Below are 52687 nucleotides of genomic sequence, written 5' to 3'. Positions count from 1 at the left end.
TGTTTTTTGGTGCGAAGCCCCGCATAGTCATAGTCGTAACTTATATAGTTAGCCCCACCGATGCTTTTCAGTTCCCTGCCGTTCTGCCACTCAAAGGGCATTCCTGAGCCCCACTTCCAGTTGGTTGGGTTACCTGCACCGTCATAATTAACATAGATAAGGTTTCCCCAGCCCGCTGTTGTCCAAACTTTGTATGATGTCAGTTGGTCGCCCCATGGGTTTTCGTAGTAGTACAAAGTTTGTGTTACCCAGTTCCAGCTTATGTCATGTTCGTCTTTACGAATTATGTTTCCGCCGTTGTCATAGAAGTAGCTGTATATTCTGTTTGCTACCCTATTATACTCACGTGACAGTCTGCCCGAGTTGTCGTAATAATACCATACAAGATACTGAGTCCAAGCGTTGTTTGCCTGAGCTGTCGGCACAACATATTCCAAAAGCCCGTTGGAGTAGTAGGAGTATGTAAGGTCAGTCTTTTTTACATTATTAACCTTAAACTGTTCGCTATACACCAAACCATTTGTGACAGTGCCGGGTTGGTAGTTATACACATTGTTAAAGGTCTTGCCGTTATAGACGAAGGTTTTATTGTCTAGTCTATCCATAGTGTCATAATTATAAGTTGTATATATAGTTGGATTACGGTAGTTCATTGAAAGCCGACCCTCAGAGTCATAAAGGTCCTTATAATAATCCTTCGGCCCACCATTGTAATAATAGTAAACCTCCGAGATGTTGGGGGCGTTGCTTGTATAATGTGAAGCTAGTGTGTTTCCGTTGTTGGTCATAGAATAAGCAAGATTGACATGACCCATGCCGCCTGCCTGCAAGTCAGAACTGTATTGATAGCCATATGAAACGCCGTTTGCGTGACTTATTGAACTCAGCCAGCCAAGGTTGTTATAGTTAAATGATGCAATGTTTTGGTTTGACCCGTTTGTCATACTTGTCAGGTAGCCGTCGTTACTGTAATTATATGCCACAGTCTGACTGTTTCCATAGGTTACAGTATCTTGAAGTTTAGAATAAGAATAGTTCACTAGTTGCTGACTGCCGATGCTTATGCCCGAAAGGTTGTAATTGCTGTCATAGCTGAAGTTGGTGTTAAAGCTGTTGTGATTGATTGTTTGTAGCCCCCCAAAGTTGTTGTAGATGAAGTTGGTTTGAACGCCGCCTGTATTGATGGACTTCAAAAGTCCGCTGCCCTGATAGTATTCGTCAGTGATTGTCACATTGGGACTGTTTGCATCGCCCACAATTATTGTGGTGACCGTGCCGTCAGGGTTATATGTATAATTGGTTTCTACACCGTTTTCATCAGTGACGGAAGTTATGTGACCAAAGCCGTCATAGCTGCAGCTTGATGTCATGTAACTGCTTGATGAGCCGTAGGACTTGATTGAAGTAAGGTTATTGTTGCCGTCATAAAAATATTCGGTTTTACTTATTTGGTCATGGCTTAATGTTCTTTCAGTCACACTTTTAATGAGACCGGGATATTCAGGAAGTGAGGGGTTTGCCGGATAATATTCGTAACCATACCACACCCCTTTTTTCTCAATGCGTACTTGTGACACCTGCTTATCGGAGTTATATTTAATTTCATAGTCATCCTCTGTTGGGGGAGCACTTGGCAAGCGCACAAGCCGCACATCTTTCACATATACTGTGGGCCGTTGGAATGAAACCTGAATTGTTACCTGCCTTAAATCTGCTATATCTTTTATTATAATAGTTCCAAACTGCCAACCCAGCTCATATCTGTGAAAGTTATAGGTAAATGTTTTTATATTATTTGCGGCATCCTTTGTGGTTACTATTGCTTTCACAATATTTATAACTTGTTCGTTTTTTGTCCACAAAGAAAGCGCATAGCTGTTTAATCCGCTTTCGTTCACATTAATGGTGGTTGTATTCGTTGCATAGTTAAAGGTATCAAATGTAAGTATATCTCTTGTATTTGCATAAATATTTATAAATCCAAAATAATCGAATCCATTAGATTCGGCATAAAGCGGAATTATGTCCTGACCATCAACTTCATAAGCATAATCTGCAATTACATCATTATTGCAGAAAGAAACATACTGATAAGTGTCGTCATGGTTTAAAATTACACTTCTTGAAACACCCATCCCTTTCTCATAATAACCGTTCGGAACATAGTAGCTATAAGAAAAGCTTACATCTTGCGGAGTTTTAACGCCGCCATACCTTTCAAAAGTCCGTACATTGCTGATTTTTCCTAAGTTGTAGGTATACTCCAAGTCATAATCATTTGGGGCACAGCCAATTTTAGTTAGCAAACTTCCGGTATAACCAAAGTAAGTAATATATCCGCCGCCAATATCAAAATATTTTGTAGCAGTTTGTAAAAAGAAATTTCCTGAATTTACTATGCCGGTATATGAAACAGCAATATTATTATTTATTGTTATGGCACTTAAGGCTCCGCACCCGTTGTTATATATAAAATCAAGAGTTGTTTTATTATTAGTGACACTCATTATTTTGTCGCTGCCGGCGTTGTCAAGAGTTATTTTGAGCATAAGTGCCGCTTTGGGGTTCTCTATAGTGGAGGGATATTGGTGTACTTGAACAAGTCTGCCATAATATGTAAATATCATTGAATTGCCAAAACGGTCTATTGCGCAAATATAATTGGATGGGCCGCCATTGTTAAATGGTGCAGGGTAAGATAATGCACTCAAATTTTTAAAATGCAGTTTCAGTCCAAGTTCCTGATTGTACGGAATGCTGTCACCTGCAAAATAGTATAGCTTGCCAGAAGCATCTGTGTAGGTATAAAGCTGCCTATTAGAATCATATGAGATCTTTTGCTGAAGATTAAGTTTAAATCCATAGCCGACACCATAGGTGTTTCCGAAGTTTTCATCATAGATGTGGCTTATGTTTATAGGCATATAGCCGTCATCAATAACAACATCATCATAAACATAGTTCATCTTGCCCGTATTAAGACTAATTACACCCTGTCCGCTGTCTCCCATATCCTGAACTATGTTATGATCGTTATTGTCTATGCCTTGGTGTTCTATGTAAGATATAGTAATTTCATAAAGAGTAATCGGAAAGGGAATCATTAACGTATTTCCGATTTTATTCCCCATTTGGGATATCAATATCATTGCAGAATTTAGGTAGCCAGAATTTGAAATGTATGGAAAAATATCTATTGTTAATAAATTTACAGACATTAACCCTCCACCCTCCACAGTAAGATCGCAAAGAGTTGCCGCAGTATGAACAGATGTATTTTTAACCTTTGTGTCTTTTACTGTTACTGTAAAAGTACCGCTGTTTACGCCCGAACCTTGCCCATGCAGGTCAAGCTTAGCATCAATTATGGTTTTGCCTGACACATTAAACATATTAGAATCAAGGTCCATATAGGTATAGTGAGTTCCGGTGTAAAGAATGGTGCTGACAAAATAACTGCCGATGGTTATATGTTTTACATCCAAATACTCAATCGTCGGATCCACAACCACCGGAAATACAGCCGTCTCAAAAAAGGCTCTATCTGCTATCACCGTAAGGAATGAAGTGCCGTTTGGGTTGTATTCAAGTTCATATTCAACATCATAACTATATGTGCCTATGGCATCATACATATATCCTTTGGGGATTATGTAGGTGAGTTCTCCTGATTGGTTTGTGATTAAGATATCACCATTGCTAGCTTTGTAGGCTACGAGGTTTTCCAGGTTAAGTTCAAATCTAAAGACATATTCGTTAAGTTGTTGGTTTACAATAATATTCTCTTTTAAGTTTTTTCCTTCAAGGATATATTGGAAGTCTACTTCATTAAAGATGTTTTCATAAAGTATTGCTGAGTTGTGGTTGGTAAATTTATTAGTCAGATTATCTTTAATTTTACTGTTCTTTATGTTAAGGCTGTCTATTGCGTTAAGGCTGTTTATACCATAATCAAGAGATTGTGTTCTTTTTTCACTATTAGCTTCACCTTTCAAGTTTTTGCTAGTTACGCCATTATTGCCTTTAACAAGAGCCGTTTCACTTTCACTTATTGTTGTAATATTTTTGTTTCCGTCAAAAGAGTAAACACTTGCACTTCCCGCTTGATAATAATCTGTCAAAATCGGAGTCATTGAAATGCTGCCATGCGTGTCAGTTATACTGACAAGGCTGTCACGGCTGCCGTCATTAAAACTGACTTTAAAGGAGTTGTTTGTATTTTGAAGGTTTTCGTTTAGTGTGTTATCTATGTCAAAGTATTCATCACCCTCCAGATAATGAACCGCTTTGCCGTATTCCTGCATCACAAATGTACCGTCTGCTTGAACAAAAGTTTTAGAGGTCTCGGTTCTTTTTGAGGTATCCTCCCCGATTATTTCTGTCTTATCATACTCTTCTTCACTAAATAATTCTTGTTCGGATGGCGTGTAAATATCATCAAATTCTGCGGCTGTGCTGCTTACGCTGTTTGCAGCAAGCCCAACAGACCCTTCACGAATACCAAGTGTTACCGATTGCACTGTCTGAAACATCGATACAAATGCAAACACAACAAGAAGAAGTAATGCAATACCAGTGGCTAAAATGCTTTTTTTAGTCTTTGACATATTCATTTTTTATCCTCCTTTAATACAGATTCAGTATACAAAAAATGGTAACAAAAAGTCAAACCTATTGTCAGCCTTTTACAAAAATTGGAATTTTGCAAATATGTAATAAAAAATTACCACGGCATTTTATCTGTCTCCTCTTCACTCAATATCGTCATCTGCACACTATCTTCACTACCCTGTTTTTCATATTTCCACTTCCCCAAACCTGTGAACTTAATTATCTCGTGCATACGACTGATAAAAGCATTGTAGACCTCGGGTGAGGCAACTTGCTCTTCCTTGTACAATTCGCTTAAGTGCAGATTTGAAATTATGTATACTTCACTAAAACAAGCTGTCCGATTGGAAAATCTTGCTGGTAAATCCACTGGAAATTTATCTAGCAAATTATTCATAAAAGTAATATCTATCTTGCCTGTAAACTCGTCTAAAACCAACACCTTTTGACTTATGTAATTTTCAAATGTACCCTTGGTATAGTTATTCACTCTACATATATCCTGCATCGGGTACTTATTAAAAATATATGTTGTTTTACCCAGTCTCGCTTTGCCATATATGTAAGTCACTTTAACATCTCTGAACTTTTGACCGTACTCTTCTTTAAGCATATCCTGTCTAAATTTCTCTATCTTGTCGGGAGCATATTGACTGTAAAGTGTCGGGAACAATTTTTGTAGCGTTGCATTTGCCGCACCAAGCTTGATAAGCTCCAAAAACTCTACGATATCATTTCTTGACCTCATTTCACTAAATTTGCCTATCTCAATAGGCTCTAAAAGCCTGCCTTCTTTCTTTGTGCAATATGCTCGTATATCTGTGTTACTTCCTCGTGCTTGTTCTATATGGGCAGTAGGGAAATACTTTTTCATGGTATAAAAGCGTTTACCCGCTTCAAATATTATCCCTGCCTGAATATGCGGTGTTTCATTTTCACCTTGCTCCAACTGAAATGCCGACCACTTAAAATGCTCTAAATTCTCAATATATTTCTTTATGCTTTCATAGTCTTTAAAATACGGCTTTTCAACCACAACTTGTTTATCGTCTTGTTTAACTACAACATATTTAAAAACAAACAAATCTTTATTAAGCTCGTCTTTGACTGTTTCTAAATTATAGTAGTCAGTTACAACCGGCAAAGCATTATTAACCATGTCAACCTCAGTATCCTGTTCCGTCCAAAAGGGATTATTAATGGTGAGAACCCAACGCTTTAACTGTTTGGTTCTTTCGGTATCAATTTCATTTTCCATAATAATCCCCTTTTAATAATAACCGCCGTTACGCGTTACGCAGTGACGGTAGGTAATACTAACTACCGTCACGCCAGCGGCTTCGCCGCTTGGCGTGTGTCGTTATGCAGCAAGTGTGCCGGCAAAGCATATATAACTGTCTCGGTGGCACGAAGTTTACGAAGTACATTAAGTTTACGCTTTTGCTGTTTACGTAATAACTTGAAGTCTTTTTTAAGTTCTCTGATAACAAACCTTGTGTTTTTATTGAGAATACCAATCTTAAGCAAGTAGTCTTTTAAAACATCATGATTTATCTCTTTGAAAAACTTAGGCGGTAGTTGAGTATCGCTTTCTTTCATGGCAGATAAAATATCTATGTTCTCAAAGATAAGCGCAAGCTTCTCTTTATGAAGGGTAACAAAATCTAATTCTTCCATATATTCAACTCCTTCTCATTGTCTTGTTTAAACAGAGGGTATCTTTCACACTTAGCAAGCATATCTGCTTTGCTGTTGCTTGTAGGTGCAGCAAGTTTAGTGTGGAAGTTATCTTTCATTCCATAGTAAAAATATTCCTTACCGCTGAAGCTGTCGACACACTCATAAATATTTCCGATGTGTGTATACTGCGTTTTGACTGCTTCTGACAAGCTGCCTGTATCTTTGTATCTCTGATATGGTCTTACTCCGGCAAACTCCAAACAAGTCCATATAATTTTAAGTAAGCTACCACTCTTATCGTAAAAGTCCTCCTTGTATTGTACCTCAATTAGTTTGTCGGCAAGTGAGCGGAATCTCTTATCGGCACTATCATCAATTTGGGTGTCGGCCCACATTTGAACTCCAACTTTTCTTTGTCTTTCAATGTATCTCAAAAAGTAATCGGCAACTCTTTCGCTTGTCATTGATTTTCGGCTATCAAGTTTTGATTGTATTTCAGGCATAAAGATTTTGGCATAAGGCAAGAGGTATGCTACTTCATGTTTACCGTCATAGAGTCCGATTTTGTCAAACTGAAGTTCCATTGAAATTCTTGGTTTGTAGCCTAAGCCCTTTGCGATAAAAGTTTCCTCAACGACATACACAAGGTGTTTAACATGAACTTCTAAACTCAGGTTATTCCAACCGCCCAGTCGCAGTTTATCTATTTCTTTTTTGCATACCTGCAAGTCTTCTATTGAGCGGGGCGGGAGCATATACTCTGTTGCAAAATGGGCAAGCAAAGTTGTCTTTCCGACTCCACGTTCGCCCACTACATAAGTTAAGTAATAAGTCTTATCAATCATATAAACCTCTCATAAAAAATAAAGGGAGCAGAAATATCCACTCCCTTAACTTGTACCATCCTCATTTCTTTTTGGGTGGTGTTTTGTTGTTACTCGGCAAGTTATCGCTAATAAATATTGACTGTCTTCTTGCTGCGTTTGACATATGAGAATAAGCACTTCGCTGACCCTTGCGATAAGACATCTTTTCTTTTGAAGAGAATTGCTTGCCGAACTCTCTTTTCTCTTCCGTTGACATGGGTATAAATTTATTGTCTGTCATATATTACTCCTTGTTTTCCATTTTAGCGGCAAGCAACTCAACAATGGTATTTGTGGCTCTTGGCAGGAAGTAAAAGTATTCGTGGTCGTTAAACATCTTAAGCACCACAGCCACATAAGGCTCACCGGTTTTTTCACTTATTCGCTTTTCAAGTGCAAATGATTTAATCGGCTCAACATTAAGCTCTTTACAGGTTTGAATTAACTCAACAACCTCTTTTTCACACCACACATCAGCAGACTTGTCATTAATAAGCTCTACTCTCACAAAGTGATTTTTTCCACCCTTCTTAGATTGTTTTGAGATAATCTTTATCTCTTTTGCAACTGCATTCAAATTTTTCATTTTACCTTTCTCCTTAATTTAATTTTTAAACCGCAGAAACAAGTGTCGACCCAAGTTCCTTTTGGTCTGGTGGGGCTTTTCAGGCTAACCCCAAGCGTAAAAAGTTAAGACAAAACATACGAACCCGTAATAACAAAATATTGACCCTGAGCAAGACTGAAACTTGCACCATACCAAATGACTTGGATAACACCGATATCAACATTCACAAAAACACGAACAACCCCTTGCTGTTTAACAGAGCCACCCCCGTCAACAACATATGCCGAAAGCCAACCAGAAAAAGCATTAGTCAATTTCATATCCGGAGTATACTCGAATAAAGCCGAGCCACCACCGACATAAACAGTATTACTGCCGGGAACACGAGCACAACCGGAAACAAGAGTCAACCCACTACTAACATCACGATATATCCCCAGTTCTGAATAATTAAGGGCTGAGTAAATATTTGAAAAATTATCTTCACGAATTAAGTTAAAACTTTCGTTAACATGACCGGACAAGACCCCTGTATCAGTTTCACCTATCCACCAGTTATTATTTTCACCGACATATGGTGTTAAACCATCTTGTCCGTTAACACCATCCTTGCCATCGGATACTGTGATCCTTTCAACGCCAAACTTATCATCCAACCACACTCTGCCGTCGGGATAAAAGATATATATACTTGCTACTCCAAAGAATAGGGCAAGTACTGAACATAAAACCGTAACAAAAACTTTCATTTCTTTTTACTCCTTTTAGTGTATAAATTTTGCTTTTTGTTTTCAGGGTATCGGGGAGCTGAATACTTATGCTGCAGTTCAATATGTTTCTTTTCGTAATCAAGTTTAGCTCGGTATGCAGCCTTATTGTTCATGCGCTCCTGCATAGAGCGCTCGTTATAATCCTTTCTATCAAGCTTGCGATTCTTTCTAGCATAGCTTTGTTTCTGACCGTCACGGACAGCCCCCATGCCTTCAGAAACAAGCGGCCCCACTAACATTTGCCACATATTATCACTCCTTTTTTGTTCATTCTGTAATGCTTGCATTTTTAACATATTGTCACTAATCTCATAGTGAGGGCGGGCACTCGGTTGAGAATTATAGTCTTTCTTTTCATACCTGCCTTTTATGTAATTAAATTTCATAAACTGTCTCCTTTTAAAAATAGTAAGGGCTATAAATACGACGGATTTCCAATTCAGCAGAAGCTTCCTTACGAAGAGAACCAAACTCAAAAGAAAAACCAAGTGAAGCAACTGAGGATTTAAAGGTCAAATCAAAGGTAACGAGATTGTAACCCATAGCTGTAAAGTTAATATTGGAGCCCTGTGCGCCGTAATAAACAAAGCTAACTGGACTATATAGGGATTGACCGGGACCCATTCGTAAGTATAAATGCAAAGTGCCTTCGATATAAAAATCGACACCTGAGGGTATGAAGTTCCAATCAAATAAATTTGAAAAATCAATAAACCCTACACCACTCGAAGAGAGAATACTTATCGTAAAAGCCTCACTTGCAAGCCAAGCGTTTTCCAAGACCAAGACAGACGAAATGTTTTTAAACTGAGGATAAAACCGTACATGATTAGTTACGAGAAACCCGTTGAAATTAAAAATAACATTACTGCCCATAATTGACCAGCCGTCAAAGGCAAACCCTAAAGGTGGTGCAACTGCTGGCAAGTTGCTGCCGGTCAGGTAGTTACGAGTTCCAAGCACAGCACGCTTAACAGTAAAAAGAGAATTATCCTGATTATAGAAATATAAGAAAACATGAGTTTCGGCAGAATCAAGAGTAGTCCCTTCAAACTGAGGTTCAATAAGTCTCAAATTAAAACCGTTTTGCAAAAAGTAAGAGCGAATATAATTTTGATACATCCCATAAGTTGGTATTGTGACATTAAGCTCGGTTCGGTCAGAATAGAAAATTAAATCAAAACTGATACTCAAAGAAGCAAGAGTTTCATTATTTGACCCATTTAAAGTAATAGGAAAAGTTCCCCAAATGCGACCTGCATTAAAATTAGCAAATACCGGAGTATTATTCACAATCAAATCATAACTATTTGTTAGACCATTAAAGGAAGTGTTGGCAGGAAAAAACTTTGAAAGCTTGTCAGGTGTGTAAATAAGTTGATCGTTAGCTTCTAAGCCAGATATGGTATAGGTATAAACATTTTCATCTTCAAAGGCTTGTCCTTCGCCGGAGCGGCCAAAGGTTTCATTTTTAATTGAATATTCAGAAACTAGAAAAAACCCAAGAACACTTACTAGCACAAGAGAAAAAAGAAGCGCCAAAAAGATTTTCCAATTAAATTCCTCTATATCCGTCATATCAACCTCCAAACAACTTAAGTGTAACATTATTAAGTGTGACAAAATTTGTATCTAAACTATCTGCATAGCAGAACAGCACAGTCTGCCAAGGCGAATATATATACACACTTTCAAATTCAAGACCTCTCAGAAAATCATGGTCAAGTCCATAAATCAAGATGCCGGAAGAAGATAAGCGAAAGTCGTTAAGAAGTATGTTTACAGTTATTTTTACATTCTCAAAAGCTCCAAGATAATCAGCCAAGGCTTTGTTGATTTTGGCTGTGCATAAGAAATCGTCAGAGCCGTATTTAGTATAGTCAAAAGCTGAGACATCAAGAGTGACACGACCAAAGGCTTTCCAGTAAGATGAAGTTTCACCTATAAGGCTAAATTCCGTGTCACCCAAAACTTGTCCAAATAATGATTGCGAAGCTGTCACAAGACCATTTGCAGTTTTGTTTATTGCAACTTTAATAAAAACATAATCAGAAGTATGATTAGTGATAAGCTCAAAGTTAGAGCCACCATCTTCAGACATATAGATATCAAAGAAAGGCGAAAGGTCAACTCTCAAAACCTGCTGACCATATGGCAACGAATTTAAGGTACTTACAAGGTTGGCAAGCACCAGCCAAATATCCGAATAAATTCTACCAGTGATAAAGCCAACGCTAACTTTTTCAATAGGCTCAGCTCTTTGCTGGATTTTGATAAACTTGCCGTCAATGTCATATAAAAAAGAATTGCCGAAGTTTAAGGGATTTGTAGCTTGGTATGAGACACCATTTGAAGCGGTATTGTAATATTCAATATCCTTGCGATTATTTGTTAGGCTTACACGAAAAGCTGGGTTGAATATGAGGTCACCAAGAGACTGTCCGGGCATGGGCTCAACCTTAAAAGAAGGTTTTACTCCTACAAACTGAATGCCTGTGCCGACAGTACCTGCAGCAATAGACTGACTGTCATAATACTTTAGATTATAGTCAAGCACTTCCTTTCCGTTCTTGTTTTCATTTGTATAGTAATTCAAGTTCATATGATAAGACTCATCCTCATCCCAAGTCATTTCATCAATAAATGATGAGCCGTGAGTGTTATTCAGTTTTGCAACATTCAGCAAAAACATAATTGAAAGTGTATTAAATATAACACTCACAATTATGACAAAGATAAACGATATATTTAAAACCTTCATATCAGTTAAACACTCCTCTTAAGAAATTCCACTTCTCAACTAAATTGGCAATCCACTTTAAGCTTTCACCTATCCATTTAATAAACTCTCCAAACCAAGTAACCAACTGGCCCATAAGAGCCACAAGCGTGGGAGCGAATACGAGTCCAATAATAATTAAAAGTAAAATCAACCACCATTTCATATTTACTCACGCTCCCACTTCTTACGCACCATAGCCGCATACTCACGACTAATCAAATGCTTGTATGTGTTATGTATCTTGTTGCCGTCCCACTTTTCAACGTTGGCTTTCCCATAAATCTTGCCAAGCATTTGTTTTTGGTCGGAGTAATAGCAGGCAAAACTACCCCCGTCTACAAGTGCCGTTGCCTTGTGGTAAGGTGTAATATGTTGATTATTTCGTTTGTGGTAACCCGTTGTAGCGTTGCCGTCCGTTGTCATGTTTTCAATAGTAGATTTGCCCGAATAATCAGGGCGGATTTTGGGTGAGTAATAACTATTCATTTCACTTCGTATAATCTTCCTCGCTTTCTTTGTTGTAGACTTCGGCTTAAAGCCGGAGGTAAACATTTTAGGCATATTCTTTACTCCTTAATTTAATTTTCGTTTGTATCAGACTCATTAATTAGAGGATTTTTCTTTCCAATTGCTTCCCAATCAATAAAGTGCTGTGCCTCGTCTGCTCCAAAGTAATAAATAAACTTATGTGCGGCTTTCTCGTCTACTGCCTCACCTTTCAGCAATTTCTCAATCTCGGAAACATCAACCTCCATTTCCTTTGCCAAATCTAAAGCGGTTATTTTGCGCTCCTTCAAAAATGCTTGTAGCAACTGTATTTTAATTTTCATTTCTAAACTCCTTGTTTTTTAGTAGGCAAAAAATATATGCCTCTATCTATAAGCACGAAAATGGCAAAAGTTAAGCCCCTTTTATAAAAATCTTTTCATTTTTTTGTAAATTTTTGAGAGCCTATCTAAAATAGCAGGCTTGCTCACCCCTTCATCCTTTGCAATTTCAGTTATCGTTTTGCCGCTATAAAAAATCTTTTCAATTAAATCCTGTTGTTGCGGTAAGAGCTGAGATATGGCATACTTCAATTTTTGTTCTTCTTCCTCTTTGATGATGTTTTCAACAATATCACTGTCGGGATCTTCAAACTCAATTCCGTTATCATTAAAAACAGTCATTGAAATATGACGCCTTGTTTCTTTCCAGTGATTACGTTTTTCCATTTGCTCAATTTCTTTATGAATTTCGTAAACCTCATACGTAACATCGACTGTGTTTTTAGTTCCGTCACAGAACCTATAAATTATCTGTTTCATTTTTAATCTCCTTAAATTTTCTAAATTTGTTGGAGCGTAAAAAACACCCCACGAACAATCTCGTGAGGCCCTGAAACAGCATTAAAAAAGCCGTGCAAAATAGAGCAATCAAAAGATTGTTCTACCTCACACGGCTTGTGTGGTCTTTGCCACGCCTATGAAAAGGTGTCAGCGTTATAAGTGCGCTTATGCTACTATCAAATAACGCCCATATTGAGTTATTATTTATTGATTTACTGCGCTATGTTCCGGTGGAGCCCGTGCCATAATTAGTTCCCCCTTTTCATTAACTTTTACATAATTCCATATTTTGCATTTAGGGCACTGGACTTTTATTCTCTTAAAAACACCACTGAAAAGTGTGTGCCCACATTCTCTACAAGACACAACGATTTCAAATTCTTGTTTGGTGTTTTGTTGATTTATCATCCGATACTCCCTGTAATTGATTTTATAAAATGTTAGGAACTAGCGAACACTCTAAGTAAAAAAATAGGTTTCATGTAACATAAAACCTTTATACGACATTACGTCGCACTTTGCTTATTATTTCTAAATCTATCAGTCTATACGACATTGACTCTGCCGAGGCTTTACATTTGTCCGCCATAACTTGAATAATTCCAAGGATTCTGTCATTCTCACTTCGCCCAGAAAAAATATCACTGTTAAAAAGTGTTTGAAAAGTTTTAAAAATTATATCACGTGGCATAAGTAATGCAGCAGCAAAATGGTTTGCGTGTCTTTCATGTTTTTGTGCCGGTGTCATTTTTTTGAAACTGCCATATTCATATGGCTCCCACGCCTCACAACTTGTCACACTAAACCCCTTTGGGTGGCAGACATAATGTCCGCACTCGTGAGCAACAGTGAATTTCTCTTTATAATCATCCCTCTCGTCAAGTATGTACTGGTCTATTATAATAGTGTTGGCCTTAATATCTATTTCATAAGGCTTGTACTTTTCAAGCAATTCCTCTTTAGATGGCAACGGCTCTATTTTTGTATTAAAAGAACACGGCCACACCCAATAGGTGCAATCCGTGAAAAAAGTAACCCCATCAATTTTTCTTGTTGGTGTCAAATATTTCCAGTCAAATGTTATACCAAGTATTTTTTCAGCATAATCATAGACATCCATTGGCTTTAATTCTTTTAGCCTTGTCGGGTCGTATTTTAGATTTTGTTCGTCAGCAAGTTTTTCAATTTGGTCGAACGAATACTCGTAGACTTCCACATTAACCTCCGTTTTTCTTTCGCTCTTCCAAAATTTTAATAACCTCTTGCCAAACATCATTATCGGCATTCATATCACGAGCAGTTCTTAAAGCAACTCTACAAGCTTCAGTATTCATTATGTAATTAGGTAAATCCGGCGAAACAGGAACAATGTTTCCTTTTGTTTTTACCTTAGCAGCCAAATCATACATTTTCTGAGTATCTTGTTCACTTAAAAGCAACTTCTTTGCGATTATGTTAAGTTTTTCAAGTTCCGGTGGATAGCGATAACCTTTTTCTAAATCACTCATGTAGGCGGGCGCAATACCTACCATTTCGGCAAAACCACGCAAGTTAATGCCTTTCTCTTTTCTTTTTGTTTCTATGAATTGCCCAAATTCATTATTCATATTTTTGTATCCCTCTTTTAATTTTGGTTGTTGTTTTTTACAACTTCATTTCATTTTTATTTACAATTTTTCACAATTTTTTATTGGGGCTTCAATTCTTTTTAACATAATGTACATATATCTGTTACTTACATCTTTTGCGTTGACTTAAAGCAGAACCAGCAACGCTTTTGCTTGTCTTACTGGTTCGTCCGTCTCGCAAAACTGCTGACGCTTTGCTTGCAACACTCTTGCTGGTTGTTCTACAACCACTGCTACACTTTTTTGGCATTTATACCTCCTTTAAAGAAAATACTGATTATCTCTTGACACGTGTTCGCAAATTCCTTACAATGAGTATACATCATTGTTATGGATGGTGTCAAGCAAAAAGATAAATATTTTAATTTCTTTCGGCACGCTCCTTCTCGTCTTAAATGAGAGTATCACAGTCGGCACAAGCTGTAAAGGGTAAATGCACGGCAGTGCCGCCCTTTACAGCTTGCTTGACTGTGTTTTGGGCTAGTTAAGACGATAAGGCAGCAAAGTGTTTGTCGCAAATAAAGGAGTATTCAAAGATGAAAAATGCAGTAATTTACGCAAGGTTTAGTTCTCACTCGCAAAACGAACAAAGCATTGAAGGACAACTAAAGGAGTGTTATGCTTTTGCGGAGCGTAATGGGTATAAGGTTATACATGAATACATTGACCGTGCTTTGACCGGAACGACTGACAAGCGTCCGGAATTTTTGCACATGATTGAGGACAGCAAACGCAAGCAGTTTCAGTTTGTAGTCTGCTATCAGTTGGACAGGTTTGCAAGAAATCGTTATGACAGTGCAACATATAAAGCGAAGTTAAAAAAGAATGGTGTGAGGGTCTTGTCTGCAAAAGAAAACATAACCGATGACGCAAGCGGTATTCTTATTGAGGGAGTGCTTGAGAGTATGGCTGAATACTATAGTGTTGAGTTGTCGCAAAAGATTAAGCGGGGTATTTCTATCTCTGCAAGCAAAAATCAATTCTTTGGTGGCAGTGTGCCGTTTGGATATAACATTGAAGACAAAAAGTATGTTGTCAACGAGGGCGAGGCAAATTATGTTCGTAAGATTTATGAGATGTATTTGGGCGGAAAGACAGAAGCGGAAATTTGCCGCTACATGAATGAACAAAGAATTCTCACAAAGGCTGGCAACAACTGGAATAGGACTAGCCTAAAAAGAATTTTAGTTAATCGTAGATATTTAGGATACTACCTATTTCAAGACAAAGAAGTTAAAGATGGTATCCCTAAAATCATTGACGAAGATTTATTTGAGCAAGTGCAGTCAATTTATGAAAAAAGCAAACTTGCTCGTTCTCACAAAAAGGCAAAAGATAGCTATATTCTCACCACGAAACTGTTTTGTAGTATGTGTGAACACGCAATGACCGGAATGAGTGGAACAAGCCATATGGGCAACAAACATTTTTATTATCGTTGCACTGATGCTAAAAAGGGGTGCAAGAAAAAGACAATTCTCAAAAGCATTATAGAAGATGCTGTTATTGCCGATGTCTTGTTACTCCTTAACGACAAAGTTGTTGATGATTTGGCAAAAGAACTATATTCCATGTTGCAAGAAGAGCTAAAGAGCGGCAACTTACTAAGGCTTGAAAGGCTATTGGAAGACAGTAAGAAATCTATGGAAAACTTACTGACTGCAGTTATGAAAGGTAAAGGCTCAGACTTAATACTTAACAAGCTGCAACAAGTTGAGCTTGAACAGAAAGACTTACAGGAGCAAATTAAACTTGAAAAGAGCGGTATGCTTGATGCAACATTACCCGAAATCCGCAGGCATATCAAAAGGTTTAAGCACCTTGACTATACGATTACAGAGAACCGCCAAGCCCTTGTAGACACCTTTGTAAATAAGGTTTGGCTATACGATGAAGGAAAAGCAAAAATCCGCTACAATGTAACGGATTTTTGTAAAACCAATAAAGGTTCGTTTTATGACCGAATGGTGGAGAATATCGGAGTCGAACCGATGACCTCCTGCTTGCAAGGCAGGCGCTCTAGCCAGCTGAGCTAATCCCCCAAACTTCAAATTGATAGGTTAATAATATCATTATTTATACCTAATGTCAACAGAAAAATTAACCATAAATTGACTTTAATTTACCTTCTTTTCATGACACATAAAATATGATATAATTAGGCCATAAATAAGGAATTTGAAAAAGAATATTCAGACTATATCAATGCTCACATCACAGCAGTAGGTCAAGCTTATGAGCTGATGATTAAACACGGCATTATAGAACATACCCCAGAACTTGATAAACAAATAAAAGACCATGATTGGTCCAAATTTGAAAAAGCGGAGTTCTTTTTCTACGCTCAAAAATTTTACGGTTCGCCCCAAGAGCTTAACAGAGCAGGCTTTCACGCCGCTGAACAAAGACACTACGTAACACACAAGCATCAAGAGCCCCGGAAACCTATAAGTCCGGAGATGCAGCACAACTAATCCCTGAACCAATCTTTAGGAAACATCGGCGTGCCGCTGAATGCAGCATCAGCCAGCGGATAGCTATACTTAATCACCATCTCCCTGCGCAGCATCTTAAGCAGCAAGGCGCTGTACTTTTGATGCTTATGTTTCATTATACCCAATCGTGAAGAAAAAATATCCTTTGAAAACAAAAGAGGCTCCATTGTCTCCTTTACTCTTCCGCCGTTTTTAATTATTGGTTTTAGCATAATCTTTCTCCCAATTTAAAACATTTTTTCAACAGCCCGAAGTTGGATTGATTATACCACATATCCAAAAAGTAAACAAATAATTTTAAATAAATTTTGTAAACGTGCAAAAATGTATAAAATTCGACATTAATATATGTTACTATTTCATTTTAGACTGCTTAAAGTTTTTAACTGCTCCGACCCATTCCTTTTATATAAGCCCTTCAGCCTCATTTTATAAAACAAAAAAATATATTTGAACAAAGTCAAAATTTATGCTATAATACACGCACGGTAACAAACTTAAAACCCCTCCCCTTGCACCACCAACAAAACCTTTTCACCTTTTATGTCCTGGTAGTTAAATGGATATAACAGACCCCTCCTAAGGGTCAGTTGTGGGTTCGATTCCCGCCCGGGATACCATATAAATTAAGCGTTAGGTCTTGTTCATTACAAGAGAAAGAGGTGACTGTGAAAAAAACAACTCTATATATTATTCAAGGCTTTATTGGTTCTGGCAAAACCACCTTTTCAAAAAAAATGGCAGTTGAAACGGGAGCAGTACACTTAAATACAGATGAATTAGTTATTAAACTCTTTGATAAAAAAGATTTAGAATCAGATTGGGAAAAATGCTTTGATGAAACCTGTAATATATTATTGCAGAAAACAAAGGAGTTTTTGAATAGTGGCAAGAGTGTAATTTTGGATATGGGCTTTTGGCATAGACCTGATCGGGATTATGCGAAGTCAATGGCTAGAGAATGCAATTCTGATTTTAAGCACTATTATTTATATGTACCAGACAATATATTAAAGGAAAGAATTGTTAGTGACCGTCCATTTGAATGGGCAGAAAAACACTTGAAAAACTTCGATAAAAATAAAAAAATGTTTACTCCACCAGAAGCTGATGAAGAAGCAATAACCATAAATAATTTTTGATTTCTGCAGACACTATACCATTCTTACACCAAAACCAACACTGCAGCAAATTAGGATTCTATCATCTTTAATATTTCTTCGGCTATAAATCGCTGCCCTTTTTCATTGAGGTGTATGCCGTCTGTGTGCATCAAGCTTTTTAAATTATGGTGCCACAAAAGCTTTGAACGTATATCCAAAAGCTTACAGTCGTTTTCTATTGCAGCTCTGGTAACTTCATTGCTAAAGACCTCCTGATGCCTGTGTATAACATTAACATCACCTCTAAAAAACTTTAATAGCTTTTTACCGTCATATTTTTTGGATAAAATATTTTTAAAATAATTCTTAGAGTCTATAGGAATAAGATTAACCAAAACAGGAGTTACCCCGCTATCTTTTAACAGGGTAATTTTGTTGTTTAGCATGGTTATAAATTGGGCCAGGTTTGTCTTGCAGTCATGCGGAAAGTCCGGATTTTCGGCAACCTTTTCCCAATAATAATCACTGTCGTTTCCGCCAAGAGCAATAACGGCAATCCGCTTTTTGCCGCCGCTGCACGCTTCCAGATAACGCTCTAAGGTGCCCTTGTCACAAACGCGTTTCAATGTTTGACCAAAAACAGAATAATTTTTTATTTCTATCCCCAGCTTATCAGAAATTACAGAAACTGCGTTGTGCGGTAGTCGCGTAGGCACAAGATTATTAAACACATAACCTAAGGCCAACGAATCACCGAATATTGAGATTTCACAATCTTTACTTGTCATTTTAACCCTCCTTAAAAATGTCAACAGTATTATAGCATCGGGGCATCAAAAACGTACTCCATTATAAATTTAAATTGTATGCAAAATTTTTCCATCCGATAGAGTTGCAGAAAAGCAACTCTACTGTCGGTAGAGTGCGTAACTAAAACATTGTCCGGATAAATTCCGGACCTTTTGCTCGCATAAAACTTATTAGATTTTAATGGATAAATTATCACTGATTTCTAAACCTTTTACGCTTTCATTTATATTATTTGAAAAATTTTCTTTGTAGGCCTGTGGCAATAAGTTTTTTAATAAAGATATTTTTCCGGTTAACAAATCATTGTCAACAATTATTATTGTATGTGCCACTGCATTTCTTAATTCAATAAGCTGTTCAAGCTGTTCATAATTAAAATATTTTTCAAGAACATCTTTATTTCTCTTAATAATTACACTAAATAATTGTCTGTTGAGTACCTCATAATCAGTTTGCTTGTTATGTCTAAGAATAATTGCTCTTAGATATTCTTCAAACATAGAAAAATATTTAAACAAATTAAAAATCAATCTTTTGTCATAGCGATATAGCTGCGACAAGCTTTCCCACGTTGTTTTAATATTATACTTTTCTAAAATAATAAAATACTCGTTATATTTCTCTTCGCCTTTAACATAAAGCCATTTTTCTATCTCTTCTTTGTTTTGTTCATAATCAATAATTTTATCTTTTATCCCTTTCATTTTCTCTCCTATAATTATTTATCTCTTTAATAAACACTTCACAAGATGAAATTTTTGTTGGGTCATTTTCGGATTTTCTCTTCTCCTTTGCTTTTGCAGGAATTATTTTTTCTTCAATTAATTTTCTTTTATCATTCGAATTAAACTGTTTAAAATTATTAAAGGTATCAAAATGTTTGCTTGGCAGAGAATTCCAAGTAAACTCATTTTTTTGAAGTATTTCAGATTTATTATTTCTTCGGACTATTTGGTTTTTATTTGGGTCTATAATAACAAAATCAATATGAAAGGGTTTATCATCCTGACTATTTTTAAGGGTAATAGCCGTTGTAGAATTTTCAAATTTTTCGTGCTTATTTTTAATACTATCAAAAGCTTCATAAAAATCATTCTTTATTTTTGTCGGATTATCAAACTTTTGTTTTGTTTTATTATACTCTTTTGAGTTATGTGTCAACAATATCTGATAATCCAGATCATATTCACCGTTTAAATCGCTCATCATTGTTCCCCACTTGCCGGAGCCGACAAGGCTATCAGAAAATATATATTTATCTCTTACTTTTTTTCTCAAATCTTCAATAATCTTTTTTGCTCTCCCTCTTGCAAGACGGCATTGTTTTTTTGATATTCTCTTCACTTTTTCCATTTCTCTTCCCTCCTCCAAATTATATCACACAAACAAAAAACCGGCTAGTTTATGAGCCTTTTTTTAATATCTGCAATAATGAATTGAACAATTAAAATCAATGTGATATAATAACAGCATAATAAGGAATTTATAAATGGATAAGAAAGTACAAAATGTTTTAGAGTTTTATAAACTTACCAATAAGCTGAAAAATATGGTCCGCACAGGCTGGAAGCAGTGGGAGGTTTCGGCCGAACGGGTTGAAAGCGTTGCTGAGCATGTCTACAGCACAATTATGTTAGCCCTGGCCATTAATTCAGAATTTAATACTGCCCCCCCCCACTCGATATTAAAAAGGTTATATTAATGCTGGCCGTTCACGAGCTAGAAGAGATTATTATACGCGACATTACTCCATTTGACCACATAAGTGCTGAACAAAAGAGTAATGCCGGAAGAAAGGCTGTCATACAGATTCTTGAACCCCTTGCTAAAAAAGATGAGATAGCGACAATAGTATGCGAGTTTGAAGAAAGTAAGACGCCTGAAGCAAAATTTGCAAAATGGATAGATAAGCTGGATTCCTGCCTACAATGCAAATTATACGATATGGGCGGCTGTATTGACCCAAAAAACCCACAAATTGCCAATGAGAGGGCGGGCTTGCAGGAAAATAACGGCAACAAACCTTCGGACTTATGGATTGAGCGTCAGATCAAGGTTAATGATTTTGACGAAACTTTTACTAAAATTGCAAGGGAGGCCCGCAAAGACCAAAATTGGAAAAGCCGAAATTTGACCAATCCGTTTTCAAAAAAATAAATCTAAACAGCTCAATCCATTATTGGGCTGTTTTTTATTGGTTAATATGGGCGATTTTGTTTCACGGCATAAATCAATATGGACCATTTTGTATGTTTCACAGAAAAATTGACCGATTTTTGCCGGCGAACACATGGTCGGCATATATAAACCTCTGAGTCGCATACAAAAACACCCCTAAAACCGCGTGTTTTAGGGGTGTTTCACAGCAGTCTCACCGGTCGGGAATTTTTATCAACAATACTCTAACTTTTTATCAAATGCTGCTCTATTTCTTTCAAATCACCCTCAGTAAGTCCCGGTTTACCCAGCCCCTGCACAAGCCACAAGCCGCTTGTTTTTATCTTTTCAATTGGGCTGTAGTTACCAAACCAATTACTGCCGGGTCCGCATTGTTTACAGCTTGACACGGTTCCAATAAGTTTTTCTTCAAATTTAAGCCGCTTGCCTACCAAGTCCATTTCAATTAGCCTGAAATAAAAATTCTTTTGCAAATACTCTGAAATCTGTTTCTCTATTTTACTCTCAAATTCTTTATTTATCACTTCTTTATACTTTTCTTTATTGACCTTTGAGGTGGGGTTATAATTCCAAATCTCAAGATAGGAACTATTTTCCCTGTTCAATATTGCCCGCCCGATATTCTTCCTGAAAATGCTCTTGCTTTTGTTTTCCTTAAAAAAGTGCTGAGAAATTCTTCTTCTCAGTTTATTTTTGCCTGTATGGGTTCCTATACGCACAACCCTATCGCCGCCGTGCCCCATTTCACCCTTTTCATATAAAATATATATACCATTCAAAGGCATAGCGGCAGGGTCCGACTTAAAATCAAAAACCTTTCCGTATCTTAAAATGTTATGTAACTTCTCACACATTTCCATACAGGCATTATATCATAAAAATAAAGAAACGGCTATTTATTAAACCGTTTCTTAAGGTTTTAGACGTCAACTTTAGTCTTTGATGCAACCTTGTCTGTTTCGTTTTTCCTAAATTTTATTGTGGCAAGCTTACTTACCAGAGCAGTCATGCCCATGTGCACAAAATATGTCAAAGCAGCCATACCGGCAAGGAAGCCGACATGAGCCCAACCTAGAGACACATATCCAAACACCGCAACAGGCAGGAACAAATAAGTAATTGCCAAAACGCCCGAAACAGCCAGCAAACACGAGAAGAACATAATAAGCCTAAACTTGTCAAACGGCCGGCAGAGCCTAAACAGAATTACAATTCCGCCAATCAAGAGCATAAGCGAGCATAGCGTTGCAAATTCATTGGCAGTCATGGGCAGAAACCTGACAAACACGTAACATAATATTCCGTTAAGCGTAAGCGTAAGAGCTGCCGGGAAGGCTTTAACAGTAAGGTTGGTCATAAAGTCGCCTTTTATACGCTGCTTGTTTTCTTGAAGCGCCAGCATGAATGACGGTATACCAATTACAAAAAGCTCCAGAAGAAGTAATTGATTTGGGTTTTGAAAAGGGAACCCCGTTGTGGTAAAGAAACAGAATATTGTCAAAAATATTGTAAAAAAGGTTTTCATTAAAAACAGTGAGGACGATTTTGCAATATTGTTTACCACCCTTCGGCCTTCGGCCACAATGCTGGGCATAGACGCAAAATTACTATCGCGCATTACTATACTTGAAACATTTCTGGCCGCCTCACTGCCGTTTGCCATAGCAATTGAGCAGTCGGCTTCTTTAAGCGCAAGAATGTCGTTTACACCGTCCCCCGTCATAGCCACCTTGTGTTTGTTGTCTTTCAATGCCTTTATTATAATTGCTTTCTGTTCGGGGCTGACACGCCCAAAGACTGAATACTTAAGCGCAGCCTTATATACCTGTTTATCTGTTTTTCCTTCAAGGCTTATGAATTTGTTGGCGTTATATATTCCCACTCTTTTACTAATTGCGCTCACCGCCACAGCATTGTCACCGCTGATTATCTTAATCTCAACATCATTATCATTAAACCACTTTATAGTTTCAATGGCGTCAGCTTTTATATTATCCTCTATCACAACAATGCCAAGGGGCGTTCTCTCCGCCTCAGGTAAGTCTTCACCGCCGATTTCACCACCCATTTCACACAACATAAGCACTCTTGCCCCTTCATTTAGATAGCCTTCCATTTTCTTTTTTAGGCGGGCAGGAATAGTCTTTAGCACAAACTCAGGGGCCCCCAGAACGTATGTCTTGCCGTCAATGCTGATTGCCGCAAGCTTTTTGTCGCTGCTAAACTCCATGGAGGCAGAGGCTATTTCCTCTCGCTTGCCGCAAAAGTCAGAAAGCGCTTTTGAGGTCTGGTTTTGGGTTTTGAGGTTATAGTTCATAATAGCTATAGTTTTCATAATCTCGTCAAGCTTGTGTTTAGCAAGCGGAATAATCGTGTTTACCTTCATTGTGCCGTCGGTAATAGTCCCCGTTTTGTCAAGGCACAGCACAGTGGCCCGGGCCAGCATTTCAATGCTATATAGGTCCTGAACAAGCGTACGTTTGCGGGCAAGCTTAATAATCCCCACTGCAAGAGCTGTACTCACCAGCAAAAACATGCCGGCCGGAATCATTCCTATCATTGAAGTAGAGGTGCTGCCTATAGCTTCAACATAATCTCCGGGTCCGCTATAGAACTTTTTAAGAAAGGTTCCCACAGCCAGCGGCAGGATTATAATACCTATCGACTTAATTACTGTGCGCACAGCTCTTAAAATATCACTCTCGGGTGCCTTGCGTTTTTTGGCTTTTGCCACAAGCGTGGTCGAATAGTTCTGCTCACCTACTCCGTCAGCTTTCACAATGCATGTTCCGCTGACCACAAAACTGCCCGCCAAAAGCTTATCGCCTACAGATTTTGTTATAGGACTGCTCTCTCCGGTAAGCAAACTTTCGTTTACTCTCATAGAGCCCTCTAAAACCACAGCATCGGTGCAAATCTGGTTGCCCAGCTCATAAATTATGATATCATCCAAAACCACTTTTGTTGCAGGTATCCTAACTTGTTTGCCGTCTCTTACCACAAGCGCAGTTGGCGCTGTAACCAACGATATTTTCTCAACCGTACGCTTTGCTTTAATCTCCAAAATAAGGCCTATCAAAAGGTTTGCAACAATTACCACCATAAACATAGTGTTTATAGGCTTACCCACAACAATCAGCGCCAAAAAAACACCGAAACACAGCATATTAAAGAAAGTAAAAATGTTGCCTGCAAAAATCTGCAGGTAACTCTTTGTTGACTTGGTCTTGCTCTTATTGGTCAGCTTCTCTTTTTCGCGCTGCAAAACCTGTGCTTCACTCAGACCCACAGACGTATCAACCTTAAACCGCTCACATATAATCTGAGGGACCTGTTTCTCTTTTTTATCGGCTGATTTATTTGATTTTGTGTTCTTGCTGTTTTTCATAAAAGCCCTTTTCTAATTATTTCAACATTTAAATTAGCTGTTTTCAGTTTAACAAAAACACACTTAAAAGTAAAGCAAAAGGACCCTGAACACAGTGTTTTAATCAATTTTTGACAATATAAAATTATATAAACTCTGCTTGGCTAAGTCAAAATATCCTCCCTAATATATCAGCAGTGAACAAATCACACTATTTGTTCACTCCAAATATATCATACCGCTTGCAAATTTGACCCGTACGATATATAATGGTTTTATGGAACTTGACCCTTGCAAAAAAATAGAGCAAAGTATAATCAAAAAATACCGCAAAACAATCTGGCGGCCTTTTGTGCATGCCATAAACGAATATGATATGATTAAAAAGGGCGACAAAATCGCTGTATGTATAAGTGGCGGAAAAGACAGCTCACTTTTGGCCAAATGCCTTCAGGAGCTTTTGCGCCACGGAAAAATAAAGTTTGAGCTGGTGTTTCTGGTGATGAACCCGGGATATCGCGACGACACCCTAAAACAAGTTTTTGAAAACTGCAAAAAGCTTAACCTTCCTATAACTATATTTGAAACACAAATTTTTGACATAGCTTTTGGCGCCGGTGGTTCGCCCTGCTATCTGTGTGCCCGAATGAGACGCGGATATCTTTATAAAAAAGCCCGCGAGCTTGGATGCAACAAAATCGCTTTGGGTCATCATTTTGACGATGTTATAGAAACCACTCTCATGAGCATGCTATATGGCGCTGAGATGAAAACCATGGTGCCAAAGTTGTTCAGTCAGAACTTTTTGGGTATGGAGCTGATACGCCCATTATACCTCGTTAAAGAAAAAGATATCATAAATTGGGGCAAAGCAAACAATCTGGAATTTATCCGCTGTGCCTGCAGATTTACCGAATGTGAGACAGGCAAAAAAACCGGTAAGCGCGCCGAAATAAAACGCCTGATAGAACAACTCAAAGAAATCAACCCTCTGGTTGATATTAATATATTACGAAGTTCTGAAAACATAAACACCGACACAATTCTGGGCTATCACGGCACCGGCGGCAGCAAAACTTTTTTGCAAAATTACGCTCTCAGGCGCCGCAAAGTTAACCAAGCTATCAAAGACGGCAAAACCTCTCTCGATGATAAAGATGAAGAATAAATAAAACTCACAACAACATAAATAAAGCGCTTGTTAAAAACAAGACCAAACTCCCTGTGAAACAATAGCATAAAATTCGCCAAAACCTCGGTCGACTGCACAGTCGGAGCATTTAAACCCTTTGGTCGCACACAAAAACCCACCGAAAACACTGTTTTTCAGCGGGTTCTTTACGTTTTTCCGACCAATCGGTTTAATTGTTTCACAACTGAATTGCCGATATGTTACTTAAGAAAAATCAAAGCTGTTATACGGCTTCTATTCGGGAGACTGAAATTCATGCGGCACATCTGTAGTAAACCTCAAATCTATTGCGGACACTCCCCCAAAATAATCTATCCTACCCTTACGCTCCCTAGCATTATCCAAGAAAATATCATTTCTTATCCTTTCTTGAGCCTCTTCCTCAATATCATATTTATCTTCAGCACTGGCATTTTGGTCCAGCCAAATCTCCTGCTTCTCCAACGACAAAAATTCCCATCCCCACGGCAATCCATTCTTTTGCAACATTTTACATCTCTCCTTATTATTAATTCTTGTGTTCATAAAAACCAGAACATTATAATTCCTTAATAAATTCAAACAAATCCGGAAACTTTTCAGGAAATTCCATAACAGCCTTATGGCTTCGTTCTTCGTTTGCCTTATCCATCTCAATTCCTTTGTTTTTTAAATAAGCATTCCTTTCTTCCTGAGTGAGCAAGGAGTCATGCTCCGCAAGCTCCTCCGGTGTCAGCAATTCAATTACAGGAGTAAAACCCGGCTCATCATTAAGCCCCCACCTCCCGTCATAATATCCTTCTTCCAACCTCTTTCCGAAGTCTTCCGTTGCTTTTTCTTTATCTGTTAACGGCTTATTCCACCCCCACATTAAAAAACCTTTCTCTGATTGATTTTTTATACATACATAATAGCACATTTAATAGAAAATGAAAAGAGAATTCATCTTTTTGGAATAGTCAACTATGGCATTTAAAGGCTCTACTTCTACGCTGCCCGCCTGTAAGCATGAATATATGCCCTCATTAAGCGGAAGGGCCAAAACAAAACCAGAATCAAGAAAATCTTCATTTCCATCATTATTTTCTTTCGTTTCAACACAATCTATAAATAACCAAATATACCTACTTATTCCTTTCTTTTTTGTAATTGTTTTATTCCTTGACGGATACTTCGTGCATTATTTGGTTTTAGCTCATAAATAGTCTTTGTTATATGATTTACGCCATCTAGTCTACCGCCTACAACTCTCATTTGTTTGTTTAACATAAACCCATTGTGTATCTTTGTGCCCAATATTGCCGTTGACTTTATAAACCCACTGCTTCTGTCAAGTCCTTTTACAAGATTCCATGCATCTTTAGTGAAGTCATCACTCTTTGCATAAGGGATATTATCGCTCGCAAAATAATAAGCATTTAATTGACACTTTCGTTTATCGGGTTATTCTTTATGAAAACAAAGTAAAAATAATCTTTCATCTCAAAGGTGGTCAAAAAGGTGAACTGCTGCTCAATCTGATATTCCCAGATTATCCAAATAATGAAAGTAACATAAATGAAAAAGAAAGCGCCGAAACACTTTCTTATTGCGCCAACATATGGTGTGCGTATACCCCTGATATGGTGACCCCAAGGAGAGTCGAACTCCTCACTCCGCCGTGAAAGGGCGACGTCTTAACCGATTGACCATGGGGCCGTATTTGTTTAGAGCAAGACACAAAAAACGTTCAAACTAAAAGGAGGGGATGAGTTCCGGTGCCAAGCTTTAAACACATACTTTAGTTTTGGGTTAAAAAACTAAAATGGTAGCGGCGGCTGGATTCGAACCAGCGACCTCACGGGTATGAACCGTACGCTATAACCAACTAAGCTACGCCGCCAAATGGTTGCGGGGACAGGACTTGAACCTGTGACCTTTGGGTTATGAGCCCAACGAGCTGCCGACTGCTCCACCCCGCGATAGGCCTTTTGGTGTAAAGGCTTTTTCATTTTACCCTAAAAGATATCATTTGTCAATGGTTTTATGTAATAAAACACGCATCTTTATGAGCTTATTTAGTTTTGAATATTACACTTTGTAGTATCAGTTTGCTTGCTAATTTGCATATTTTGTTATACAATAATAACAGGTATGGAAAAATTAAACTTAGCCAAAAATATATTGATGACACGTATACTGTCGCAAAACGCCTGTGAAGAGTTTAACAAGAAAGCAAACAAAAAGAGTTTGTTTCAGGCAAGTGAACGGGTCCTATTTTTGATTGAGCAATATTCCAGCGTGTCGCCGTCAGTGCTGATAGAAAAATTATATATAGCAAAATCCAACCTGGCGCCGATATGCAAGCAGCTTTTAAATGAAGAATTGATTAAAGTCAGACAAGATACGATAGATAAGCGAATAATATACTATAGCCTCACTGAAAAGGGTAAGGAGCACTTAAAAGCCCGCCTAGAAGCCATCGGAAACAGCGTCATTGAGTGCTGCCCCGAAGGGGCGGAAGAATTGAACCGAAACCTTGAAGAAATAAATCAGGTTTTGTCAAAGAAATTTTGATTAAATTTATAGGAGAATAATAAAAATGTTAAAATTATACAATGCTCTGACCAAAACGGTAACTGAATTTGTGCCGCTGCGGCCGGGCGCAGTCAAAATGTATTCGTGCGGACCCACAGTATATTCATATGCTCAAATAGGCAATATGCGTGCATACATTTTCATGGATAACTTAAGACGTGTACTTAAATTTAACGGGTATAAAATAACGGGTGTGATGAATATAACCGATGTCGGACATCTAGTGAGTGACGACGATTTTGGCGAAGACAAGATGGAAAAGGCAGCAAAAAAAGAAAAGAAATCGCCTTATGATATTGCAAAGCATTATACCGAAGCCTTTATGAGAGACCTGAAGGCACTTGACATAGACGTACCCGAACATATCACCAAAGCAACCGAATATGTCGGACAGATGATAGAGTTTATCAAAATACTTGAGCAAAAGGGATATACCTATAAGCTTGACGACGGTGTATATTTTGATGTTCTAAAATACGGTAAATATGGTGTACTTAGCCCTAAAGATTTTGATAAAGCAGGCATGGCTCGTATTGAAGAAAACGCAAACAAGCACCACAACTTTGACTTTGCGCTGTGGAAGTTTGTGGAGCCTGACCATATTATGAAGTGGAACAGCCCCTGGGGCGTAGGCTGCCCGGGGTGGCATATAGAGTGCTCAGCAATGAGCAAAGACATTTTAGGCGACAAGTTTGATATTCACACGGGCGGAGTTGACCATCTGACCGTTCACCATGAAGACGAAATCGCTCAAAATGATGCTGCTGCCGGCCATCAGGTGGTTGGGCGCTGGATGCACAACGAATTTTTGCTGACTGACGGCGGAAAGGCAAGTAAAAGTCTGGGCAACAGTTACACTATAAGTCAATTGGAGGATAAAGGTTATTCCGCCATGGACTTCAAATACTTTTGCGAAAACACACACTATCGCAAACAAATCAACTTCACCTTTGAAGCACTAAACAGTGCAAGAGTAGCAAGGCTGAACCTTAAAAAAATACTTCTGGAGCACAAAAATGGCAATGAGAAAACTGCAGAAAGTATATTAAAAGACTATGACAAACAATTTTTAGATGCCATAAACGATGACCTAAATATCCCTCTTGCATTGGGTGTTTTGTGGACTATGCTAAAGCTTCCTCGCTCAAAGCAAATACATCAAAAAGTGATTGAGTTTGACAGAGTGTTTGCACTAAACCTAAGCAAAGAAGAAGCGCAAAAAACAGAGGAAATTCCTGAACAAATAATTAAGCTGGCACAGGAGCGCCAAATTGCCAGAGCACAAAAGAATTGGGCAGAAAGCGACAGACTGCGAGACGAAATTGCAGCACAAGGCTTTAGCGTAAAAGACACCAAAGAAGGGTTTGAAATTATAAAAAATTGACAGAAGGAGGAAAATACAAAATGAAAACCAATAGCTCTGCCCCCCCCAACACAACTCAAGAGCATACTCTGTTTTGGTGATTCAAATACCTTCGGGCACATAGCAGGAAGTGGGATGCGATATGACATCAGCCGGCGTTGGCCAAAAATTCTTGCAAAAAGACTTGGGGATAGCTATTATATAATTGAAGAGGGTCTAAAATCACGCACAATAATTTCTGATGACCCAAGACCCGGCAAAGAAGGCAGAAGCGGACATAATTACTTGCTGCCATGCCTTGACAGTCACGACCCGCTGGACTTAGTTATTGTTATGCTTGGCACAAATGAACTGAAAGTTATCTATAATAAAACAGCGGAAGAAATCGGCATAATGCTTGAGCAAAAAATCATAAAACCCATTTTGACACGCAAGTTTGAAAACGCCCCCAATCCAAAAGTTTTAATCCTAGCACCTCCAAAAGTAGACGGTAAATTGGCCTCGAAAAAATTTGCAAACAAATATGATGAAACGGCCACAGAAAAAAGTGCAAAATTAGAAAAAATATATAACAATATAGCACAACGAAACGGATGCCACTTCTTGTCGGCGCTAAATTTAGGTGTAGGTGACGACGGCGTTCACTTGACCGAAGAAAGTCACAAAGAACTCAGCGACAGGGTTTATGATAAAATAAAAGAAATTTTTAAATAAAAAACAAGGGCAATAACCCTTGCTTTTTATTTTTTATAATTTTTGTCCGCAGTGCGGGCAGAACTTTGCACCTTTGGCCACTTTATCTCCGCATTTTGGGCAAACATCAGCAGCAACCGTCTGTTTTGCTCCACATTCGTTGCAGAATTTGGCCCCTGCATTGATTGAAGCGCCGCAGTCGGTGCAGAAACGTTTTTTGACTTCTTCCTGAGGCTTTGCCTTAAAGCTGTCTTTCATAGCATCACCAATAACCTGACCCGTTCCGAGAGCTACACCAAGACCTGCGAGGCTTCCGCCTGCTCCGGGGTTTTTAGCAGCGTCTCCTATTGCATTTGCCGTTTGATACTTCATATAAGTATCCATAGTCTCCCCCATAACACCCATGCTTGAGCGTGTATCAATGGCTTTCTCAACCGCTTCAGGGAAAGATACATTTTCGATAATAAGATTGCTTATAGCAAGCCCCAACTCCTTAAAGTGGTCGGTAACCTGTTTAGCTGCAACCTTACTAAACTCCAAAAGGTTACACGAAAGGTCAATCGCCGAAATTTTACTCTCGGCAATAGTGTCGCTTATGCCCGAAATCAAAATACTTCTAAGATATTCATTAATATCCCCCGTAGTAAATGACGCGTTTGTTCCGAATAATTCTTTCAAAAAAAGTCCTGCATCGTCAACTCTGAAGGAGTATTTTCCAAAGGCTTTAATTCTGATTACGCCAAACTCCTTATCCCTCATGGTGATAGGGTTTGAGGTACCCCATTTCTGATTGGGGAACTGTTTTGTGTTTACAAAATATACCTCAGAATAGAAAGGCGATTTAAACCCGTAAGGCAGTGACAACAGTGTAGTTAAAAACGGCAAGTTGCTGGTGGTGAGGATATGCTTTCCGGGCCCGAATATGTCAGCAACTTTACCCTTATTTACAAATATGGCAACCTGACTTTCACGCACAGTAAGAGACGAGCCCATCATAATCTGACGCCCATCCATAGGATAGCGGTATACAATCGTGTCTTTTGAAAGGTCGGTCCATTCAATAACTTTAAGCAGTTGATTTTTTATAAATCCCATTTTATTTCTCCTTTGCTTTATCTTAGTATTATTGACGCGCTGACAGAAGTGATTTCACTGCCTTCTGCAAGCACAACTTCTTGATTGTGCTTATACTCTTTTACATAATCGCCTATACGCACATTAAACTTAGGTGTATTATCTTCGCTACAAAGCAAAATATACTTTCCTGGCTTTATTGCACCTTTTTCGTTTGCAGAGACCTTATAAGTTATGCCCATGTGAAGCATTACATCTTCTCTCGTAAACGAAATTTTTGCATCTCCCCCCGAAGTAGTGGTTTCGGTTTCATAAGTATACCTTGCATTCTTTGTTTCTACCAAATTCTTTTTAGATTTCTGTTTGTTGCTTCTGCTTCCAAGAATAATGATAATAACAAGCAACACGGCGCATACTCCGATACCTATACCCAAGTATTCCCAAATCCCCATGTTTTTCTCTCCTTTTACTTTCGTAAAATCAGTAAATTCTACCTAACAATATACTATCATAATTACAAAATATTTACAACCATTTTTAAGAAAACACTATAAAAAAGAGCCTCCGTCAATGTGCGGTTTCGGCTCCTTTTTTATCAGACTGTTGAAGCTCCTGTCGGCAGGCCTACTACATAGTCAAACAAATCATTGAACTGACCATTATAAGTTATCATCGTTGTGGCTGTGCTATTGGTTCCGTTGAACAAATATATTTTTAAAGTCTGCGTTGACAAGGTATCATTTACAGTAAAGTACGCTCTGGTGAACTTAACTTCCTTAGTCCCGTTCATTATCATCTGCTCTTCGTGATAATAAAGCACTACAATAATCTTTTCGGCAGTAGCAGATTTGTTTACCCCATTCCAATATTGATTGGGAACATCAATGTCCTCAACCTTAGGCTGAGATGACTTGTTCTGCGCAAACAACCCGCTAAGCACGCTCATCCCTGTTTGATTGTTTATTTTGTCAAGTATATCGTTGTATCTTTTTTTCATGGTGTCGCTGTCGCCCGCATCGTTGGTATACTCCTTTGTCACAGGCAAGTTGTCAATATGCCTATAAGTTATTATCTTGGTAGGCTTTGAAAGCAGGCCGTCGTTTTTCACAAGCGCGTGCGCGCTTGACGGTATTATGGCAAGTATTATAGTAGTCACCACCAATATAGCGGTAACCACGCCTACAATACTTATCGCTATCATTTTCTTTCTGCTCATCGTTCTCTCTCCTTACAGCCTTACAATTTTATAGTTTTATAACTTGGTAATTATATTATATTTTGTTTTTTTTGTCAACCAAATACACACTACTTAGACTTGTCACCATCATCAGGCTTCGTTTCTTCTTTTTTGTCTTCAATAGCCGTTTTCGGCTGTTTCGACCCCTTAGTCGCAGCCTTTAAACGCACATTTGTACCGTTTTCAGCCGACTTTTTCGTCACTGTTTTAGCGGGTTTAACGGCCGTCTCATCGGTCGGCTTTTTGACAGTTTTAGCAGTAGAATTTTCTTTGGCGGCATCCTCTTTATTTTTCAAGTTTTCATATTTTTCCTTGGCCGCGGCAATTATTTTGTTGGCTTCTTCCCGAGTCTTCGCCATCTCTCTCGCGTCAATCACTTCCGCCTTAAATAATGCCTCAGCACTTCTCAGCCTTACCGCCTGTTCTTTTTGAACTTTATCCAACTCTATCTCAGCCCGCTCAAGCTCCACTCTGGCCTTGTTTCGAGCTTCGTTTTCTTCCATAACCTTGATGATTTCATCCTTAGTTTTGCCCTGCATAACAAGCTCAACTTCTTCGCTGTAGATAGTCTCCTTTGCAAGTAGCAGCTCGGCCATAGTGTTTAATTTGTGCAGATTTTCTTTAAGCATTGTTTTTGCTCGGTCATAACAGTCTTTCAGTATTTTTGCAACCTCGGCGTCAATTTCGGCAGCCTTGCTTTCAGAATAATCTACCTGCGTTTGATAGCTTCTGCCAATAAATACTTCACCGCTTGCAGAGTGATAATTAATTGCTCCAAGGTCACTCATACCCCACTCAACAACCATCTTTCGGGCAAGGGCTGTTGCTCGTTCTATATCATTGGCGGCACCGGTCAAAATGTCTCCGACAGTTATTTCTTCAGCAGCACGTCCTCCATAGAATGAACATATCTCATCAAGCAGCTTGTTTTTTGACATATACACATCGTCGTTGTCCGGACGGCTGTAAGTATAACCTCCCGCGCCGCCTCTGGGTATTATCGAAACCTCCTGAACACTGTTGCAATAGGTCAAAACTTTTTGCAATATTGCATGCCCTGCTTCGTGATAAGCGGTAATTCTTCGGTCATTGTCGGTTACAACTCTGCTCTTCTTCTGCGGACCCATAATGACCTTATTTATGCCTTCGGTTACATCTTTCATTGTGATTTTCTTGTGTTCCTGCTTAGCAGCGATAATTGCTGCTTCGTTGAGCACATTCTCTATGTCAGCACCGGTGAAGCCTGCCGTTATTCTTGAAAGCGTCTTAAAGTTTACATCCTTATCCAAAGGCTTATTTTTGCTGTGAACCTCAAATATCTTTTCGCGCCCGCGTACATCCGGCGGATAAACATAAATCTGTCTGTCAAACCGACCGGGCCGCAGCAGTGCGGGATCCAAAACATCACTTCGGTTGGTTGCGGCGATTACAATTACGCCCTCATTTCCTTCAAAACCATCCATCTGAACAAGCAGCTGGTTAAGGGTCTGTTCACGCTCGTCGTTTCCGCCTCCAAGTCCTGCTCCGCGTTGACGGCCCACTGCGTCAATCTCATCAATAAACACCAGACATGGAGCATGACGCTTAGCTTGGTCAAACAGGTCTCTCACTCTGGACGCACCAACACCCACAAACATTTCAACAAAGTCAGAGCCGCTTATTGAAAAGAACGGCACATTACTTTCGCCGGCAATAGCTTTGGCCAGCAGTGTCTTTCCTGTTCCCGGGGGCCCAACAAGCAATATCCCTTTGGGTATCTTGGCTCCAAGCTCAGTAAACTTCTGCGGGTTTTTCAAAAATTCCACCACTTCCTGAAGCTCTTCTCTTTCTTCGTCAATTCCGGCAACGTCACTAAAGCGTACTTTCACATTTTGAGCGGGCGTAGTTTTGGTTCTGCCAAAATTCATGCTCTTTGAATTTGCGCCCATAACACCACGTAGCATAACAAAGCACAATCCAATCGCCAATACTATCATAAGCAGAAGAGGCCAATTTGCTTCAAGCCATGATTGTCTGATAATTTCTGAATTATAAGTAATCTGCGCTCTGGTCCCGGTAGGGTTGTTGATAGCCACATCCGCATTGTGAGCATCTATCCAGCCAATCAGTATTTCAAGCTCGCTTCCGGTGCTGTAAGTAAAGTAATAATCGCTGTTTTTCGGAAATTCTTTTACGTCAGAGCCTATTTTCAATATCTTACCTTCACCGCTAGCAATATATATCTGAAGAACCATATCATTTTCTATCAGATACTGCACACTGTTTGGATTGCTTGGAGTACCCTCTCCAATCAGATTTACTTTTTCTCCCGGTTTACTGCCGTTAAAAGCAAACAGCAACAAAGCAAATATTACTACTATTCCTATTAATACCGTCCATTTCAATATAGATGAACTTTTCAAAATGATACCTCCGTTGGTCTTATATAATTACTATATAATACTTCTGTAAACCTAATTGTAGCACAAAGCCGTTTTTAAATCAAACAATATAACATTAGTACTTCAAAATTTATTGCATAATTTAAGTGCTCTAAATCCACTTGTTTGCTCAATTTTGTTGATAAAATGATACTAGTATGATATAATTCTTTTTGAACAATACTTAAAATTATACCCAAATCAAAAACAAGCTTTTAGGAGATAAACAAATGAGTGTACCTATAATTATAGATATAGTTTTTGTGGCTCTGGTGGCGATACTTGCAATAATCGGCCTGATAAAAGGGTTTGCTCAGTCGGCACTGTCACTGATAGGCTCGTTTGTGTCAATAGTGCTGGCGATTCTTGTGGCAAAACCATTCGGAGCGCTGATAAATGCAATATTCGGCTCCAACGGATTTTTCGGAGGAAAAATAGCCGAAGTTTTCTATGGATTTAATGATGTTTTCGGGATGGTGCAGACAGGCGGACTAACGGCCACTGAAGCTTATAACACCGCAAGTGCTGCAAAGGGCGGAATATTCGATTTCTTATATAAATATATATTCGCCGACCACGGCGTGGCTCCGGGAGGCACGCTGGGAGGCGCCATAGGAGATGTACTTGGGCCTCTTGCCACTATAGTATTAGCCGCAATTATCGCATTTATACTGATACGAATTATAGTGGCTATTCTCAGCAGTCTGATGAAGCGCTTGACAGAATTCAGTATAATCGGCGGCATAGACAAAGTTTTGGGATTCATCTTCGGAGCGGCAAAAGGACTGCTGTTCACGGCCTTTGTATGTGCGATGCTGTCAGCGCTTACTATAGTATTCCCGTCAATCAGTGATTCCACAAGACCAATACTTGATGACACTAAAATCGTAAAGATTGTATATGACAAAACCGATGAGCTCACTCGCGATTATCTGGGCAATAAGCTAAGAGACTTTGCCAACAGCATCCTCGGAGAAGAAGAGGCCTCAGGCTCAGGTGAAGAAACTTCGGGTGCACGTCCAAACATAGCACCTGTGTTAAGGCTCACCAATCAATCAAATACGCTGATAGAAATATGTAACTACTATCTACCAAAATACAACAACGCATAAAAAATTATTATAAAACTCTTTTTAAACCTAATAATATCCTGCAACACCGCAAAAAAGCCACCGACATTCGGTGGTTTTTTATATATTATTTTCACAAGTCACGGCTCATTAAACACGGGGTATGCCCGCTGCTATACAACTTGTCTGACATGCCCATTTAAACAAAACCCCTGCCTTTATAATACCCTATTAAATCCCTATTTGTAGCTAAACAATCTATAACTATCTTTTTTATTCCCTCAGCTTTGCACATTTCAAACATATGCTCCATAAGAGCGGCACCTCCGCCGCTTTCAATGCTGGCAAGATTTTTTAATACTCTGGCATCTGGCGAAAGTTCACCCCATAAACTATCTCCTGAAAGCAAAACTCCGCATGCAATAATTTTATCGGTTTCTTTTAATATATACATATGTTCGTTTGTTATGTGGTTCAGAAAAAAATCTTTGCCATACCTTTGCGTGTAGCCCCTCCATTGATCTATTTCCTTTTCTTTCAGCCATTCTTCTTTATTTTGAAATATTTTAAAAATCTCGTCAAGGTCATCTTTACGTGCGAGCAAAAATTCTGTGTTCTCTGTGTTTTTCATAAACTTTTTCCTCTCAACTTATCCACAGTTTCTGAGCCTTTAGTGGACAACTTAATTATACCTTGCTTGCTTCTGTCAACCCCATTTTTTGAAAAATGTGAGATTCTTTCGTTTTTTAAAAACACTTTTTGTTTTTGAGTTGTCCACATTTTATTTCTTAAAATAATACTAAAAGTCTGTCCGCAAATTTAAACTCAAAAACCAGCCCGCGGACACACATAAAGCTCGCACCTCATCGGACTTATTCCGCCATATTATTTTACAACATTAGCGCGTCCCACTTCCTGTCACCAATTTACTATCTTTCAAACACAAGTCTCCGGGCATGTATTATCCCCACTTCAGTCGAAACGATTCCTTACATGCTGCATAATCCACATATAGTTATTAATATATAACCATATGTCCCATATTCGCTATATCTCATGCCAACGTTAAATCAAAATCTGCCCCATCCTCTCTTTTTCCTTTCTCTTAAAGCAAATTCCATTCATTCCTTTTTAAATGCCGAGAGAAATTCAAGCAGCCTCTATAAACATTTATTCATAAATCTTGATAGGACCCCTCTCCATTAAAAGAGTTTTTACCCCACCCACCAATTCAAAATATTACAGCGGTCACTTTATAGATAAACGATTAAAAATACTCAAGAGCAAATTCCTTATCTATTGCTACTGCATTTTTCAATATACCAATAGTCTCTATATAATAATTATGCTACTGTTCAATCCATACTTCAAAGATTGCAACTCTAATAAACCTACTTGCTGTCATATTAAAAAAGTTTTTAATCAGCCTGTTATAAATGTCTTAAGAGCTATTAGCAGACCAAACAAAAAAACTAAACATACAGCTGACATCTTAAAGCCTTAATGAGCTTCATGTCAATAAACCATGCCTATCTTATAGCTCACAAAGATAAAGACAATGCCGAAATAATATAATATACCGACTTCTTATATTGCGTTCTCTCTATATAATAACCATGTCCTCTTAAAGCTATCCTTATAAATGTTTCACATGAAACATTTTGTTGGTACATTCAGGTATAACGCAAACTCATAAACCCAGCCCATTAGATAAATATCAAAGCGGCAATTATCCTCCCTTTAAAACACATAAAAACCGGGAATGTGGCCTTCAATCATTAAAGCGCTATTATTTTTCATAACAAAACCACGCTGTACATTCAACAAATTATGTTTAATGCCAATTGTTTCATGTGAAACAATATAAAAGTCAGAACATAAGAACATCCTGACAATTACAAGTGCCAACACTTTCCGGATAATAATACATAAGCGTCAAAAGCATAAGGAAAAATAGTTAAAGATTATTTGATTATAAATGTTGCATTGCATATAGTAGGCACACAATTAATATATTAAGGCTTGCATAGCATAACAATCGCCGTCGCTAAAACAATCCCGCCTAAAAGAAGTAAAGCGTACCATATATTCCATCTGCGTTATAATAAAAAGGGCCTAAGCATAATTGTTTCACGTGAAACAATTTATGGCAACACCTTAAAAACAATAATCACAAATGTCTAACGATTAATCAAAACCATCAACTCATCAATATACTAAATCACTTTTTATAAACCTAATTTTTCCTTACAGTTATATAAATATAACATAATTCTACTTAAAACCATCAAAATGGCCATTTTGAAGGGATAAAAATGGCCACATCTCACCAAAACCCGTATTTCGGCCCATATGACACAATACCCACCATTCGATAGATTTATCGAGAAAACTTTTTTCGTGTCATATGGCGAAAGAAAATTGGGGGGTGCGCATGGACCCCATGGTCTCAAATGTAATTGTTTGTAAAATTCGACCATTTTCTTAATCTGGGCCATTTTGCCATCAAACCCTGACTATATCCGCATCACAATCGCTTCCACGTCGATATCATAGAGCGGGCAATTAAAGCTGCTTTCACGCCGTGTCTATACCACAACTGTTTCACATGAAACAATTGGCAGCATTTGTACAAACTCAAAAAGCTCAGACATAATTTAGTCCGTAAGATGCATCGTTAGTCATACATGTCCCAAATGGGAGAACAACTCTTGCACGCTTTAATTTGTAATAATAATGCAGTGCTTTAAAAGCGATTGTTTCACGTGAAACAATCAGCCCAATTGTCATCACTATCGGGCTACGAAAGGGCAGACCCAACAAGCAGCAAGCCCCCTCCCCAGCAAATGTTTCACATGAAACATTTGCAGCAGGGTAGTGTAAAAACATACTTTATGCACATTTTATTGGCACGCTGGGACATCTTTCAATCATTTTAATAGTTCTGAGATGGTTTTGCAGTATTCTCATAACTTACACTATTAAGCAATTTACCCATAGGCAGCTTCTCTCAAAAAAGTTGGGCCTCTTTAAGTGCAGCTCACAAAAGAAGCCACCGACATGCGGTGGCTTCTTTTTTATTCCTTATTTTTATTTTGTTGTGCCTGTTCAACAATTTCAGCTATGCGGTCTAAGTCGTCACGGTTATAATAATCTATATATATTCTTCCTCGTTTGTCGTTACCCAAAGCCGATACCTTTGTAGCAAACAAGCGCTGCATCTCACCAATTAGAGTTTTAAGCTCCAAGCTTTGTTCTTTCTGTTCTTGTTTCTTAGTGGCCTTATTTGGATCAAGCTGTTCTCTTACTGCCTTTTCAAGATCACGCACTGTCATTCTATTGTCGCATGCTTGATTAGCAAGCTCTATCTGTGTATCCTTGTCAGTAACCACAACCAGACATCTGGCATGTCCTGCACTAAGCTTATTATCCTCTATCATAGATACAACTTCGGGGCAGAGGGTGAGCAGTCTCAGCGTGTTTGCAATAGCAGGCCTACTTTTACCTATTCTGTCAGCCACTGTTTCCTGAGTGAAGCCATAACCATCCATAAGCTGCCTAATCGCCCTGGCGGCTTCTACCGGATTAAGGTCTTCTCTCTGAAGGTTCTCAATCAAAGATACTTCTTTAACCTGTTTGTCATCATAATGTTTTACCACACAAGGAATTGTCCGTTTGCCTGCAATGAGAGACGCTCTGAAACGGCGTTCTCCTGCAATAATCATATATCTGCCTTTGTTCTCATTTACAATAATAGGCTGAATAACACCGTGCTGTTTGATTGATTCTGCCAGCTCCTTCAGTGAAGTTGGATTAAAATTCTTACGGGGCTGGTTTTTATTGGGGTCAATAAGTTTAATGTCTATTTCCAAAATTCCGTCTTCATTATTCCTATTTGGCAAAGCCTCAATTCTCATTGCATGGGCAGTCTCAACCTTAGGCTCAACAGGCTTTATCTGTATAGGCTTTCTCTCAACCGGTTTTTCCGTTTCAGCCAACTTTTTAACAACCTTTGCATCAGTTGCCTCTTCCTCTTCGTCATCATTATATACCGAGAACAACGCATCAAGTCCTCTTCCTAAACCTTTTTTAATCATATTTCTTTTCCGCCTTTTACTCAGGCGCTTCCTCCTTTTTAATCACTAAACTTGGTGTGTTTGGTTATTTTTTTATAACTATCTTTATTTCTTTTCAGAAATTCCTCGCTAAGTTCCAGATATGCAACAGCTCCTTTGCTTTTGGGGTCATAAATCATTATGGTTTCACCGTGGCTTGGAGCTTCGGCCAATCTTACACTTCGGGGAATTACCGTCTCATAAACCTTGCTACCAAAAAATCTTCTTATTTCCTGTGAAACCTGATTTACCAGATTAGAACGGCTGTCCTTCATAGTGAGAACAACGCCCTCAACACTAAGATTGGGGTTAAGGTGTTTTTTAACAAGCTTTATGGTGTTCATAAGCTGACTTAGCCCCTCCAATGCAAAAAATTCGCATTGAATAGGAATTACTACTGCATCCGACGCCGTAAGAGCATTAACTGTCAGAAGCCCCAGCGAAGGAGGGCAGTCAATGCAAATATAGTCATAACTGTTTCTGAGTTTATATAAAATCTCCTTAACTACCTTTTCGCGGCCATCCATCTGCACAAGCTCAATCTCGGCTCCAGCCAAGTCAACTGTTGAAGGAATGATATCCAGACCCTTGACAGTTGTGCGCTTTACCACATCTTCAGCGTTACTTTCTCCGCCGATAGCGTCATAAAGTGTAGCCAGCTTGCCGGTTTTGTCAATTCCGACACCGCTTGTGGAGTTTCCCTGCGGGTCCATGTCCACAATCAGCACCCTTTTACCCATCGCCGCGATATACGCCGCCATATTTATACAAGTTGTAGTTTTTCCTACGCCACCTTTCTGGTTGGCAAAAGCAATAATTTTTCCCATGTTGCCTCCTTGAGTATACCTAATTATATCACAAACTAAAAAGGATATAAAGAGTTTTTTACAATTTTCTTCTTATTGCACAGCAACAAAACTGACGGGCCTACAAAGACGCGGGCTTATTACGAAGTAACAAGACTGACGGACCTACAAAGACGCGGGACTTATTAGGAAGTAGCAGAACCGATGAGCCTACAACGACGAGATTCCTATTGTGTAGCAACAAAAACTGTCAAACTTATATATTTATAATTTTTAATGATTATTTTGCTTTTTAGCCTTGATATATACCATAAGCACAGCAATATCCGCGGGTGAAACACCGCTTATTCTCATAGCCTGACCCAGATTTATGGGCTTGATTTTATTTAGCTTCAAAAAAGCCTCTGTCCGCAAGCCCTTTATAGCAGAGTAGTCGAACACAGGGTCAAGAGCTGCTTTCTCGCTTTGTTTCATACGTTCTATATTCTCGGCCTCTTTTGTCAAAAACCCTTCATATTTTGTTTCTATATTTATGTGTTCCACCACAGCCTTTGGGTACTTCGTCAAAAATCCAAGCTCCAAAATATCATGCGCCGAAATATTACTGCGTTTTATCAGGTCTTTTATGGTTATCCCTTGTTTGGTGGGGCTTTCGTTGTGTTTTTTTAAAAATTCGCTTGCAATACCCATAGGAACAACTGTTTTTAGTTCTTTATTGGCTTTTTCTATCTGTTTTTTCTTTTTGAGCAGCAGTTTATATCTTATATCATCCACCAGCCCAATTTTTCTGCCGATTTCAGTAAGCCTGATATCGGCATTATCCTGACGCAGATGCAGCCTATATTCAGCCCGGCTTGTCATCATTCTATATGGCTCATTAGTGCCCTTAGTAACAAGGTCATCAATAAGCACACCTATATAGGCTTGGTCTCTGCCCAAAACAAGGGGTTTTTTATCCTCAAGATGCATAACCGAATTTATTCCTGCAATAAGACCCTGAGCCGCCCCTTCCTCATATCCGCTGGTGCCGTTTATTTGGCCGGCAAAAAATAAACCCTTTATGTGTTTGGCTTCAAGTGAAGGTTTTAGACTCAGCGAATTTATGCAATCATACTCAATCGCATAAGCATATCGCATAATCTGCACATTTTCAAAACCCTTAACGCTACTATACATTTTTTGCTGAACATCAATTGGCAAGCTTGAACTGAACCCTTGCACATAAATTTCATAAGAATCCAACGCTTCCGGCTCCAAAAATATCTGATGCCGCTCTTTATCAGCAAATCTCACCACTTTATCTTCAATTGAAGGGCAGTATCTCGGCCCCACCCCCTTAATCATTCCCGCATAAAGAGGGGAGCGGTGCAAATTGGCTTTTATAATATTATGTGTGTTTTGATTGGTATAACCCAGATAACACTTACAGACATTGGGGGGGCTCTTTTTTGTCAGATATGAAAAAGTCTGAATATCGTTGTCGCCGTTTTGCTCCTCAAAACTCCCAAAATCAATGCTTGCCCCGTGCACCCGAGCAGGCGTTCCCGTTTTAAAGCGTAAAATTTCAAATCCCAGCTTCTTCAAACTGTCACTGAGACCCACCGCATTCAAAAAACCGTTGGGCCCTTGATTTTTTGTATATTCACCTATTATAACGCGGCTGTCAAGATATACCCCTGTGGCCACAACTATTGAATTACAATTTATTACTTCGCCACATGCAGTTTTCACACCTAAAACAATATCATCTTTTGTCAAAATTTCTACAGCCTCGGCCTGTTTGATAAACAAATTTGGAGCAGCCTCCAGCGTCTGCTTCATAGAAGCATGATACTTATTCTTATCCACTTGTGCCCTTAGGCTATGCACAGCTGCACCCTTTCCGAGATTAAGCATCCTCAGCTGCAAAATTGTTTTATCGGCATTTATTCCCATCTGGCCGCCCAGAGCATCAATCTCGCTGACCAACTGTCCCTTGGCCGTTCCGCCAATGCTCGGGTTGCATGCCAAAAAAGCTATACTGTCAAGGTTCATAGTCAACAGCAGGGTTTTGTGCCCCAAACGCGAGATAGCTAAACACGCCTCGCTTCCGGCGTGTCCGCTGCCTATTACAACTGCATCAAAATTGTTTTCCATAAGTTTCTCCAACATCAAATATTTGAGTTCTAAGTCCTCAAAAATATCTCTTTTTATATAAATTTACTACAGAGTTTAGTTTCAACCGATTGGTCGCGAAACAAGCTCAGCATTCGTGAAACATTTACATTGCCTCTTTTTTCTATGTTTCACAAGGTTTTCAGCTCCAAACCCAACAGTCGGATATGACCGACCAATAGGTCGCCGCCTGATTTTCATGTTTATGGGCCAACGAAAACACAGAGTTCACTTGCCTAGACAGAACTTAGAGAAAATTGCATCTATTACCACTTCATCAGCGCCCTCTCCTGTGATTTTGCCTAAAACCTCCCAGACTTGTTTTATGTCAACAGCCACGCAATCCAGACTGTTTTGAAGCAACTGCGGCAGAGTTTTTCCAATTATATAAAGAGCTTCATTCAAAGCCTCAGTGTGACGCAGATTTAAAAGAATGGTTTCATTTGCCACAACGCCACCTACCGTCTTTTTAAAAATTGCTTCCTTAAGCTCTGTTATGCCAATATTATTTTTAGCGCTTATTTTTATGATATCAAACTTGTCTTTAATCAAACCATAATCAATCTTGTCGCCGCTGTCAATTTTGTTGACCACCACAAAACACTCTTTGCCGCCAAGCAGACTCATGCTTTGCTTGTCCTCCTTGGTTATGCCGGTAGAGCTATCCAGCAAAAGCAAAATTATATCAGCGGCCTCAGTCATAGCTTTGGCCTTGTCTATGCCAATTCTTTCAATCTTATTTTGAGTGTCCCGGATGCCGGCCGTGTCACTTAGATTAAATTTTATATCCTTATATATATACGTCCCTTCAACCACATCGCGGGTAGTTCCTGCAATATCTGTTACAATAGCCTTTTCAAAGTTCAACATAGTGTTCAGAAGGCTACTCTTGCCTACATTAGGCTTGCCTAAAATCAACACCGACACGCCATGCTTCAGCAACATTCCTGTTTTGGCACCATCCAAAAGCTGGTTGAGGGTATTCTCAATTACCGTTAGTCTCTTTTTAATATTTTCAGAAGTTTCATATTCTATGTCGTGTTCCGGATAATCCAAATTAACCTCAATCTCTGCCAGAATATCGGTAAGAGCATTTTGCATGGCTTTAACTATCTTAAACAGCTTTCCGTCAAACAGGTTAAAGGCCGCCCGCGCCTCAGCGTTTGATGCCGCATTTATCAAATCTATCACGCCTTCGGCACTGTCAAGACTAAGCTTTCCGTTTACAAACGCCCGCTTGCTAAACTCCCCGGGGTCAGCAAGTCTGGCACCGTTTCTAAGGCATAACTCAAGTATTTTATTACAAATATATACACCGCCATGGCAATGTATTTCAACCACATCTTCACCCGTATACGAATTTGGGTCCTTAAAAAATACCGCCAAACATTGTTCTTTCAGTTCCTTGTTATTTATTTCACCCAAATACATATATCTCGGAACCATCTTTAATATCTCTTTTGCAGAGGTATCTCTACTGACAGCGGAGATACCTTCTCCTGCTTTATAGGGTATAAAAAACTGTGACAGCACTTTCAGGCTGTTTTCACCGCTTATTCTAACTATCCCGACCCCGCCTGTGCCTTTGGGCGTAGCGATTGCCGCAATTGTCTCCGATTTCATGCGTCAATTATAACACAAAGTGTTGATATATATCAACACTTTGTGTTAAAACTTAACTTCTCTCACAAATATTTCATGCAGGCATGATTATTTTGTTTCGCTTATAACACAACTTTTTTACAAACACAATAAACTCCAACTTCATTAAATATGAAAAACACCTTTATCGGTGGTTTTCATTGTTATAGAAAGTAATAGCTAAAAAAATCACAGATACTCATAACTACGCGTATAAGGATTATAATATTCCGGACCGCTGCTACCGTCAAAATCTTTGACATAACCGTAACTGTGAGTGTCAGGATTATAATATTCAATACCGCCTTCTTCTCTTCCTGCACAACTTTCATTTAAAAGAACATTGGCGCAAATTGCCAAGTCATCATCCGACACACAAGGACACATATGCCCAAATTTAATAAGCCCTTTTTTGCCTGATTTTATTATCGCCGCCTCGCTTGTTATAAGCCTATCAGCTATGACCATAGCTTGAAGAACTGCTTCCTTTGCGTCTCTTATAAACACTTCTTCATTGCTTATTTCCATAGAAATATTTCCGTCAAAACCGTTCTCAAGCAAAGTTTCCGCATCTCTGGACAACAGCTCACGCAGCACCACTCCGCCCTCAAGCTCAACTTGCATTGCTTTTTCAATCGCTTCGGCCTGTTCACTTGCCGCTGAATTTTCTGTTTTCAGCCTTATATGTTCTCTTTTCAACAACTCACTTGCCACAGAGCCGTATAGTTTAACGGCATTTGTCACCGCCACATCCAAAGCCGCTGCCTGAGATGAATATTCTGTGCTGCCCAATTCATAAAGTGCTTTATCTCTCAATTTTATAGCTGTCTCATAAATAAATCCGTTTGCTTCCTTATTATAGCCGGTACCCGCCAAATCCTTTAATGTAAAGGCTTTATCTCTTGACCGTTCACCGACCGCCTTTTTTCCGCTGAAAATGTCACGAAATGCCATAATCTGTCTCCTTTTGCTTATATATTGTATTATTATTAACATTATAACATACCCGATTGCCCAAGTAAACAGTCAGTTAAAAAGTACGGCCATAAAATTGTACTTCTAATTATGGTAGATAATTAACCAGCGTATATAATAACAAACATGCGGCTAAGAGAGTATCGGGCAAAACAAGTTGTGAAAAAACACCAAAAATGCTACAATACTGTTGTGGTTATCACTCAGTTTAAGATAGAAAACTTCAGAAGTTTTGATAAGTTTAGCACAAAGCTCACCTCAGGGCTCAATATTTTTGTGGGCAAAAACGCACAGGGCAAGACCAACCTGCTTGAAAGCATCTATTTTTGCGGGGTAGGCAAGAGCTCACGAACAAACAAAGAGAAGGAACTAATTAAGTGGGACAAAGAACGTGCCCGAATATCAGTGGAACTTGAAAAGCAATATAACAACTGTAAAATAGACGTATTTTTGTCTAAGGCCGACAAAAAGACAATTAGAATAAACGGTATACCTATTAAACGAATGGGTGAGCTGATGGGTGAGCTGATGGTTATATATTTTTCGCCTGATGAAATACGGCTTATAAAAGACGCCCCTCAAGATAGGCGCCGCTTTATGGATATCGATATATCGCAAATGAGTAAGCATTATTTCTATTTACTTTTGCGTTATGAAAAAATTTTAAACCAGCGAAATAAACTGCTTAAACAAACCAAAAGTCTGTCGGTTTTAAAGGATATGCTGTCTGTGTGGGATAGTCAGCTTGCAGAGACTGCCGGAAAAATTATCATAAGCCGCATAAAGTTTATCACATTACTCAGCCCCTTTGCTGCCGAAATACATTCTTATATCACCGACGGCAAAGAAGACCTCACACTGAGTTATCAGGGTGTCGTTGGAAAAGATGATAAGGATATCACTGAAAAGCTCTTGAAAGCTTATTCTCAATCCATTGAGAAAGATTTCGACTTGGGATACACTACCGTTGGACCGCATAGGGATGATATAAAAGTAATGATAAACGATATTGACATCCGCAGCTTCGGTAGCCAAGGCCAGCAGCGGCTGGCTACACTTTCAATGAAGCTTGCTGAGCTTAAAATCTTTAAATCCGAAAAGGGTGAGACACCCGTGCTGCTGCTTGATGACGTTTTAAGCGAGCTTGACAGTGCCCGCCAGCGGCGGTTTTTGGATAAAATTAAAGGGCTCCAAATAATTTTAACCTGCACCAAATACGATTATACGTTGGGGCCAAACGACCAAAAAATTCAAATAGACGCAACTGTCGAGTTTCATTAAAAATAATTATGAATGCTCAGTATTTTCCTGCGTTTGTGAAACATTGATTTTTTTATTTCATGCATGTTTCACGGCTGTTTTTACTCTCCGACCCCATGGTCTGAGGTCCTCGACCGATTGGTCGCGTGCCTATTTTAGTGATTTTGCGGCAATTTTACATATAATATCAAAAAATAACCCTCATCATTAAAAAACATTTTTAAATATCAAAATTTTATGATAGAATATCCAAAAATCCGCACAATAAGGTCAGCGCAACTGTAAAACATTTGACCTTGCTGCTTTGCAACAGAAGGGGAATATCAATGCAACAAATAAAGCTGCTTAATTTTCATAAGTCCATAGCTTCATTTGCCACGGGTATAATCGGAACATTTATACCCCTTTTAATTTATCAGAAAACAGGCTCTATCCTTTTTGCCTTTTTATTTTTTGCGTCATATCTTTTGTTGGGAGTATTATTTGACACCATTTTCAAAAAACTATATCAAAAATACCCCCAGATATTTTTGGTTCTGCGAATATTTCCCATCCTTATATATGTGCTGAGTATTCTGCTGTTTGATTATAATATAATGCTCGGCGCCGTAATTGTCTGTATTTTTCAGGCTCTTTCTGTCTCGTTTCAAGACCTGCCCAAAGAAAACATATTTAACTACAGCAGCGGCGGACAGAACACAGGCAAATCGCTGGGCTGGACAAGATTTTTAGAACAGTGCGGACAGGTCAGTGCCATTGTTGCGGGCGGTCTGCTTCTGGATTATCTTAACACTTATGTTGTCATTATTATTTCAGTTATTGTATATCTAATATCGGCAATACCGCTTTTGATATATTACTTCAAAGAGCGTAATAACCCAACATTCAACAAAGAATCAGTAAGCAACGCTATTGAAACCTTTAAAGATATACGAATAAAGAATGTGCAATACCGCAGGGTTACACGCCAAATGTTTTTGGGCTACGGCACTGTCTATACACTGTTTTGCGCGCTTGACGCCCTGATGCCCATGCTTATGATATATATGTTTGTAAACGGAGCAGGTTCCTTTGCATATGCCGGTTATATGCAGGCGCTGTGGTATCTGACATTTAGCGGTGGGCAGATATTTGTGTCAAAAATAGACGCCAAAAAAGATACCACCAAGCTGGCTGTGGGAGCGGCGCTAACAATGGCTGCATTGGTCTGCGCTCTGCCGTTTGCCATAAGCCACCCGTGGCTTATACTAATACTTGTGACAATAGCGGGGTTATGCTACGGCCCCATAAGCTATCACTCAATGGTGCGGCTGCTTGAGCGCTCCCGAATTATGGGCTGCAGCGGACACATAATATACGGGCGAAGGCTGGGGATTTCAATAGGTCCTGCCATACCATCACTTGTCGCCTGTGCGTTTTTGATGCCGGGGTTCTTTGTAATAAGCGGAATGGTAATAGCTTTTGCAATATTTATGCCGATAAACGACGAAGCAATGCGTAAAAATATGGTGGACTATCTGCAAAATAACAACTTATACTAGCGACCCGCAATCACAAAAACAAATCAAACTTCATATATTTGTAACAAAAATAACAGTATTTGGGAATTTTTCAAAAATATTGTTGTTTTTTATATTGTTTTAGTGTAAAATACAAGCATCTACAAATACTAATTTTAATCCTTGGAGTTCAGATGTTATTTTATATATATCAGCCAGCTTTAATAGTATTTGCCGCACTACTTGTTGTGTGTTTTTGTTTGATGTTTTTGAAAAAACCCGACAAACAATCAAAGTTCTTTAAAACTTTGGCTCTAGTATTGGCGGGTCTGTTTTTTCTGCGTTATATGAGCGGACACAACTATCTGGAAAGTATAGTTGCCCTGACAAACCCAGAAATAAGCAGTGACTTTCTTACTTCTGTTGTAATTGTTCTGGATTGGCTTAATATTGCGGCTATGTTCATTGTGGTGCTCAATGCCTTCTTTGATATTAAAATAAATAAATTCCTTATAATGTATTTTGTCGTTCCTGTTGCTCTTTGCAACGCAGGATTTTTGTATTGGAGCATTATAGGTCTCAGCGGAACCACAGCCACCTATAGCTTTGATGCTAAAACACTCTTTTATGTGCTTGAACAAGCAGCGCTGCTCGGCATCGCACTGTGTTTTGCCATAAAATACCGCAAATTTAAAATGACCGCAAAAGAAGTAGGCATCTTTTTTGCCTGCCTTTTTGGTATACTGCTCTGCACTATGCCGGCTTATTCATTGCGCGCCTTGTTTGGAGGCGGCCCCAGCGTTGAAATATTAGACTTTACACTTAGCCACCGTATAGCAATTTATCTTGGGTTTGTTTTTCCGGCAGTACTATTTTTTCTGCTTAAAAACAAAGACTACGAAACCAAGCGTTATGTCATTATATTTATAGCACTGTCAACGCTGACAACCTTCCTTAACAACTTTCTGCTCTCAGATATGCTCAATCTCAGTCTGCCGCTTCATCTTTGCCACACAGCAATGTATATTTTGGTCATAAGTTTGATATTCAAAATGAAGAGGCTTTTCTACTTTACGCTGTTTATAAATGTTCTGGGAGCTTTTCTTGCAATACTTATGCCCGACTACAGCTCCGGAACACTGTTCGCCCCGGGTTATGTCATATTCTGGGTAAACCATTGGACGGCATTCTTTATGCCGCTGCTGACAGTTATGCTTGGAGTTTTCGGCAGGCCAAAGTGGAAGCAGTTTATGTATTCTATGATAGCGTTTGGCGTATACTTCTTCCTCATAATATTTATCAACGCATGGTTCAGCAATTATCTCACAAAGGTAGATTACTTCTTTGTAAACAGTAACTTCGTAGCTGAAAAATTGGGCAAATGGGCCGAAGACTTGCTGCTTGTTGTGGCTCAGTTTAAAATAGGTGACTTGTCGTTTACGTTATATCCGCTATATCAAGTGCTGTTCTTCTTTGTATATTGCGCCATGGGTGTAGGAATTTGGTTTATATATGAAACAGCCTATGATGTAGGGAATTCGCTTGTGGTGCTGTTTGAAAAGAAGAAAAAGATAAAGATGGATGAGCTTGCGCTCTCTATACAGATAAAAGAGCGGGGCAGCACAACAAACAAAGAAGGAGAGGATATGTTAAAGATTACAAACTTTTCAAAAAAATACGGCAACTCAGAAAAGTTCGCCGTAACAAATGCAAACCTTGAGGTACATGGCGGCGAAATATTTGGCTTTCTGGGGCCAAATGGAGCCGGAAAGAGCACCATCATAAAGAGCGTTGTAGGCATTCAGCCGATAACAAGCGGAAAGATTGAAGTTTGCGGATATGATGTAGAAAAGCAAAGCGTGGATGCCAAATATAACATAGGCTTTGTGCCTGACCACTATGCACTTTATGAAAGGCTTACAGGAAGAGAATACATAAACTATATGGCTGACCTTTATAAGGTTTCAAAAGAGAATAGGGACAACCGTATTCAGCACTTTGTTGATATATTTGAGCTTAACCATGCCTTTGACAACCAAATTAAAACCTATTCACACGGTATGAAACAAAAAATAGCTATTATGGCAGCACTCATTCACGAGCCCAAGCTGTGGATACTTGACGAACCTCTCACCGGGCTTGACCCAAACAGTATCTATCAGGTTAAAGAAACTATGAAAGCGCATGCCAAAAAAGGCAATATAGTATTCTTCAGCAGTCACATAATAGATGTAGTGGAAAATATCTGTGACCGCATAGCCATAATCAAAAAAGGTAAAATCATATATGACACATCTATGAAAGACCTGAGCAAAGACGGCAAGCGTCTTGAAGAAGTATATCTAAGTCACATAGGAAGTAAAGGAGCGGAGCGCGATTGATGAAAGAAACAGGCAATAAAAGCACCAATAAATTCAAAAAAGCAATGCTGTATGTTGCCGTTTTATTTGTCGCATTTTTCAGCATAATCCTCCGTGGAATTAAGTTTGTTTGGGGCTATATTGCTTATGTCTTTATTAGAGCCGCACTATATATTGCCAAACTGTTTAGGCCTTTGTATATCAAAACAACAGGGCTTCGCACGCTTGTAAAAATGCAGTTGAAAGATAAAATTGACATGTCATGGCTGCGCAGCAAAAAGGGGATAATCTTTAAAACAGTTTTTACTATAATCGGCTTCGCTGTGATTACCGTTGCAATTTGGGGTATACTGAAACTGTGTGTATTAACACCTATTTTGAGTGTAACCGGCAGGCTTGACGCCAAAATAATCGTGTTTGTGTTTACTATAATGCAGGTTCTGTCAATTATTACTGTAACGCTGGGGCTTTCAAAATCGCTGTATTTTGCTGACGACAATAAGATGCTGCTCACTCTGCCCGTTAAACCCGACACCCTGTTTTTCAGCAAAATTATAGTATATTACATAACCGAACTGAAAAAGAGTTTCTCTTATATGATGCCACTGTTTGCCGCTTTCGGAATTTTAAACGGATATCCTCTTATATACTTTCTCATAGCAATTGTCGGTTTCTTATTTGTAGCGTTGTTTGTAGTATTATTGTCAGCGCTTCTGTCAATTCCCGCCATGTTTGTTACTTCTTTTTTGAAGCGCAATCCTTATATTCAGATGGGCGTGCTTGCCATTGTTCTCAGTGCCATAGCTTTGGGTTTTATATGGCTTATGGGGCAGGTGCCCGCCAACCTAAACCTAATACTAAATATAGAACAATACTTTACGGGAATACGCGATTTCCTTGAATATTTCCAAGAAAGTATTGCTGTGCCTTTCTATTATCTGACACATATGCTGGCGGGTGAAGAGGCTATGTATGTATACCACGCCTTTACGCTTACGGGTCTTTTCACACTGCTTGTGTTAATCGGTTCAATAGGTATACTTAGCTTGGCATCTTGGTTTTTGGCCAGACCCCTGTTTTTCAGAATGACCAGCAAGCAGTTTGAATACCGAAAAAATACAATAAAAAGAAAGCATCAAAACAAAAAACACAATGAATTCGCTTCATCATTCAAAAAAGAGCTTATTCTAAACACCCGCACACCCTCGGCATTCTTCAGCACTTTTGTGTTTGTGTTTATACTGCCGTTTGCAATACTTCTGCTTAATACTATATTTACAAGTATGGCCACTAGTCTTCGCGGAAATATGATGTGTATAGCCTTTAATGTACTTATTATGCTGCTGATACTTTTGACCAACAACACTTCAAACGCCTCACTGTTTTCAAAGGAAGGGGCCGCAGTATATCTTTTAAAAACCAAGCCCGCCACTTATATTTCATCGATGTTTTCAAAGATTTCACTAAACTACCTGCTTTCGGTGATATCTTTGGTGCTTGCCACTGTGTTTCTTCAGCAGACACTTGCAGTGGGTCCGGCAATATATATGCCAATATTCTTTATAGTACTGTTTGTATTCACCGCCCACCTGCTGTGGAGCGTTGATATGGATATTACCAATCCGCAATACAAATTCTATCATGATGGAGTTCATTCCACAACCAACCCCAACGAAATAAAAAGTACCGTCCTTGCGTTTGTGCTCTCATTGTTCTTCTTTGGCTGGACATTCTTTTTGATGCTTGACGACGCCAAAACCGTCTGGATAAAGATTATGCTGATAGCAATGGCTCTTTTGGGGCTGAGGGTTTATCTCAACCTGTCAAAAGCCAAAGTCTACTTCAAGGATATATAGGAGGCCGCTGCATGAAAAAAGTAACCATGATATCAGTTGTTGTCATCTATATCATCAGCATCGTTCTGGTGGGCTATTTTGGCATGGCCTTCACTAGCTATAATCCTACTATTTATGCCACTTCCATTGAAATAACCAGCAACCACAACGTTCAGCTCGGCGGAGAAATAACAAAAATCATAAAGTTAAGCTCAGGTGAAGACAGATATGAGCTGACGTGGAGAGTTTTG

Annotated in this window: 48 protein-coding genes, 5 tRNA genes and 3 pseudogenes; 15 read left to right on the top strand and 41 right to left on the bottom strand. The window is 38.8% G+C overall.

The window, feature by feature from the left end; translation table 11 throughout:
• The 18 genes from LBN07_04910 to LBN07_04825 form a co-directional block, all read right to left on the bottom strand.
• The coding region (locus LBN07_04910; GenBank protein MDR0850780.1) for a hypothetical protein at window positions 1-4607 on the bottom strand (4607 nt) is incomplete at its 3' end.
• Between the two features lie 116 nt (window positions 4608-4723).
• Window positions 4724-5869, bottom strand: coding sequence for a hypothetical protein (locus LBN07_04905; GenBank protein ID MDR0850779.1), 1146 nt, complete (start codon window positions 5867-5869; stop codon window positions 4724-4726).
• A gap of 68 nt (window positions 5870-5937) precedes the next feature.
• On the bottom strand, window positions 5938-6288 hold the full coding sequence (locus tag LBN07_04900) for a hypothetical protein (protein ID MDR0850778.1): 351 nt from the start codon (window positions 6286-6288) through the stop codon (window positions 5938-5940).
• Window positions 6276-7136, bottom strand: a complete 861-nt coding sequence (locus tag LBN07_04895) for a hypothetical protein (protein MDR0850777.1) — start codon at window positions 7134-7136, stop codon at window positions 6276-6278. The genes LBN07_04900 and LBN07_04895 overlap by 13 nt, the downstream gene beginning before the upstream one ends.
• A gap of 61 nt (window positions 7137-7197) precedes the next feature.
• Window positions 7198-7398: a hypothetical protein gene (locus tag LBN07_04890; protein ID MDR0850776.1), complete on the bottom strand. Its 201-nt coding sequence runs from the start codon at window positions 7396-7398 to the stop codon at window positions 7198-7200.
• A gap of 3 nt (window positions 7399-7401) precedes the next feature.
• Window positions 7402-7743 (bottom strand): hypothetical protein, encoded by a 342-nt coding sequence (locus LBN07_04885; protein MDR0850775.1) that lies wholly within the window; start codon window positions 7741-7743, stop codon window positions 7402-7404.
• 104 nt (window positions 7744-7847) lie between these two features.
• Complete coding sequence (locus tag LBN07_04880; protein ID MDR0850774.1) at window positions 7848-8474, bottom strand: hypothetical protein; 627 nt, start codon at window positions 8472-8474, stop codon at window positions 7848-7850.
• Window positions 8471-8881, bottom strand: a complete 411-nt coding sequence (locus LBN07_04875) for a hypothetical protein (GenBank protein ID MDR0850773.1) — start codon at window positions 8879-8881, stop codon at window positions 8471-8473. Before LBN07_04875 ends, LBN07_04880 begins: the two co-directional genes overlap by 4 nt.
• 13 nt (window positions 8882-8894) lie before the next feature.
• Window positions 8895-10073 (bottom strand): hypothetical protein, encoded by a 1179-nt coding sequence (locus tag LBN07_04870; protein ID MDR0850772.1) that lies wholly within the window; start codon window positions 10071-10073, stop codon window positions 8895-8897.
• Window position 10074: 1 nt separating this feature from the next.
• A complete protein-coding gene (locus LBN07_04865) occupies window positions 10075-11256 on the bottom strand; it encodes a hypothetical protein (GenBank protein ID MDR0850771.1) in 1182 nt (393 codons plus the stop codon).
• A gap of 1 nt (window position 11257) precedes the next feature.
• Window positions 11258-11440, bottom strand: coding sequence for a hypothetical protein (locus LBN07_04860; protein ID MDR0850770.1), 183 nt, complete (start codon window positions 11438-11440; stop codon window positions 11258-11260).
• Window positions 11441-11442: 2 nt separating this feature from the next.
• Window positions 11443-11838: a hypothetical protein gene (locus tag LBN07_04855; GenBank protein ID MDR0850769.1), complete on the bottom strand. Its 396-nt coding sequence runs from the start codon at window positions 11836-11838 to the stop codon at window positions 11443-11445.
• A gap of 17 nt (window positions 11839-11855) precedes the next feature.
• Complete coding sequence (locus LBN07_04850) at window positions 11856-12107, bottom strand: hypothetical protein (protein MDR0850768.1); 252 nt, start codon at window positions 12105-12107, stop codon at window positions 11856-11858.
• Window positions 12108-12188: 81 nt separating this feature from the next.
• On the bottom strand, window positions 12189-12584 hold the full coding sequence (locus LBN07_04845; protein MDR0850767.1) for a sigma-70 family RNA polymerase sigma factor: 396 nt from the start codon (window positions 12582-12584) through the stop codon (window positions 12189-12191).
• Window positions 12585-12809: 225 nt separating this feature from the next.
• Window positions 12810-13013: a hypothetical protein gene (locus LBN07_04840; protein ID MDR0850766.1), complete on the bottom strand. Its 204-nt coding sequence runs from the start codon at window positions 13011-13013 to the stop codon at window positions 12810-12812.
• An 88-nt stretch (window positions 13014-13101) separates the two neighbouring features.
• The gene (locus LBN07_04835; protein MDR0850765.1) at window positions 13102-13821 is read right to left on the bottom strand and encodes an ImmA/IrrE family metallo-endopeptidase; all 720 of its coding nucleotides are present in this window, start codon (window positions 13819-13821) and stop codon (window positions 13102-13104) included.
• A gap of 1 nt (window position 13822) precedes the next feature.
• Entirely contained in the window at window positions 13823-14212 is a 390-nt protein-coding gene (locus LBN07_04830) for a helix-turn-helix domain-containing protein (GenBank protein MDR0850764.1), read from the bottom strand.
• A gap of 124 nt (window positions 14213-14336) precedes the next feature.
• Window positions 14337-14483 (bottom strand): hypothetical protein, encoded by a 147-nt coding sequence (locus tag LBN07_04825; protein MDR0850763.1) that lies wholly within the window; start codon window positions 14481-14483, stop codon window positions 14337-14339.
• A 286-nt stretch (window positions 14484-14769) separates the two neighbouring features.
• On the opposite strand from LBN07_04825, the pseudogene LBN07_04820 reads away from it, so the two are divergent.
• Window positions 14770-15750, top strand: a pseudogene (locus tag LBN07_04820) (recombinase family protein).
• 448 nt (window positions 15751-16198) lie between these two features.
• On the opposite strand, the gene LBN07_04815 reads toward LBN07_04820, so the two are convergent.
• A tRNA-Ala gene (locus tag LBN07_04815) sits at window positions 16199-16275 on the bottom strand.
• Window positions 16276-16398: 123 nt separating this feature from the next.
• Here LBN07_04815 and LBN07_04810 point away from each other — a divergent pair.
• Window positions 16399-16707: a DUF5662 family protein gene (locus tag LBN07_04810; protein ID MDR0850762.1), complete on the top strand. Its 309-nt coding sequence runs from the start codon at window positions 16399-16401 to the stop codon at window positions 16705-16707.
• On the opposite strand, the gene LBN07_04805 is transcribed toward LBN07_04810, so the two are convergent.
• A complete protein-coding gene (locus LBN07_04805) occupies window positions 16704-16940 on the bottom strand; it encodes a hypothetical protein (protein ID MDR0850761.1) in 237 nt (78 codons plus the stop codon). The two genes, LBN07_04810 and LBN07_04805, sit on opposite strands and share 4 nt — an antisense overlap.
• 333 nt (window positions 16941-17273) lie before the next feature.
• Between LBN07_04805 and LBN07_04800 the strand changes: the two genes are divergently transcribed.
• Window positions 17274-17348, top strand: a tRNA-Arg gene (locus LBN07_04800).
• Window positions 17349-17396: 48 nt separating this feature from the next.
• The gene (locus LBN07_04795) at window positions 17397-17870 is read left to right on the top strand and encodes an ATP-binding protein (protein MDR0850760.1); all 474 of its coding nucleotides are present in this window, start codon (window positions 17397-17399) and stop codon (window positions 17868-17870) included.
• A 50-nt stretch (window positions 17871-17920) separates the two neighbouring features.
• Here the strand turns inward: LBN07_04795 and LBN07_04790 are convergent, their stop codons facing one another.
• The 3 genes from LBN07_04790 to LBN07_04780 all read right to left on the bottom strand — a co-directional run bounded on the left by LBN07_04790 (window position 17921) and on the right by LBN07_04780 (window position 20012).
• Window positions 17921-18619, bottom strand: a complete 699-nt coding sequence (locus tag LBN07_04790) for an SGNH/GDSL hydrolase family protein (protein MDR0850759.1) — start codon at window positions 18617-18619, stop codon at window positions 17921-17923.
• A 192-nt stretch (window positions 18620-18811) separates the two neighbouring features.
• Window positions 18812-19345: a hypothetical protein gene (locus LBN07_04785; GenBank protein MDR0850758.1), complete on the bottom strand. Its 534-nt coding sequence runs from the start codon at window positions 19343-19345 to the stop codon at window positions 18812-18814.
• Window positions 19326-20012: a hypothetical protein gene (locus LBN07_04780; protein MDR0850757.1), complete on the bottom strand. Its 687-nt coding sequence runs from the start codon at window positions 20010-20012 to the stop codon at window positions 19326-19328. Before LBN07_04780 ends, LBN07_04785 begins: the two co-directional genes overlap by 20 nt.
• A gap of 118 nt (window positions 20013-20130) precedes the next feature.
• Between LBN07_04780 and LBN07_04775 the strand changes: the two are divergent.
• Window positions 20131-20798: pseudogene (locus LBN07_04775) on the top strand (HD domain-containing protein).
• 245 nt (window positions 20799-21043) lie between these two features.
• Here the strand turns inward: LBN07_04775 and LBN07_04770 are convergent.
• Window positions 21044-21679 carry a hypothetical protein gene (locus LBN07_04770; GenBank protein MDR0850756.1) on the bottom strand — a complete coding sequence of 212 codons (636 nt, stop codon included), beginning with the start codon at window positions 21677-21679 and terminating at the stop codon, window positions 21044-21046.
• A gap of 59 nt (window positions 21680-21738) precedes the next feature.
• Window positions 21739-24207, bottom strand: a complete 2469-nt coding sequence (locus LBN07_04765) for an HAD-IC family P-type ATPase (protein MDR0850755.1) — start codon at window positions 24205-24207, stop codon at window positions 21739-21741.
• 271 nt (window positions 24208-24478) lie between these two features.
• Here LBN07_04765 and LBN07_04760 point away from each other — a divergent pair.
• Window positions 24479-25354: pseudogene (locus LBN07_04760) on the top strand (hypothetical protein).
• A gap of 258 nt (window positions 25355-25612) precedes the next feature.
• Here the strand turns inward: LBN07_04760 and LBN07_04755 are convergent.
• From LBN07_04755 to LBN07_04730, 6 genes are all read right to left on the bottom strand, one after another.
• Entirely contained in the window at window positions 25613-25867 is a 255-nt protein-coding gene (locus LBN07_04755; protein MDR0850754.1) for a hypothetical protein, read from the bottom strand.
• A gap of 49 nt (window positions 25868-25916) precedes the next feature.
• Window positions 25917-26228, bottom strand: coding sequence for a hypothetical protein (locus tag LBN07_04750; protein MDR0850753.1), 312 nt, complete (start codon window positions 26226-26228; stop codon window positions 25917-25919).
• Window positions 26229-26485: 257 nt separating this feature from the next.
• The gene (locus LBN07_04745; protein MDR0850752.1) at window positions 26486-26653 is read right to left on the bottom strand and encodes a hypothetical protein; all 168 of its coding nucleotides are present in this window, start codon (window positions 26651-26653) and stop codon (window positions 26486-26488) included.
• Between the two features lie 327 nt (window positions 26654-26980).
• Window positions 26981-27055: transfer RNA gene (locus tag LBN07_04740), tRNA-Glu, on the bottom strand.
• A 107-nt stretch (window positions 27056-27162) separates the two neighbouring features.
• Window positions 27163-27239, bottom strand: a tRNA-Met gene (locus LBN07_04735).
• Window positions 27240-27242: 3 nt separating this feature from the next.
• Window positions 27243-27318, bottom strand: a tRNA-Met gene (locus tag LBN07_04730).
• Between the two features lie 172 nt (window positions 27319-27490).
• Here LBN07_04730 and LBN07_04725 point away from each other — a divergent pair.
• From LBN07_04725 to LBN07_04715, 3 genes are all read left to right on the top strand, one after another.
• Window positions 27491-27913, top strand: coding sequence for a MarR family transcriptional regulator (locus LBN07_04725; protein ID MDR0850751.1), 423 nt, complete (start codon window positions 27491-27493; stop codon window positions 27911-27913).
• A gap of 25 nt (window positions 27914-27938) precedes the next feature.
• A complete protein-coding gene (gene cysS, locus LBN07_04720; GenBank protein MDR0850750.1) occupies window positions 27939-29318 on the top strand; it encodes a cysteine--tRNA ligase in 1380 nt (459 codons plus the stop codon).
• Window positions 29319-29381: 63 nt separating this feature from the next.
• A complete protein-coding gene (locus LBN07_04715) occupies window positions 29382-30011 on the top strand; it encodes a GDSL-type esterase/lipase family protein (protein ID MDR0850749.1) in 630 nt (209 codons plus the stop codon).
• A 33-nt stretch (window positions 30012-30044) separates the two neighbouring features.
• On the opposite strand, the gene LBN07_04710 is transcribed toward LBN07_04715, so the two are convergent.
• The 4 genes from LBN07_04710 to ftsH form a co-directional block, all read right to left on the bottom strand.
• A complete protein-coding gene (locus LBN07_04710; protein MDR0850748.1) occupies window positions 30045-31085 on the bottom strand; it encodes an SPFH domain-containing protein in 1041 nt (346 codons plus the stop codon).
• A gap of 17 nt (window positions 31086-31102) precedes the next feature.
• Entirely contained in the window at window positions 31103-31516 is a 414-nt protein-coding gene (locus LBN07_04705; GenBank protein ID MDR0850747.1) for a hypothetical protein, read from the bottom strand.
• 143 nt (window positions 31517-31659) lie between these two features.
• On the bottom strand, window positions 31660-32280 hold the full coding sequence (locus tag LBN07_04700; protein ID MDR0850746.1) for a hypothetical protein: 621 nt from the start codon (window positions 32278-32280) through the stop codon (window positions 31660-31662).
• Between the two features lie 89 nt (window positions 32281-32369).
• Window positions 32370-34535, bottom strand: coding sequence for an ATP-dependent zinc metalloprotease FtsH (gene ftsH / locus LBN07_04695; GenBank protein MDR0850745.1), 2166 nt, complete (start codon window positions 34533-34535; stop codon window positions 32370-32372).
• 416 nt (window positions 34536-34951) lie between these two features.
• Here ftsH and LBN07_04690 point away from each other — a divergent pair, with 416 nt between their 5' ends.
• Window positions 34952-35833, top strand: a complete 882-nt coding sequence (locus LBN07_04690; protein ID MDR0850744.1) for a CvpA family protein — start codon at window positions 34952-34954, stop codon at window positions 35831-35833.
• Window positions 35834-35990: 157 nt separating this feature from the next.
• Here LBN07_04690 and LBN07_04685 read toward each other — a convergent pair whose 3' ends face one another.
• The 6 genes from LBN07_04685 to LBN07_04660 form a co-directional block, all read right to left on the bottom strand.
• Complete coding sequence (locus tag LBN07_04685) at window positions 35991-36422, bottom strand: GNAT family N-acetyltransferase (protein MDR0850743.1); 432 nt, start codon at window positions 36420-36422, stop codon at window positions 35991-35993.
• Between the two features lie 2446 nt (window positions 36423-38868).
• Window positions 38869-39888 carry a ParB/RepB/Spo0J family partition protein gene (locus tag LBN07_04680; protein MDR0850742.1) on the bottom strand — a complete coding sequence of 340 codons (1020 nt, stop codon included), beginning with the start codon at window positions 39886-39888 and terminating at the stop codon, window positions 38869-38871.
• Window positions 39889-39926: 38 nt separating this feature from the next.
• Window positions 39927-40733, bottom strand: coding sequence for an AAA family ATPase (locus LBN07_04675; protein ID MDR0850741.1), 807 nt, complete (start codon window positions 40731-40733; stop codon window positions 39927-39929).
• Between the two features lie 252 nt (window positions 40734-40985).
• Window positions 40986-42848 carry a tRNA uridine-5-carboxymethylaminomethyl(34) synthesis enzyme MnmG gene (gene mnmG / locus LBN07_04670; GenBank protein ID MDR0850740.1) on the bottom strand — a complete coding sequence of 621 codons (1863 nt, stop codon included), beginning with the start codon at window positions 42846-42848 and terminating at the stop codon, window positions 40986-40988.
• Between the two features lie 246 nt (window positions 42849-43094).
• A complete protein-coding gene (gene mnmE, locus LBN07_04665) occupies window positions 43095-44489 on the bottom strand; it encodes a tRNA uridine-5-carboxymethylaminomethyl(34) synthesis GTPase MnmE (protein MDR0850739.1) in 1395 nt (464 codons plus the stop codon).
• A gap of 207 nt (window positions 44490-44696) precedes the next feature.
• Complete coding sequence (locus LBN07_04660) at window positions 44697-45461, bottom strand: hypothetical protein (GenBank protein MDR0850738.1); 765 nt, start codon at window positions 45459-45461, stop codon at window positions 44697-44699.
• 147 nt (window positions 45462-45608) lie between these two features.
• On the opposite strand from LBN07_04660, the gene recF reads away from it, so the two are divergent.
• The 5 genes from recF to LBN07_04635 form a co-directional block, all read left to right on the top strand.
• Window positions 45609-46763 carry a DNA replication/repair protein RecF gene (gene recF, locus LBN07_04655; protein ID MDR0850737.1) on the top strand — a complete coding sequence of 385 codons (1155 nt, stop codon included), beginning with the start codon at window positions 45609-45611 and terminating at the stop codon, window positions 46761-46763.
• Between the two features lie 305 nt (window positions 46764-47068).
• The gene (locus tag LBN07_04650) at window positions 47069-48283 is read left to right on the top strand and encodes an MFS transporter (GenBank protein MDR0850736.1); all 1215 of its coding nucleotides are present in this window, start codon (window positions 47069-47071) and stop codon (window positions 48281-48283) included.
• A gap of 152 nt (window positions 48284-48435) precedes the next feature.
• Window positions 48436-50622, top strand: coding sequence for a YwaF family protein (locus tag LBN07_04645; protein MDR0850735.1), 2187 nt, complete (start codon window positions 48436-48438; stop codon window positions 50620-50622).
• Window positions 50622-52457 carry a hypothetical protein gene (locus LBN07_04640; protein MDR0850734.1) on the top strand — a complete coding sequence of 612 codons (1836 nt, stop codon included), beginning with the start codon at window positions 50622-50624 and terminating at the stop codon, window positions 52455-52457. Before LBN07_04645 ends, LBN07_04640 begins: the two co-directional genes overlap by 1 nt.
• An 11-nt stretch (window positions 52458-52468) precedes the next feature.
• On the top strand, window positions 52469-52687 hold a 219-nt coding region (locus LBN07_04635; GenBank protein ID MDR0850733.1), incomplete at its 3' end, for a hypothetical protein.

Source organism: Christensenellaceae bacterium, assembly GCA_031260975.1.
Classification (GTDB): Bacteria; Bacillota; Clostridia; order Christensenellales; family UBA1242; genus JAISKJ01.
This window is presented reverse-complemented; position numbering and strand designations above follow the sequence as displayed.

Coding starts and splice junctions, on each gene's coding strand:
- LBN07_04905 (MDR0850779.1), bottom strand. CDS start 5,869: ATGGAAAATGAAATTGATACCGAAAGAACCAAACAGTTAAAGCGTTGG.
- LBN07_04900 (MDR0850778.1), bottom strand. CDS start 6,288: ATGGAAGAATTAGATTTTGTTACCCTTCATAAAGAGAAGCTTGCGCTT.
- LBN07_04895 (MDR0850777.1), bottom strand. CDS start 7,136: ATGATTGATAAGACTTATTACTTAACTTATGTAGTGGGCGAACGTGGA.
- LBN07_04890 (MDR0850776.1), bottom strand. CDS start 7,398: ATGACAGACAATAAATTTATACCCATGTCAACGGAAGAGAAAAGAGAG.
- LBN07_04885 (MDR0850775.1), bottom strand. CDS start 7,743: ATGAAAAATTTGAATGCAGTTGCAAAAGAGATAAAGATTATCTCAAAA.
- LBN07_04880 (MDR0850774.1), bottom strand. CDS start 8,474: ATGAAAGTTTTTGTTACGGTTTTATGTTCAGTACTTGCCCTATTCTTT.
- LBN07_04875 (MDR0850773.1), bottom strand. CDS start 8,881: ATGAAATTTAATTACATAAAAGGCAGGTATGAAAAGAAAGACTATAAT.
- LBN07_04870 (MDR0850772.1), bottom strand. CDS start 10,073: ATGACGGATATAGAGGAATTTAATTGGAAAATCTTTTTGGCGCTTCTT.
- LBN07_04865 (MDR0850771.1), bottom strand. CDS start 11,256: ATGAAGGTTTTAAATATATCGTTTATCTTTGTCATAATTGTGAGTGTT.
- LBN07_04860 (MDR0850770.1), bottom strand. CDS start 11,440: ATGAAATGGTGGTTGATTTTACTTTTAATTATTATTGGACTCGTATTC.
- LBN07_04855 (MDR0850769.1), bottom strand. CDS start 11,838: ATGCCTAAAATGTTTACCTCCGGCTTTAAGCCGAAGTCTACAACAAAG.
- LBN07_04850 (MDR0850768.1), bottom strand. CDS start 12,107: ATGAAAATTAAAATACAGTTGCTACAAGCATTTTTGAAGGAGCGCAAA.
- LBN07_04845 (MDR0850767.1), bottom strand. CDS start 12,584: ATGAAACAGATAATTTATAGGTTCTGTGACGGAACTAAAAACACAGTC.
- LBN07_04840 (MDR0850766.1), bottom strand. CDS start 13,013: ATGATAAATCAACAAAACACCAAACAAGAATTTGAAATCGTTGTGTCT.
- LBN07_04830 (MDR0850764.1), bottom strand. CDS start 14,212: ATGAATAATGAATTTGGGCAATTCATAGAAACAAAAAGAAAAGAGAAA.
- LBN07_04825 (MDR0850763.1), bottom strand. CDS start 14,483: ATGCCAAAAAAGTGTAGCAGTGGTTGTAGAACAACCAGCAAGAGTGTT.
- LBN07_04805 (MDR0850761.1), bottom strand. CDS start 16,940: ATGCTAAAACCAATAATTAAAAACGGCGGAAGAGTAAAGGAGACAATG.
- LBN07_04790 (MDR0850759.1), bottom strand. CDS start 18,619: ATGACAAGTAAAGATTGTGAAATCTCAATATTCGGTGATTCGTTGGCC.
- LBN07_04785 (MDR0850758.1), bottom strand. CDS start 19,345: ATGAAAGGGATAAAAGATAAAATTATTGATTATGAACAAAACAAAGAA.
- LBN07_04770 (MDR0850756.1), bottom strand. CDS start 21,679: ATGGAAATGTGTGAGAAGTTACATAACATTTTAAGATACGGAAAGGTT.
- LBN07_04765 (MDR0850755.1), bottom strand. CDS start 24,207: ATGAAAAACAGCAAGAACACAAAATCAAATAAATCAGCCGATAAAAAA.
- LBN07_04755 (MDR0850754.1), bottom strand. CDS start 25,867: ATGTTGCAAAAGAATGGATTGCCGTGGGGATGGGAATTTTTGTCGTTG.
- LBN07_04750 (MDR0850753.1), bottom strand. CDS start 26,228: ATGTGGGGGTGGAATAAGCCGTTAACAGATAAAGAAAAAGCAACGGAA.
- LBN07_04725 (MDR0850751.1), top strand. CDS start 27,491: ATGGAAAAATTAAACTTAGCCAAAAATATATTGATGACACGTATACTG.
- cysS (MDR0850750.1), top strand. CDS start 27,939: ATGTTAAAATTATACAATGCTCTGACCAAAACGGTAACTGAATTTGTG.
- LBN07_04710 (MDR0850748.1), bottom strand. CDS start 31,085: ATGGGATTTATAAAAAATCAACTGCTTAAAGTTATTGAATGGACCGAC.
- LBN07_04705 (MDR0850747.1), bottom strand. CDS start 31,516: ATGGGGATTTGGGAATACTTGGGTATAGGTATCGGAGTATGCGCCGTG.
- LBN07_04700 (MDR0850746.1), bottom strand. CDS start 32,280: ATGAGCAGAAAGAAAATGATAGCGATAAGTATTGTAGGCGTGGTTACC.
- ftsH (MDR0850745.1), bottom strand. CDS start 34,535: ATGGTTCTTCAGATATATATTGCTAGCGGTGAAGGTAAGATATTGAAA.
- LBN07_04690 (MDR0850744.1), top strand. CDS start 34,952: ATGAGTGTACCTATAATTATAGATATAGTTTTTGTGGCTCTGGTGGCG.
- LBN07_04685 (MDR0850743.1), bottom strand. CDS start 36,422: ATGAAAAACACAGAGAACACAGAATTTTTGCTCGCACGTAAAGATGAC.
- LBN07_04680 (MDR0850742.1), bottom strand. CDS start 39,888: ATGATTAAAAAAGGTTTAGGAAGAGGACTTGATGCGTTGTTCTCGGTA.
- LBN07_04675 (MDR0850741.1), bottom strand. CDS start 40,733: ATGGGAAAAATTATTGCTTTTGCCAACCAGAAAGGTGGCGTAGGAAAA.
- mnmG (MDR0850740.1), bottom strand. CDS start 42,848: ATGGAAAACAATTTTGATGCAGTTGTAATAGGCAGCGGACACGCCGGA.
- mnmE (MDR0850739.1), bottom strand. CDS start 44,489: ATGAAATCGGAGACAATTGCGGCAATCGCTACGCCCAAAGGCACAGGC.
- LBN07_04660 (MDR0850738.1), bottom strand. CDS start 45,461: ATGGCATTTCGTGACATTTTCAGCGGAAAAAAGGCGGTCGGTGAACGG.
- recF (MDR0850737.1), top strand. CDS start 45,609: ATGCGGCTAAGAGAGTATCGGGCAAAACAAGTTGTGAAAAAACACCAA.
- LBN07_04650 (MDR0850736.1), top strand. CDS start 47,069: ATGCAACAAATAAAGCTGCTTAATTTTCATAAGTCCATAGCTTCATTT.
- LBN07_04645 (MDR0850735.1), top strand. CDS start 48,436: ATGTTATTTTATATATATCAGCCAGCTTTAATAGTATTTGCCGCACTA.
- LBN07_04640 (MDR0850734.1), top strand. CDS start 50,622: ATGAAAGAAACAGGCAATAAAAGCACCAATAAATTCAAAAAAGCAATG.